The following is a 57,671-nucleotide window of genomic DNA, read 5'->3' as shown; positions in this document are numbered from 1 at the left end:
GGCTTCATGTTTTGTTCCAAGGCGGATACGATCTCAGTCGCCACCCTAAACTCTTTTTGTGCTTCAATTTTTTTCATCTCTTGCGGATAATACGACACATACCTTTCTTCGCGAATGCGCTTACATGCTATAGCAATATGAATGACCAGATTGTTCAGGGCAATGTCCGATAACTGAATATCATGGATCTCAATACGATCCAGAATCACTTCTCTTATGAATTCCATCTCTTCGTTAGAGATCAGAGGAGGGTGGGACATCTGCTGCTCGCCTATTTCATCTGTCCTATTGAATATATAGTCGGAAATGCAATAACGCAGCTTGGCCTCATTCCCTTTGACTCGAATACCATGATAGGGTTTATTCTCCAGAGATAGTCCGTAAGTTGCCAGCAGCTTGCGCAGTTCTTTGAGGTCATTCTGTAAAGTGGATCGACTAACATACAGCATTTCGGCTAAATCATCAAGTTTGACATATGCGTTGGTAAGCAATAGCTTTTTCATTAAAAAACGATTTCTAGCTTCAGAAGAACTCGCTAATGGATAGGGCCCATTATTTTCATCATCCTTTAATTGCTTCAGCAGATGATGAAATGCTTGTTCGTCCCGAATCTCTAGCTTGTAGCCTGTTCCTTTAAGGGGTTTAACTGCTGCTCCATGCTTCGACAACAGCGCACCCAATTCCTTTAAATCCGTTCGTATCGTTCGAGAAGATACCTTCAATGCAATTGCCAAGTGTTCTCCGTTGACCATCTGTTCAGCAACTAATATACGAAGAATATCAAAAATACGCACAACGAGCCCCCTTTCTTAGCTGTTTCTGATGAACAGTATACAACGGTTAGAGCGTAACCAAAAGAAGGGTTGACAACAGCGTGAATCCTAGATGATCTTGACACACTCGCAGATTCGGCGATATAGTAGATACAATAAGTCTTTGATTGAGGTGTAGTTATGAAATTTACAAAAGCAACGAATTATGCTCTGCACACTATGCTCATGCTCGTTACTGATTCGTCGGTTAAGCCGGTAGGTGTTCAGCAACTGGCCGAATCCCAAAATGTATCACCAACTTATCTTTCAAAAATTTTGACGAGGCTTGTGAAGGCCGGAATGATCGAATCCGTTTCTGGAGCCAATGGAGGCTATCGCCTATCCCGTCATAAAGATGATATTACTTTTTTGGATATTATCCATGCCATTGAAGGTACGAATTCTTTGTTTGAATGTGATTACGTCCACGGTTCTGAGTGCCTGATTCAAGCTGTAATGAGGGAAGCAGAGGAGAAAATGGAACGACATCTAAAAAATACGAAATTGGTCGATTTGGCGCAAAAGCAAGCACAAGTGTAAAGTGAGCGATTTTATATAGAAAGAGGGTGGTTGCCAGTTATGTAAAACGGTGTTTTTTTGGTTCCATCGCAGACATAAAGAGTCTTTAATATCTTTTAAAAGGAGTTGGGTGTTATGCTATACGATTGCGCTATTATTGGCGGAGGGCCTGCTGGGTTGAATGCAGCCCTCGTGCTGGGCAGGGCAAGGAGAAGTGTGGCCTTGATTGATAATAATCGGCCCAGAAATGCGGTTACGCATGCGTCGCACGGTTTTATTACAAGAGATGGCGTAACGCCATCTGAGTTCCGCCGTGTAGCTTATGAGGAAGTGCTGCGTTATCCGTCTGTTCATCATTTGCAAACCGAGGTTGTTTCGATTATGAAAAACGTATCCGGATTTGAGGTGTTTGATTCGTCAGGCCTTCGCGTTCAAGCGCGAAAATTGATATTAGCGACGGGCGTAAAGGAGATATTCCCCAAGATCGCAGGTTTTTATCCGTTATACGGGAAAAGTTTGTTTAATTGCCCTTATTGCGACGGTTGGGAGCTGCGGGATCAACCGCTTGTCCTTGTCTCTGAATCGGCGGCTATATTTCATACAGCCAAACTACTCCTTAATTGGAGCAAGGATTTGATCGTCTGTACGAACGGTCATGCATCCCTGTCGGACGAGCAAAAAGAACGGCTTCAATCCAAGGGGATAGTAGTAATAGAGCAACCTGTTGCGGCGTTCATCGGCCACAATGGAAAGCTTGAGCACGTGCGCTTTACGGATGGCACTCAAGTCCCGAGGATCGGCGGCTTCGTGACTCCCCAGTTTGTACAAAGTGCACCGTTTGGAGAACATTTGGGCTGTGAAAGAACGGAGTCGGGCGGGATCAAGACGGATGAAGCGGGGAGAACCTCCATACCTGGTGTATATGCTGCTGGGGATTCATCGTACTTCATGCCTTCTCAGTTGATTTTTGCGGCCGCCGACGGCAGTCGAGCCGCTGCGAGCGTAAATATGGATTTGACAGAGGAAGATTTCAACGAATGACGAGAAATTGGAAATGTCCAATATGGAATCCGATAATAGAAAAGGCCGCCAATATTGCGGCTTTATTCTAAAATCATAGAGAGAGCAAGCAATAATAAACCAATGATCATAAAAATAAAGGACCATTTCCATCTGTTTTTTCTATCTTTCCCCTCGGGATCAGCTGCCTGTTCAACATAAAAGTTAGCCCGCATGCGGTCACCGCTGACCCCTGTTCCACTTAATATAATAGCCAGTATTATGCATGTGGCACCTGCCCACCATAAATAATCATATATCATGATGATCCCCCCATTCTTATCTTCTCTATTACCCCATTTCGTGCACCATATCATAGGTCATTCTGTGACTAAACAAGACCTTCTTTCAATAACCTCTGTATTCACAAGAACCTGAGTATGATGCCCCTGATGATGGTTAAGCCTCTCCATAAGCAAGTTTACAGCCGTTCGGGCCAAAATATCCTTTTTCACATGAATGGTTGTGAGTTCCGGGCTAATGACCTTCGCTTCATGTATATTATCAAAGCCCATGATGGAAATTTGTTCAGGCACTCGAATGTTCATTTCCTGAAACGTTTTAATGGCACTGATCGCCATATAATCATTTTCGCAAAATAGGGCCGAAGGTAGCTCGTCCAATTTATGAATAGCTGTTCTAAATGCGTCCTGTGACATCACAAGCATGGGATGCATATCAAATGTAAGCCCATTTTCTATGGAAAGATTGTGCTCCTCTAAAGCCGCCATAAACCCTTCCTTTCGTTTTTTAAAGTTCAGAATTCTGGTACTGGATTGTACGTATCCTATCTTTCTGTGTCCTGACTGAATTAAATATTGGCCTGCCTGATACCCACCGAGATAGTTATTAATAGATACGAAACTGGCATCGACGTGTTCAAAGCAAGTATCCAAAATAACAATATTGGAATGAATGGATTGTATGGAATGAATAATCTCGGAAGTTAAATTGGTGCCAAGTAGAAGTATGCCTGAAGAGGGCTGATCTTTTTCCAAAGTAGATAATTCTTCTTCGAGGCTATGGCTATCAAAAGACGAAAAAATCAAGGTGTTTCCATGTTCTCTCACCTGATTGGTAATATGATGAATTAATTCGTTAAAAAATGGAAGTGAATCATAGTGCTCTGTTACGATGTCTGTATTTTTACAGGCCACAAAACGAATCACATGATGATTTTTAATGGCTTCCTTGTTTGTCTTCATGGTGCGTGGTTTATATCCATGCTCTTGGGCTATTTTTAGAATGTGCTCCTTGGTTTCTTCACTGACTCCGGGTTTGTTATTAAAAGCAAGAGAAACAGCAGATTTAGAAACACCTGCAAGCCTTGCAATATCATCAATTTTCAATGTGGAACCCCCTATTGAACTAAACTACATAAATTATATCATTACTCAGCAAGAAAGTTTAGCTCATAAACTAAACTAAACTAAATAACTAAAAGTAAAAATTTGTTGACCTTTTATAATTTATAATGTTAATATTCAAGTGTAAAGCGCTCTAATTTAGTTTATTTCACGTAAAAAACACATGAGTTTAGTTTTTTATTTAGTTTTGTTTAGAAAATTTTGCGCATACAGCAAGAGAGGAACGGTGATTCATTTGAGTTTAAACATGGCTGAAAATCAAAGAAGTTTTACCAAAGAGGAAAAACCTTTTTTTTATTTGGCAGATACGGTGTGGAGTGTATTTACCAACGCGACGATAGAGGAGTGGAGCGATTATCTTGACTATCGGAAGATGCAAGGTTTCAATGTGTTGCAAATCAACATGCTCCGACAATGGGACGCAAGTGAATCGGATCTGAATCTACAGCCGTTTGCATTAATGGAAAATGGGGATTTCGACTACCATACATTAAACGAAGCTTATTTTGACCGGGCAGAAATCATGTTGAAGATGGCTACAGAGCGTGGATTTGTTCCAGCACTGGTTCTGTTGTGGTGTAACTATGTGCCGGATACATGGGCTGAGATGTTCCAAAAAGGTAATAAAATGCCGTTTGAATGCGTTGAACCCTATGTAACGTACGTGGTAAACCGTTTTTCTCCATTTGATCCTATTTTTCTGATTAGCGGGGATAGTGATTTTCCGACCGAACGTGCCAATTCCTATTATTTAAAAGCACTGGATATTGTACAACAATTAAGCCCTGCAAGCTTAACTACGCTGCATATTCAAGGAAGATTGAGAGAAATTCCTCCAGCCTTTGAGAAACACCAGGGTCTTGGATTCTATATGTATCAATCAGGACATAATTCCGAGTTCCAACATGTAGCCCATGAGATTGCTCAACATTTCTATTATAAGCCGGATATACGGCCTGTCATTAATGGAGAGCCATGTTATGAACAAATTAGTTACAGCCGCAATGTGTATGGCAGATACACAGCACTGGATGCCAGAAAAGCGGCATGGCAAAGCCTCCTTGCAGGCGGGGGTGCGGGCATTACCTACGGAGCGCATGGCATTTGGAGCTGGCACAAGAAAGGAAAGAAATTCGGCATTGTAGAAGGGGAAGGATTCGATAGTCCCTATGATTGGAGAACTGCATTGCAATTTGAGGGCGCATGGGATTATTCCTTTATTAAATATCTGTTTGAAATGTACAACCTGATTGGCGTAAAGCCGTTGGATATTGTTTTAAACAAGACAGAGGAAATCAGAGCTGCGGGGAACGAGAATACCATTGTGTTGTATGTCCCGGTTAACACAAAGGTACGACTAAGTATCAACGTGCAGGAATACAAGTTTACAACGATTGATTTAGCCGGGAAGCGGTTTGCTCAAACCGACGTGTCCGTCCAAAAGGATCAATCGGTGCTAGACATGCACAGCTTTGAAAGTGATGTTGTAATCATCGGAACGAAATAAAAACAGAGAAGAATGTGGATGGAGTGAAGCAACATGTGGAAAATCGGCGTTATTGGAACGGGATATTGGTCGGAGAAACATATCAAAGCATGGCAGTTTATCTCGGATGCAGAAATCAAAGGATTTTGTGATCGAAATAAAGGCTTACTTTTTGAAAAAGCAGATCAATTCCATGTCCCTACTGAATATTGTTATACCAGCCTGGAGGAGATGCTAAGCGAAGCGGATATTGATGTCGTGGACATCATTACACCTCCTGAGACACATCTGGAACTGGTTCGACTGGCGGCCGCAGCCGGAAAACATATTATGTGCCAAAAACCTTTTGCCCGTTCTGTTGAGGAAGCTGAGCAGATAGTAAGTATTGCTGAAGCAGGAGGAGTCAGACTTATGGTGACAGAAAATTGGCGTTGGCTTGAACCTTTTCAAATTATAAAAAAATTGCTGGCAGAGAATATCGTTGGAAATATGAATGTTATACGTTATACGCATACCGATTTTTATTCACCGAGGTTTGCTCCGGAAAAAGAGCTGCCGCAGCCATTTTTCAGAGATATGCCCAAGCTTTTGTTTTATGAAATGGGAGTTCATTGGCTGGATACTTGGCGTTTCTTATTCGGTGAACCTCGGCGTTTGTATGCGGAAACCAAGCGGGTCAGTCCATACACACAAGGAGAAGACACGGGCATTATCATGTTAGGTTATGAACATTATTTCGGTCTTATGGACATGAGCTGGGCGACTCGCAGGGAACTGGATGGGCAGCTGTCGGAACAGGTTCTTCCCGATCATAAAGAACAACTGGTGATTGAAGGCGATGAGGCTACCCTAAAACTGTACAAAACAGGTAAATTATGTCTCATTAATAATCAGGGAGTCGAAAAAGTATTGGTTGAAAAGACTGAATTAAACTATGAGGAAAGCCATAAAAAGCTACAGGCTCATTTTATAGATTGCCTCAACACGGGAAAAGAATTTCAAACGAGTGGTCACGACAATATCAAGACCCTTCAGCTTGTATTCGACACCTATGACAGCGCAGAAAATCATAAAGTTCATGTGTATTAAGAGGCAACAGGATGTCCATTAACGATATTGTGATGTATGTTATCGCTCTTTTTTTAGTGTTGGGTGCATTGGATCAATGTTTGGGAAATCGCTGGGGTTTGGGACAAGCCTTCAACAATGGGTTTATGACCATGGGCTCTCTTGCTCTGGTCATGATAGGGATTGTTTCCTTGGCCCCTGTACTGGCCGCGTGGTTGATCCCCATTGTTTCACCGTTATATGTGGCAATGGGTGCCGATCCGGCATCCTTTGCTAATACGATATTGGCGGTAGATATGGGGGGATACGCACTTGCGGCAGAAATGGCGCACAGCCAGCAAGCGGGCGTGTTTTCATGGGTTTTTCTAGGGACCATGTTTGGCCCAACGCTCGTATTTACGATTCCGGTTGCCCTCGGCATTTTGGAAAAAGGGGATCATCCATATTTTGCAAAAGGTATCTTGATCGGTATTAGTACCATTCCCGTTGGCTGTTTCATAGGGGGAATGATCGCCGGATTTGACGTGATTATGATTTTAAAAAATCTGATCATTCCCATGCTTCTTTCAATAATCATTATGCTGGGTTTACGTCTATTTACGGAGTATACGATCCGATGGTTCAAGTGGTTTGGTAACGGCATTAGGCTTCTATCCCTTGTCGGTTTGGCAGCGATTGGGGTCGAAACCTTAACTGGATTTGTGATTATTCCCAATATGGCTCCGTTGTCTGTCGGTGTGCAAACGGTTGGAACGATTGCTATTGTATTGGCTGGTGCGTTTCCGTTGGTTGCTTGGATTACAAAAATATTTAAAAATCCGCTTCAACGGGCAGGACGTTTGCTAAACATAGATCCATCGGCTACTGCGGGTCTTGTGGCTAGTCTTGCTCATAATATTCCTACCTTCACTTTAGTTAAAGAGATGGAGCCCAGAGGAAAAGTGATCAGTATTGCCTTTGCTGTCAGTGGATCTTTCGTTCTCGGAGGACATCTTGGCTTTGTAGCTGGAATGGACAAGAATATGGTGATTGCCATGATCGTGGGAAAACTTACAGGCGGGATTAGTGCCGTAATTGTCGCAGTTATTGCACATCCAGCTACTACGAATAGAAAAATAGAAAGCGCATCCAAGAAGGAGTGAACATGATGGATCATAAAAAAACAGCCAAAGAAGTGTTGAGAGCCGTGGGCGGAAATGAAAATGTGAACAGTGTCATTCACTGTGTCACTCGATTGAGATTCAAACTGAAGGATAATCAATTGCCAGATAAAGAAAAGATCAAGCAGATTGACGGTGTCATTACCGTTGTAGAAAGTGGTGGCCAATTTCAGGTGGTCATCGGGAATGAGGTTCCCAAAGTATACGAAGCTCTTTTGGATACCATGGGAGTAAAGCATGGAGATCAGATGGTTGAAGACGATCAAAAAAATGAAAAAGCGAGCCTATTCAGTCGATTTGTCGATGTCATTTCAGGTGTGTTCATGCCCGTTGTGGGTGTGCTCGCTGCTGTGGGGATTCTAAAAGGACTATTGGCCTTATGCACATCCCTGGGCTGGATGACGGATCAGATGGGCACGTATAAAATTTTATATGCGACAGCGGACGCTATGTTTTATTTCTTTCCGGTTATTCTAGGTTTTTCAGCAGGTAAAAAGTTTGGAGGAAACCCGTACCTGTCCGCTGTTTTGGGGGCCGCCTTGGTGTATCCGACCATTACTTCGGCCTTTACGGATAAAACGGCGCTGTCCTTTTTGACGATACCTGTCGTTCTAATTAATTATACTTCTTCTGTTATACCTATCATTATTGGGGCGTTCTTGGCAGCTAAGGTCGAAAAAATGATAAGCAAGTTTGCACCTGCTTCCATTAAAATGTTCATTGTTCCTTTTCTGACCTTGGTCATCATATCACCGATTGTTTTTCTGGTTGTCGGACCGATCGCAACTATTATCAGCGATGGGTTAGCCAAAGGCTCTATGTGGATTTACCAGTTAAGTCCGGCTGTAGCTGGTCTCGTTCTGGCCGGATTCTGGCAGGCTATTATTATCTTTGGTCTCCATTGGGCGTTTATTCCAATTCTCTTGAATAATGTAGTTACGAACGGGTTTGATCCGATTAACGGTATGTTGTTCTGTACTACGTTTGCCCAAACAGGTGCAGCTTTTGCCATTGCTTTGAAATCACGGGACCCTAAATTAAAACCCATCGCCACTTCTGCCACAATTGCGGGTTTGATGGGGGTTACTGAACCAGCTATTTACGGGGTTACGCTCCCCACCAAAAAACCGTTTATTTTAGCCTCGATTGCTGGAGGTATAGGAGGAGCTGCAGCAGGCTTACTCGGCTCAACGGCATATGGATTTGCCTCAGGCGGTATTTTTGGTATACCTCTATTCATTAATCCAAAAGGCATGGATGCAGGCTTCATCGGCTTTATTATATCTTTGGTTGTAGCTTTTGTAGTCGCATTTATTCTGACCTATCTTTTCGGTTATAAAAATGCACAATCTGCGTCTGAAATTAAGGTTGCAGATGAAAACAAAGAAGAAGAAAAAACGATATTCAGTCCTCTACATGGTCAATTGATTCCTTTAACCACAGTGAAAGATGAAGCTTTCTCCAGTGGTGCGATGGGTCAGGGAGCCGCAATTATCCCCCGAGAAGGAGTAGCTTACGCACCTTTTAACGGAACTGTTGTTACCGTTTTCAAAACAAAACATGCGATTGGACTGATCTCTGAGGATGGAGTTGAACTGCTCATTCACATTGGAATTAATACGGTCAGCTTGAAGGGAAAACATTTCACTTCCTTTGTGTCTGAAGGAGATACGATTCAAAAAGGGGACAAGCTGGTTGAATTCGATCCCAAAGCTATAGAGGATGACGGATATGATATTACCACATCCGTCATTGTAACCAATACAGCCGTGTACACGGATATTTTAGTTGAAGATTCCAAGGATATTCATGCAGGAGACCGCTTACTAAAGATTAGATAGATTCCAATTCCAATATTCAATAATAAAAAAGGCAAGATAAAGCTGACGATGCCCCGTATATAAAAAGGGTTGTCGTCAGCTTTTTTTTTAATTACCTCACACCTAGCGTGTTCATCATCTGTCTGAAGGAACGCACATATTTATCCGGTGCCAACAGGTTAACGATTCGCGCCAGTCCTTTCTTGCGGATAGATTCGCGTTGAGGTACGTTGTTCATCAGGTCTAGTCCTTGCAGTATCGCCTGCAAGATGTCCCCCTGCTGATAAAATTTACCGGTTTCGTTGTGGTCAATGAATGCTCGTACTCCGTCTGAATCAGAACTTAATACCGGGCAACGACAGGCCATCGCCTCAGCAACTGCATAGCCGAATCCCTCCACCAATGAGGTCGATAGCAAGTAGCCGCCTGAGTCGCCAATCATGGAGTAATACAGGGGCATATTGGCATGAGGTACGCTTTTAAAACGCTCGATAATGGAGGACATGCCAAGCTGAGTAAGCATTTTTTCGAATTGTATTTTATCCTCCGGCTGTGACAATGTTTCATCATAAAACATCCAGATTCGAAGATCCGCACGGTTTTGCAGCATCCAGTAAGAAATATCGACAAAATGCCTCCAGTTCTTGTTGGGCTCTAGCCGTCCAACCCAGGCAATAACCGGATTAGTTGGAGGAGTGTTAGGTACATAATTAAATACGCGGGTATCCAGCACGTTTGGAAACACATAGCGATTAAGCCATGGACACATGGTGGAGAAAAGATTCACTAAATGAGTCGTATCTGGTAGGAGCACTGCATCGGCGTAATTTTGAAGATACGGAACTGCATCTGCAACAACCCAAGCCGCTTCTTCGTGAGGGCCAAAGCCCTGCGATTCATAGATCAATATCCCCTGATAGCCCAACATTCGCAATCTGGGGAGCATAGGGTAGTCCGAAGAGACGATAATTGCATCGTAGCGATGAGTCTCCACCAGCTTTCGAATTTCTTCTTCAGAGGAAGTCGTGAACACTGGAATATCGCCGTGCAGGTTTTGCATCCCTGTACCCTGCTGATAATAGAGAAGATGACATTCGATCCCGTCCTGAATGAGCGCTTTACAACGCTGGCGGTTCAAGGTTTCTACGCCGCCGCTGGGTATATAAAAAGTAAATAGAACTTTGATCTCAATAACCTCCTTTGCCAACCACAAGCTCTAATACCAAGTTATTCAACCAACAGGACGGGGTGTGGGTTTCTATGGAAGCCTGGATTGAATTAGCGCATAATTATGACTGAGGCGAGAATCTTCCGGGGAGCGTTCTGTTGCTTCTTTCGCAAATTCACATGCTTTGTGTAAAAGGCCTAACTCGTAGCAAGCGAGGGCACCAAGATCATACAGCGTGGCGTCCCAGCAAAAATCCTCTTGCATGTACGTATCCGGTCGTGTAGAAATTTGCAGCGCTTCTTCAACCATATGATAGACGGCGGGCCAGTTCCGCGTATGATAGGCCAGCTGAGCCATTTCCGTGTAAGGTTCACGTAAATACGGTGCTTCCGCAATAGCCCGGTATAACCAACGTGTTGCCTCTTGCCATTGTTCACTTGCTTTATAGGCTCTAGAAATAAAGCGCATCGAAGCACTGCGTTCATCTGCCCAGCGTGCCTGCGGCATGGCAAGATGTTGTTGCAGCGTAGCAATGCACTCGTCCCAACGGCCATGATACATATATTCCCGCCCCAAGTAATGCATGTTGCGGTCATCCTCGGGAAACTCGCGCACAGACTGCTCCAGCAGTGGAAGGTATTGGCTGCGGGACTTGTGCGGATCGGGATCATGATACAAGCGGAGCTGGTCTGATCGGATGTTGCGTTCTTTACCCTCTCCGATATATTCAAGCACCTCGTGAACTGGGCGTACCCAGCGGTACCCGTGACGAGTGTGTATTTTTTCTTTCCAGAACCATGTATAAACGGTATCTTGCCCAGGCTGTCCATGTGTAAAGGCATATAGCATCCGGGTAGTTCCTTCCTTCCAGTTGCGTTCCAGCCGCGACCGCCAACCCTCCTCCCAGACTTCGTCCAGATCCGTACAGACACAAATATCTATATCATCAGGGACCAGCCGTAGGGACTCATTGCGAGCTTTGTCAAAACGCCAAGGAGTTACCTCTATACGATGCACCTCTGCACCCGCTTCGTGTAGCAGGGAAACAGTATCGTCTGTAGAGCCGGTGTCCGCTACAATGACAACATCGGCTTCACGCATGGTGTGCATCCAGCGTTTGGCGAATCGGGCTTCATTTTTGCTAATGGCATAGACAGCTATTTTGTACCGATTCGATTGTTGCATTCCGCTTGCTCCTCCTTTGACTTACTTAAAGATTAAGGGGTGAGTGTGTGGGACATTTTTATTGGGGAGGATTCAGGATTGGGCTGAAGAACTGTCGATTATGCAGGACGTACGGGTCGTTGGGAATGTAAATGGCAGCTTGCTCGTTGTGCCAATTCGCACGTGTGTAATCCTTCATCCGAAAATGGCAAATGCATAGCTGGATATGAGGAAACCACGTTTGGTACGCGTCTTGTACCGGGCCCATCGTGTCGGGAGGATTCAGAGTGGTAGCCATGTCGTACCAGTAAATAGCTTTGGAGATCTCATTTTTATGCAAAAAATAATGACCCATCCGACAGCACAGATCAGCCCTGGGCGCATCGAAGGTCAAACTATGGAGAGCCGCTGTAATGCTTTGCTCCAGCTTGCCAAGCTGTTGTAGACAATCAGCCATTTTGCTACATGCACTAATCGCGTCCTCTGCCCAGCATTGTCCAGTATCCAGAAAATCCTGGTAAACCTGCACAGCCTGCTCATATCTTTTATTGTCTCTTAACTCGTTAGCGTAATAGTAGAGGTCACGAGGAGAGAAGGCATGACCTTGGGCGAGCAATTTCTCATAGATTCGCAGGTTTCGTCCTGGAGAGACCGTGTGTGTTCTAGTGTGAGTTATGGCGATATCGGCATGTTGAATATTCCCGTTTACGGCGAGGTACTCATGCACGGCTCCGTGCCAACGGAACCCGGCTGACCTTCTAACTAAGCGGTTTCGACGAAAATGTAGGGTGACATTGCCATGATCATCAAAGGCATAATGATAATTCATAGACACGGAATCCACGATTGGTGTGGCTGAGGAATCAAGGGTTTGCTTCAGCTCAAGCAGCTTGACGGCGTCCTGTTCCTTCAAAATATCATCGGCATCCAGCCAGAGAATGTATTCCTGCGTAGCTTGTTCAAACGAATAGTTACGTGCAAGGGCAAAATGATCTACCCATTCAAATGGAAAAATTCGATCTGTAAAGTTGCGACATATGTCAATGGTCTGATCCTGTGAACCCGTGTCCACGATGTTGATTTCATCCACAATAGGATGGATCGATTCCAGGCAACGGCCAATAGTATTTTGGTCATTTTTGACGATCATGCACAGGCTGATACTGATCAATTGAGTACCACTCCTTTGGGAACCTTCTAAGGATTCAGGTCGAACATAAAGCTTTATTTATCAAGAGGTCTGATTATAGAAGCCCTGCCGCAATCGCGGCAGGGCAAGGATGACAAAGCCTAAACGGGCTGTGCGGCTTTGTCGATAAGGTATGGTACGTCGCTTAAATATAATGTGGTAGAAAAAAGAACGTTAGAGTCCGGTAGGCCCTGTAGGTCCAGTCGGCCCCGTAGGTCCGGTAGGTCCATTCGGTCCTTGTGGACCAGTGTCTCCTGTTGGTCCAATCGGGCCAGTAAATCCAAGGCCAAACGGTCCGGTAGGTCCAGTCGGCCCTGTTGGTCCAGCGGGTCCCGTAGCGCCTGTGTCGCCAATAGGTCCGACAGGCCCGATAGGTCCAGCAGGTCCGGTAAAGCCAGTGGCACCCGTAGACCCGACAGGTCCGGTAACACCTGTGTCACCCGTGGCACCCGTAGGCCCGACAGGTCCGGTAACACCAGTGTCACCCGTGGCCCCTGTAGGTCCGACAGGTCCAGTAGCACCTGTATCACCCGTGGCGCCTGTAGGCCCGACAGGTCCAGTAGCACCTGTATCGCCCGTGGCACCCGTAGGCCCAACAGGTCCGGTAACACCGGTGTCGCCCGTGGCGCCCGTAGGCCCAACAGGTCCGGTAACACCGGTGTCGCCCGTGGCGCCCGTAGGCCCAACAGGTCCGGTAACACCAGTGTCACCCGTGGCACCCGTAGGCCCAACAGGTCCGGTAACACCAGTGTCACCCGTGGCACCCGTAGGCCCAACAGGTCCGGTAACACCAGTGTCACCCGTGGCACCCGTAGGTCCGACAGGTCCGCTAACGCCTGTAGCGCCTGTGGCACCCGCAGGCCCTGTAGCACCCGTAGGCCCGGTAGGTCCGGCTGGGCCCACAGCTCCAGCTGCACTTGCTTTAACAAGAGCAATAGAATCAATGGCTACATCAGCAGTGTTAGCCAAGGCATTTTTACTAATAACCAAAAAGGCAAAGGCTGCGTTGGCTGGAACAGGAGCTGTTACTTCATACAGGCTTTGCCATGTTCCGTTCACAGCGTCTGGCAATGTGCCTGCGCTCAAATAGGTAGTCAGCCCCGTGCTAAGGAAGCTAAAGGTTGCGTCATAGTAATACAGAAAAATGTTAACTTGAGGACTGGACAGGCTTCCTATTTTTGCAGCTGAGAGGCTTAATGTATAGCTTTCGCCTGGTGCAGCAAAAACGACCTGGGAAAGAGATGCATCTACTGCGCCTCCTGTCAGGATCGCACTATAAAAGTTTGTCTTTTTTACGGATAAGTTAGTGACGGTCACATTTGCAGCGTTCCAAAAAAGGGTAGATCCAGTCTCGAAGTCGCCGTTATTAACTAGATTGGTAAATAGTACGGTCATCGTTTTTTATACACTCCCTTCACACGTTGTAATGATAGTAGATGCGAATCCACGCCGTGGCGAACCGTACAAGTTTACGAGGGCAGATGCGCATTTCCATGTTCACATTTTAGACACATTATTTTAAGCTTCTATTTAAGTGACGTTAAGCTGGAGTTATATGTGGGGGGGTATCATTAGAATTTAAAAGTGTAGCATGAAGTGCGAGGAGACCGCTCCGCGAAGGCTTTGAGCTTCCGATCGCTGTTGCAGTAGGATTCTTCTTTGATTAGATAAGACATATAAAGGTAAGAATCCTACAGCAAAGGCGAACGCTAGCGCTTCTCCAGCTTCAAATCCTTCGCTTCGCTGCTACCTGCTTCCCATGCAACATTTTGGGGGAGGGGAACAGCAGGGAGGAGACCGCTTCGCGAAGGCTTTGGGCTTCCGATCGCTGTTGCCGTGGGATTTTTCTATGATCAAATAAGACATATAAAGGTGAAAATCCCAAGGCAAAGGCGAACGCTGGCGCTTCTCCAGCTCCAAATCCCCCGCTTTGCTGCTACCTGCTTCCCATGCAACATTTTGGGGGGAGGGAAGTAGGGGAGCAGCAGGGAGAAGATTACGATAAAGGAAAGGGTGGAACATGTGCTCAAAGTGCAGCAGGTAAGCAAGTGGTATGAAGGCAACCGGGGTGTACATAAGCTGGATTTTGAAATGCAGCGCGGTGAAATTGTTGGTTTCCTGGGACCGAATGGTGCGGGTAAAACGACAACCATGCGCATGATTACAGGGTATCTTCAACCCAACGAGGGAGTGATTACGATTGATGGTATCCCGATTCAGGATAAGGGCAGACAAGCTCGTTCCAAAATCGGTTATCTGCCGGAGACGCCCCCTTTGTATGAGGATATGTCCGTAAGATCCTATTTAAAGTTTGTAGCTAGTATTCGGGATGTGCCTGCGAGAGAGCAGAAGCTGCGTATTTCGGAGATGATTTCCAGGCTAGGACTGAATGGGCGGGAAAAACAATTAGTCCGCAGTTTGTCCAAAGGGTATAAACAGCGCTTGGGACTGGCAGGTGCGATTATTCATAACCCGGATTTACTGGTGCTCGATGAACCGACCTCGGGTTTGGACCCCAATCAGATTTTGGAGATTCGTCAGCTCATTCAGGAGATTGGCGAAAATCATACGGTATTGCTTAGCACACATATATTGCCTGAGGTGGATGCGTTATGCAATCGTGTTCTCATCATTCATGAAGGGAAACTGGTCATGGATGGGCGCCCTGACACGCTCGGCGGTTCGATGGAAGATGGATTCAAGGTGAAGGTAGAGGTTAAAGGCAAGCGTGAGCAGGTGATGGATGTCCTTCGTACTTGGGGAAAAGTAGAGGTTGAATCTATGGCGACCACGCTGCCTTCAGCGAACACGGAGCTAAGTGCCGCAGAGTCAGATATGACTGGATTGCTACTCACAGGAGCCTCCGGTGAGGATTTTCGCGAAGAACTATTTTATGTGCTGTCTGATGCGAAGCTTCCGATTTTGGAGATGAAAAAAGAAAGCCTTAGCTTGGAAAATATCTTCCAGCAGTTAACGACACGCGAGACGGAAGAAGGTCAGGTCGGCGATCCAGCAGTACAAGACCTACATTCCTCGGAAACTACAGCACCTACGGCCATCACGGTGGAGCATGGAGAAGCTGCGTCCAGCAATGATAAGACTGAAGAAGATAAGCATACAGGAGGTAATCGGTCATGAGGCGTTTGTTCGCGGTCTGTCAAAAAGAGCTGCAAGCCTATCTGTGGACACCAACAACGTATTTTGCGCTTGCAGTGTACATGCTGCTGACGGGGTTACTTTTTTATACCAATTTTGTGATGTATCAGCCTAGCATTCTGGACTATCGGCTGGTACTCAGCGACACCTTGTCCATGCTGGTGTTCGTCGTCCCATTACTCACGATGAGGCTGGTTGCGGAGGAATTCAGGCAAGGTACGGATGAACTGCTGCTTACCTCACCTGTGAGTGTGACGGAAATGATCGTGGGTAAATTTTTGGCGTCGTTGGGCATGTTGCTCATATTAGTGCTGTGTAGTCTAGCGTATCCGGTCGTGATGTCCTTTTATGGGGCACTGGATTGGACGCTGGTATTAACATCTGTGATCGGTCTGTTTATGCTTGGCGCAGCCATGATGGCGATCGGCTTATTCGCTTCGACGCTTTCACAGCATCAGATGATGTCGGCGGTCGTCAGTTTTATTATTTTACTTGTGTTCTGGATGCTGGATTCGTTTGGTGGACAGACGGGTGCATCTGCGGCGGTACAGCAATGGCTGGAACCTTTTTCACTAACCGCACGGTTTGACAGTTTCACCAAAGGATTGCTGAATGGAGCCGATGTGATGTACTACGTGACGGTGGCGGTACTCTTTTTGCTATTCAGCATCCAAGTGGTTGAACGGAAACGGTGGAGGTAATGAATATGAAAAAATGGCTGGGTCATACCAATAGTGTGGTACTATCGATTGCTGCTGTAGGGATTTTTATTTTATTGACGTTATTTCTGCGTTCGCTGGGTGGCTTTCAACTGGATCTGACGGCAGGGAAGCAGTATACGCTGTCTGACCAAACGTTGACGACCATCCAGGATGTAAAGGAAGACGTACGATTGATTGCCTTTACCGTATCCACCTCGCAAAATCAGAAGCTGAACCGGGATGTTACGGATATGCTGAATGAATACGCCAAGCGTAACAGCAAGCTCAAGGTCGAGCAATACGATCTGAATCAGGAACCGATACTGGCCAAGCAATATGGTGTTACTGCAGCGTCTATTGTGTTGGTGCAGGGGGAGAAGAAACGGGTTATAGATATTGGGAGTCTATTTACGCAAGCTCAGGGGAGTGGTGAAGGGGCATACCAATTTACGGGGGAAGAAAAGCTGACGAGTGGATTGTTGGGATTATCATCTACCCGTCAAGGAAAAGTGGCCTTTCTAACTGGACATGAGGAAATCCCATTGTCCCAAATGACTGAATTAAGTAGCTCACTGTCACAAGATAATGTGAAAACAGAGGAAGTTCAGCTCAATCAGGCGGGTAGTGTACCCAAAGATGCGTCTGTATTGGCTATTGTTGGACCAGAACGTGATATCAGTGCAACAGAACTGAAGAGTATTCGTACGTATCTGAATGGTGGCGGAAAGCTTTTTATGGCACTAGGCTTTCACCCGAACATGGGGTCCGATTGGAAAAACCTTGATGCATTAGCGGCTGATTATGGAGTGAAGGACACTCATGCCATCGTGGTGGATCAAGAACAGACGAATACACTTGGACCGCTATGGACGGTTCCTACCTTCGGCAGTCATGCGATCACCGATAAGTTGGCGGCTTCCAATCTGTACCCTGTTCTTTCATTGTCTATTGCTTTGCAGGCAGGAGAGCAGAAGGATTGGAAGTCGACGCTTTTGATGAAATCTTCTGGAGCTAGCTATGGTGAAACGAATATCCAAGGTCTGCTGAACAACGAAACACAGAAGGATGACAAGGACCCGCAGGGGCCGCTGGATCTCGGTTATGCGGTAGAAGGGAAAGACGGCAAGCCCAAAGCCGTTATTCTCGGAACGTCTGCCCTCTTAAGCGACACTGAGATCGGCACAGGAGGCAATCGAGACTTTGTGCTGAACAGTCTGAATTATGTGCAGGAGCATTCTGATGGGCTCACTATTCGTCCTCGTCAGGAGCAGGATTATAAGGTAGCTTACTTGACTCCTGCACAAGCGAAAACGATATTGACCATATCTGTCATCGGATTGCCGTTGCTGTTCGCGGTCATCGGAATCTTATTATGGTGGAGGCGAAGAAGAGCATGAGAAAATGGATACCCACAGTGCTGCTGTTAGTTGTATTGGGAGCGGGGATAATCTATGCAAAGAGCCAAAACTTTTTTCATGAACAAGCGCCGGCTGCTCGTCAGCTGATTCAGCTTACGCAAGAGAATATTACGTCTTTCGCAATCACTGGAAAGGACGGCAAGTCGGTGGAACTTGAACAACATGATGGCCAATGGAGTATGAGCAAGCCACGGACTTGCCCGCTAAACCAATATACAATAGACAATTGGCTAGCGGCGATTCAAAATGTAAAGTTGGGTGAAGTGGTGGAATCTTCCCCTACAGACGTAGCCAAATATGGGATCTCCGCTACCCATGATCAGATTGAGATAAAGACCAAGCAGGGTGACGTTCGTACCTTTGCTTTCGGTGAAACGTTGCCTTCCGGAGATGCTGTTTATGTATTATCAGACAAAAAAGAGATAGCTTCTGTACCTATAGATACTCTTTCAGGGTTATTGCTGGGTGCTGAAGATTTTATAGATACAACGCCGTTCGATTGGGACGATACCAAGCTGAGCGGAATAGAGTGGGAAGGCCAAAATGCTTCATGGATGCTCAAATCCTCCGGTAACAGCGGGACCGGAGACAGTGCCTCCACATCTTGGACGCTGAACGGAAAGTCAGTAGCTAGTGACACGGCGACTTCCCTCTCGCAGCAGATCAAAAACCTGACTAGCAGTCAGGCCTTGCGCAAAGCCTCTGAGCTGAGCAAGCCTGTCCACCGCTTTACGCTAAGTGTATCGCTGGGTAAGGATGATTCCCAGCTGGTCTATCAGGGCTGGACGCTTAAAGATGATCCAGATACCGTATGGGTTGTACCGCCACAAAGTAACTGGGCTTATGGTCTGTCAGTATCTGACGTAAACCGTACTGAACAGAATGACCACGACCAAGCTCAGGCTGGAAAATAACCATTAGTAATTAAATTAGCTGCACAAAGAGGCTCCAACGGCGGATGATCGTCGTCTGGAGCTTCTTTGTGTTTGTTATTCGTCAGGTTTGCTGCTTTTGGAAGAAGAGTTGTTAGTGTCGTTTAAATCTTGGATTACTTGAATCAGCTCATGAAGTGAGACGTCCAGCTTATCCAGCTTTTCCTCCATCGTGTGCAGGATGTGCCGCAACAAAATAAAACAAAGTCCAGCCGGAAAGCCTACGTTGGTAACCAGAGAAAGAGCATCATCCATTTGCAATGTATTCCCTCCTTTTTAGCCATATATAAAGGAAGGTAAATTAAACGAACCATATACAACCGATTGTAAAAATAGTATAATAAATAAGAACAAATGTTCTGTTTTTGGTTGTAAAATAGGTTTGGAAATTACCCTATAGTATGAGGATTAGAAAAAGTCAAATCCAAAGAGAAAGGGTGATTTACAATGGATCAGTCTCAGCTAACATTGGTAGAACAATATCGAAAGAAGCTGTACCGCATTGCCTGGAGAATCCAGTATCGTGCTCGGGTACAAACCAATCATGAATTTGTAATGGAAAAGAACGAATCCGTCAGCGCCCCATCTTTTACAGAATCTTCAAACTCTCATATGTACACATTACAGCTTATCAACTCTCTATCTTCTGAGATCGGAAAAATGATCATCTTTGACCTTTACATACTAGATAAAACCGAAGCACAGATTGCAAAAGAGTTAAAGCTATCCCAACAGGCGGTGAATAAATGGAAAAAGAAAATGCTGAAAGAGTTATTTCGGATGCTGAGTTCGTCCAATTGCTAAAATTAGTACAAAGTGGAGATCAGGAGGCCATGTATAGGATACTTCAATTGTTCGAGGAAGACATTCAAAAGACCAGTCGATATATTCGTATGTCCCGTGAAGATGCTGTCCAAAGCATTGTGACTGATTTTATAGAAGAACTGCGACAAGAGTTAAAGACAGTGAAAAGTGGACAATGGATATAGCCTTGGCTATCCTTATCCGTAGGTTTACTTATTTAACGGAGGGCTTATAAGTTTATGATTGATAACAGGGCTTCTTTTGAGAAAAGTATGAAGATGTACCCAGTCAACAGTATTCGTTCCAATGTCATCATTCTTGTTTTATTACTGTTAGATCTGTTTCTGGTTATCCCCTTAGTGGGAAATCCATACATTGCAGTTTACGTGTATGTACTGTTGCCACCGATTGTTTTGATAAACATTTGGGCTCTAGTACTGGTCATCATGCCACGCAAATTGCAGTTGAATTACATTTTATTCCGTGGTGTATTTGGTTTGATTTGTTCTATGGGCTTCATGATCATGACACAAAAGTTTGCTTATGGCATGTTGGGTCTGGATACTTCATGGTATTTTATAGGTTCTTTTGCCCTTTATGGAGTCGCTTTGTATTACTTTATAAAATATAATTTGGGGAAATTCAAAGATCCTTCAAAACATAAGAAGAAACCAAAAGTTAAGAAAAAAAACAAGAGAGCGCCTGTAGTGACGATCACCACATTTACTGGGGCTGGTTATCTGATAGCGAATGTTTCCCTCGGATTTTCTACACAACAATTAGTTGCCACAGTATTGATCAGTGTATACTCCATGCTGGCATTTGTTCTTTTTCATTTTATTATGGATTTACACCGCTACTATTGGCTTCATAAGCTGAGGAATCAGACAACAGATTGAACACAATGAAAAAAAAGCCTGCAAATGCCCCATATATATAGGGGTTCGCAGGCTTTTTAGGCTGTAGATTTATTTAGTCGACATACTTGTTGCCGTCTGCATCAATATAAATGGATTGAACAGCTGTACGGCGGTACGGATAACCTGCCTCTGTGGTGCCGCTAATTTCATAGGTTACAGAATAGATGCCGGGCTTGTCCGCTTTGGATAGCTCAATTTGCCCGTTAGGTTTAACCGTTTTTTGCTGTGCCGTCAAACCTTTAGGTGCAGAAGTGACTCCTTGCTGCGGATCACCATAATATTGAACTTGGTAGGTGACTTGTGTCACGCTGTCCGGGGAATCCTGTGTTTTCAGGTTTAGCTTCGGACCCACTGCATTCAGATTGTATTTCAGTTCAGGAACTTGAACAGCCTGGTAACGTGCAATCAGGAGATACGCTCCTTGATCAGGAACTGTGACGTTCAGTTTATAGGTGCCCGGTTTTGGATTTTGAATGACGGCGTTATGATGCCAGGCACCAGCAAAAATATCGTCATCATAGCCTGCTTTCAGATTAATAATTTCACTAGTACCGTCAGGCTTGGTTAGTTCCAGCTGACTCACACGTTTATCGCTGATCCAGTCCAGATCAATGGATTTGACACCATTTTCAACAGTGAGGGTTTCTGAGGCTTGTCCATTATAATCGCCGCCTCGAATAAAGTATGAATTGTCGATCTCGCTATAGGTGGCTTGTACAGCAGAAGCAGTCAGTGAAGATGCTGAAAGTGCTTCAGTTTCCTGATTCAATGCTGGAGTGTTTGCTTGGAGGTAGGGTTGGATCAGGGAGAAAACGTAGGAGCCAGTACGAACCTTGGCATGATCCCAAGATCCGACTTTAACTACACGTCCGCCGGGAAGCTTAGCGTTGTCGACTGTGACCACTCCATCATTCTTACCAAAGGATGAGAGGTAAAGTCCGCCCATTATGTAGGAAGCAGTGCCGCCAGACCAGTTATCACCAGCAAACGTGAAGAATGGAATTGTAGTCGCATTACTGAGTGCATCGGTCTTGGATCGGAAATACTTCATATAAGATGTTTGTAAAGTGGAGGTACCGGGATTTTGTGAGCCGACGATATCTGCCAGCCATCCGGCCCAGCTACTGTAGGCGAGATCTGCAAGTTGTGAGCCATGATGAGGACTGCTGAGGGTGATGACACGTTGTACATAGGGAGCGGCTCCGTTATATACGAGAGCGGTTTGAGTATCCACTCCACCTTTGCTGTGGGCGATAACGATAAGTTTTTTTCCAAAGTGATTACTGATGACCTTAATTTTGTCGGCCAGAAGCTTACCATTGTCCCACATATCTTGGGAGGTGCCATTTGTATCGTACAGATTAATGGTGGCTGTCTGGTATCCGGCGTCACGTGCACGCTGAAGCATATCGTTATTATTCTTGGTCCAGACTTCAGCACTACTGTTCAAACCATGTACGAACAAAAGTGCTGGCTTGGTAGGATCAACGCGATTAGGTGGTGGGCCTTCTACCCAGCTTCCAGCGGGATCTTTCGGGGGTTGGGGGGTAGTGGAACCTGCAAAAGCGCCGACGGGGACAAGAGTTATTGATAACAAAAAAATGAGCATTAAAACAGTGATCTTTTTCAAACTGAAAATCCTCCTTTGTAAAATAAAGTATTTTTCAAGCTTATTATACATGCCATCTTGTGGTAAATCATCAATTGTATTTCATATTTACATTAAAATTTTATTTTTTTAGTCATTTTTTAGTCAGGATATCCCTATGATTCATAGCGCATGATAATCTCGTCACACATTTTATAATGTATGGAGGATGAGTTCATGCCAGGAACTAAGAAGGTCATCAGTTTTACGATTTCTGCTGCTTTACTCGCCAGTATGGCTGCTTTGACCGGGTGCGGAAATGCCGATCATAACGTTCGTACGAACAGTACACGCTATAACGCGCAAAGCACACATCATATGGATGGTGTGAACCGTAATGGTATGGATGGTGTGAATCGTTATGGGGTTAAATCGAATGGTATGGACGGGATGTCATTGAATGAAAATGGCAACCGAACCGGACATCCAGTCCGTAATCTGCAAGTCGATCGCAATTTGTCCAAACGTATATCCGAGATGCCGGATGTAAAGTCTGCGACAGTGCTGGTCGGTGAACGACATGCCTATGTAGCCGTTTCCTTGAAAGACCAAGCCAACGGAACAGGTGTCGGTGCTCCAAGTATTGACGGTACTCCAAGTGCTAACAGTACTGGACGTAACGGGAATGTACCGAGTGTGAATGGCGTTAATGGCACTAGAGGAAACCGTACTACGGATACTACAACGCCTGGAATGACAGACAATGGAGTTACCGGGAATGGAACACCTGCGCGTCGTGATGACGGTTTATTTGGTACGATGGGTACAGGATCGTACGGTATGTTGCGTGGCTTGACGGACAACAACAATCGCACAGATAACGGAAACACCACAATCGAGGGAGCAAGAACTGCATATGAACCAAGTGATGCAGTCAAGAGCCGTATCGCGAATAAAGTTAAGCAATTTGCACCTTCGATTGAACAGGTACATGTATCCGCTAACCCGGACTTTGTCAAACAAGCCACTGACTTTACACACAGTGTGCAAAATGGTCATCCGATTAGAGGCTTGAGCAATGGTATGGTGGATGTAATTGAACGTGTATTCCCGACCTCGGCGGCTGATACAAACCGTCCAATGGATAATACAACACCGACACGTCCACAAAATCATACCCCTGCCCCGATGAATCATCGCTAATTCAAACCCTATAAGTGTGCAATGCCAAAGAAAGAGCTATCCATCTCAGCGAATACGCTGGTGGATAGCTCTTTAGTTTTGGGGAATGATAACTATAACTGAATTATTTGCGCAATCCTTTAATCCATACGCCTTGCAGCTTTAAGTCTCCATCCAGTAACAGGATATCTGCTTGTTTACCTGCTTCAAGCGAACCTGTACGATCAGCAATGTGCAAGGATCGAGCCGGATTCAGGCTGGCCATTTGTGATGCTGCGGGAATACTCACACCCACATGTTGAACCAAGTAGCGGAAGCCTTCAATCATCGTTAGTGTGCTTCCAGCCAATGTGACGCCATCCTCCAGTCGTGCTACACCGCCCTGCACAATCACTGGCAAATCGCCGAGTGTATATTTCCCGTCTTCGAGACCAGTAGCAGACATGGCATCGGTGATGAGAATGAGATTATGATCCTGCTTTAACCTAGCGAGCAGGGAAATGGCGGCGGGATGCACATGAATGCCGTCCGCGATGATTTCTGCTTCAATGCGCGGATCAGCGAGTACGGCTCCGGCGGCTCCCGGCTTGCGATGATGCAACGGAGTCATAGCATTAAACGCATGCACCGCATGGTTCAGCCCTGCCGTCGCTGCCTGTTCAACCTCTTCATACGTAGCATCCGTATGACCGAGAGCTGCGGTAATGCCATGGCTGCGCAGCCATGCAATCAGTTCCAGCGCTCCTTCCCGTTCGGGCGCAAGCGTGAGCTGGCGAACAAGGCCCGGGTAGCGCTGCTCCCATTCTGCTACCCATGAGAGATTCGGTGGCACGATATGTTCCGGGTTTTGCGCTCCCGGCCACTTCGGACTGATGAACGGTCCTTCCAAATGTACGCCCTCCAACTGAGCATAGGGCATAGGTAGTGCCATGTATGCGTGAACTTCACTCAATACCCGATCAATCTGTTCCTTGGGCGCGGTCATCGTGGTAGCCAGCATAGCTGTCGTACCTTGTGAACCGTGAAAGGAGGTGATCGTATCCAGCACCCTCGGATCGGAGTCCATAAAGTCCTCACCGTCCCCGCCGTGAATATGAATATCAATAAAGCCTGGCAGCAGATAGCCTCCTTCCAAACGCACAATTTTGGCGGTTTTCGCTGCGCTTTCTTCCTGATTTGCGAAGACTAACGCTGTCCAATCGGCGGGCAAATTCGCTTCTGAACCAGCGTATACAATGGATTGCCCCTCAATGACGACAACCCCTTTTTCAATGATGTCATTCCCAACGACAACTTGCCCATACAGTAGCTGGGGTACGGTACCACTCATTTCATCTGACTTCAATTGAACCATTCTCCTGCCTCCTGATCTAATAAAATAAGTACGTTGGGATGGCATTGCAGCAGGGAAGCCGGACACGCTGTCGTGACGGGTCCAGTTAAAGCCTGCTTTATAATGTCAGCCTTATCCGCACCAAAAGCCACCAGTATAATTTGCTTCGCCTTAAGAATCGTGCCTACTCCCATCGTAACTGCTTGCCTGGGTACAGCATCTATATCGCCAAAAAATCGAGCATTCGCCGAACGCGTACTTTCTTTTAAATCTACAACATGTGTAGCTCCAGCCAAGCTGTGACCAGGTTCGTTAAAGCCGATATGTCCATTATGACCAATGCCAAGCAATTGCAGATCCACGGGGCCATGATCCAGAATAGCCTGCTCGTGCGCTGCACATTCTGCTGCCAGATCCAGTGCATTCCCGTCAGGGACACGTGTGTGGGGTATCGGAATATCGATATGTTGGAACAAGTGCTCATTCATAAAGCTTCGATAGCTCTGCGGATGTTCTGGGGGAAGACCAACATACTCATCAAGATTCACGGAATAGGCGCGTGCAAAACTGACCTGTCCCTTGCGGTACATATCTGCAAGATGTCGGTAAATGCCAATCGGCGTACTACCGGTGGCCAGGCCAAGCATGGCCTGTGGTTTGGATTGCAGCAAGCTAGCGATCACAGCGGCGGCAGTAGCGTTCAGGTCTTCACGGCTGTTCAAAATGCGTATGTTCATCTTAGTGACCTCCCGGTTGTTTTTTGAGCTTGCTCACTTGTTGATATGAACCTTCCAATCTCGGAATATATTTGTCAAAATCCGCGCTCACCATACCTGTAAACAGAATATCTATGATATGAAGCTGGGCGATGCGGGAGGCCATATCCCCACGTCGCATTCCTTCCTCCAATGAGGAGGAAAATAGCGCAATATCCGAAAGGCCTGCCAGCGTGTTGTTTCCGAAGGAGGTCAGGGATAGTGTCTTGGCCCCTTGTTCCTTGGCGCAGCGTAGAGCCGCAATGGTCTCCTGGGTTTCTCCTGAATAAGAGACGGCAAAGGCGACATCTCCCACTCCGAGCGAGGAGGCAGAGGTAATCTGCATATGGGAATCTGCAAAGGCAGTGCTGTTCTTGCCAATACGGATGAGCTTCTGGTAAAAATCCTGTGCCACAATCGACGATGTCGCCATCCCATAGAGATCAATGCGGCTCGTGGCTGACAGCCATGCAATAGCCTGCTCCAGCTTGTCGTAATCCAGCAGTCGGGTCGTGTCCGCAATGGATGCGGTGTGGTTCGCCTGAATAGCTTGCACGATTCGGGAAAGTGAATTTCCGGCGACAATATCCTGATAGGATTCTTCACCATTACGGTTGGAATGGGACAACTCGGTGGCCAGCTTCATTTTGAAATCGGGATAGCCTTTAAAATGTAGTGATTTGCAAAACCGCGTAACGGTCGCCGCACTTACACCACAACGCTCTGACAGCTCCCGAATACCCAGATGTAACACATCTTCCGGGGATTGCAGGATGGATTCCGCCAGCTTGCGCTCCTGTACGGGAAGCAGCTCCAGTCTTTGGGATAATGTATGAAGAATGGGGGACATGAGCTGTGCTCCTTTGGCTGTAGAGTATTTGCGTGAAAATAAATATCGTTTATAAGAATAATATTAAGAAAAACATTTTCACGTGTATTGTAAAATAATTCTGTCGCTCATGCAAGAGATGTGAGAAGAATTTTTATTAAATTTTGCGAAAAAATAGCCAGCGAAAATTGTAGAAGTTATCATACATTAATTTACATATTGCGAGTTTTACTTACAAAACAACCTATTGACTTGTCTCTTCATTGGAGGAGTATAATTGAATAAAGTTCCAGTGAAGGAATTTTTCTAGGAGCTTTCTTTGCAGAGGGCATCGTTGGGTGGAACGAACAGAATCTCATTCACAAGGAGGAGTTTGCTATGCAAAGCCAAGTGATTGAAATGATCAGCGCAGTCAAGGAAGATCCTGAACTGGTCGCAAAGCTGGATGGACATTCAGACATTATTCATGATGCGGGACTGGATTCGTTGCAGTTGGTTCATTTCATGCTGCAAGTGGAGGATGCATTTGATGTGGAGATTGATTTTGATTCCTTTGAACTGGAGCATTTGAGCTCGGTAGATGCGTTTTGCAGCTACATTCAGGGGATCAGCGATGCGGAACAAGCGCCGCATCTGGAGGGAATGGAGACGGTCTGACGTACAGCTAGGTACATGTGCCTGAAAATCCATTAAACGAGGTGTTAGCATGCAGCCCAAAAGCAATGTGCTGATTGATGAGAAAGCGTTCAAGCTCATCAAGCGTAACCTGAAAAACGCTTCTGTATCTTACCGTAACGCCACACAGGACCCTGCTTTCAAAACGGACATGCCCCAGACGATCGGCATTAAGCTGACTAACCGCTGCAACCTGAGATGTACGCACTGCTTTGAATGGAACGAGGAAGGCTACCATCACCAAATGGATAAAGAAGAACAAAACATGGATCTTGCTCCAGACATGCTCCGGCAAATTTTGAGCGAAACCAAGGAAGCCAAGTCCAGACTGTACATGTGGGGCGGCGAACCAATGTTTCATCGGCGTTTTGATGAAATTTTGGACGTGCTGGCGGAAGATCGGCGCGAAATGACCTTTTGTACAAATGGATTACTTATTGATAAATATTTGGACCGGATTTTGGATTTGTCCGAAAATCTGGAGTTATTAATAGCGATTGAAGGTTTTGAAAGAGAACACGATCTAATTCGCGGTAAAGGCACCTTTCAAAAAACAATGCGGCAGATGGATAAGCTGATTGAACTGCGCGACCAGGGATTGTACAAGGGACGGGTAACTGTCCATGCGGTCATTAACGATAACATGATCGGACGGATGTACGAATTTCTGCAAATGCTGGAGGACAAAAGGCTGGATCTGGTGCTGCTGACGTTCCCCTGGTACATTTCCAAAGAGACCTCCCTCAAAATGGATGAATATTTTACACGTAATTTTTCTTGGCTCCGACAACTCGAAGAAAAAAATATTAGTAGCTGGCATGCTTTCAAATATAAAATCAACCCGGATAACATCGATCCTCTGATGCAGGAACTACAGCGGATCAATGAGCGAGTATGGAACATTCGCGTGCGCTATCAGCCCGGTTTGGATTATGAGGAAATTGATAAATTTATACATGGTGAGGAAATGGTCAGCCGTTGTTCCAATCATTGTTTGGCGCTCACCTCCAGAACAGATATTTTACCAGACGGGAAGGTCATGCCTTGCAAATTTTTCAGTGAGTTCACGATTGGAAGCATGCGTGAGCACAGTCTGAAGGAGATATGGAACTCGGAAGCGTATGAGAAAACCCGTCAAAAGATTAATCATGAAGGATTGACTCCGGTGTGCTCCAAATGCAGCGTATTGTATCTGCACGGGGCAGGCTCTCTGAAATACATTTAGCTTTCTATGAATGTTGTTTGTTACTGGATGGAAGAGAGAGGGATGATGATAAGTCGTGACGACTAAAACAATTAACCTTGTGGAAGCGCTTGCGCATGAACGGGACCATGGAGTCCTGATTTGGCTGTTTAATATCGGTGCAGAGCAAGTATGGCATCCATCCCCCCGCAAGGGGGGCATGGTAGACCGGGATGAACAGCAGGTCGTAAATCGGATGGAGGAAATGAACCTTCTGCTATGTCGAAGTCAGGATGTCATTGTACTTCGGGAATATCCGGATGAGGCGTTTCTGGACATGCTTCAACGGTTGGGCTTTAGCCTGCCGCGTATTGAGGTGCCAGAGCCTTCTGATCCGCTAACGCCGATTTCAGAGCTGGTGCTGGCGGATGAGGCGCTTTTGGCACGACTGCGTACGGTTGCAGATGCAGGCCACAGCAGCAGTGGAGCCAAAGCGTGGCTCGTCCCCTATGCGGTCACACCGCAGGAGGAAGCGATTGCGGAGCTTTGCGGGCTGGAGTTGATCGGCGCTCCATCCGCGGTCAGTGCTCAGGTGAATGATAAAATATTCAGCCGCCTGACCGCGCAAAAGCTTGGTTTTGCTGTCAGCGAAGGCGCTGTATGTACAGACGAATCGGCGATCCGCAGGGAGTGTGCCAGACTGGCTGACTTATCGGATGGACCTGTGAAGCTGATTATCAAGCAGCCGCACGGTGCCTCGGGACAAGGCATGTATATGCTGGACGAGCTGTCCAAGCTGGACACGCTGCTGAGTGTGATGAGGCGCTTTGGCGGCTCGTCGCCATCATCCGGCGGCTGGCTGGTGGAGCGCTGGCACAATAAGCAGATGGATCTGAACTACCAGCTCTGTATTGACGAGGGCGGTGGTGTGACGATGTTTTCGCTAAAAAGGCAAAATGTGGATGGCACCGTGTATATCGGATCTCAAGTGCCGGCTGAGATTGGCGATGCGCTGGAGGAAGAAGTGAGACGCTGCGCCTATCAGCTGGGTACGTATCTCTATTCCATTGGGTATACGGGAATGGCCTCTATTGACGGTTTTGTTGACGAAGAAGGTTTGCTGGTTCCAGTCATTGAGATTAACGGTAGGTTTACGTTGTCTACCTATATTTCGTTCCTGTCATCTGTCTTGGGAGAGCAGCACAAAACATTATCCCGTTATTATCGCAACGTTACCGCCACACCTCTCACCTACAGCCGCTTGTGCGGGCTGCTCGCTGAGGAGGGCTTGCTCTATACGCCCGAACGTCCAGAAGGGGTGTTTGTGTATACGGCGGGTACATTGTCTGGTATCCCTGTGAAGCGGGGCTATGTGAACCGGATTTTCACACTTATTTTGGCAGACAGCTGGCAGGAAGCTGATGCGTATGCGCACAAATTGGAAGGTATCATTGCTGGATTAGGATGCTCATAAATGGGAGGGAATCAAAAATGAAAACAGATGTATACCATGTAGTACCCTTGCTGGAAAAGATTTTGAAGCTGGCTCCGGGCGAGCTGGAACAGTTGACTCCGGATCAGGATTTGCGAACCTTGGGGCTGAATTCCTTATCCGCTGTGGAATTAATTGTAGAGTTGGAAAATGAGCTTGATATTACGATGGAGGACGACGATCTAGTGCTGGAGCATCTATCTACACTGCAAGGCATTGAGCGTCTGCTGAGCAAATATGCATAAGGGCGCCGAAAAGACAAGGTTGATGCAGGGATCCGATATGGAGACTCGTCAAAATTCCGTTGTGGACTATGGTACAGAAGAAGTGGCAAACGCTCTTCCAGGGAAGCATTGTGTATATTCTTCCCTGCGTACCTCATTGCGGAGGTACGGGGTGACCATGGCCGAATCCGAGCTATTCATGCTGTGTGGGAGTATGTGCGCAGAGTATGGTGGAGATTTGAAGCGCTTCGGGCCTGAGAAATATCCGGAGCAGCTTCAAGAAATGGCAGCCAGTGGTGGACCTGTTATTCGGGTGGAACCGTGGGTCGCTGGTGTCAGTGATGAAACCGACTTGTTGCGGGTACTTACATCGGGCTACGGTACCATGCTGCATACGTCAAGCACCGCTTTAACCTATCACGATGTATATGTGAAAAATTACCCAAGGGGCCACGTGATTGAGTTGTGCGGGTTGGACTTGCAAGAACGGACAGCACAGGTGAATGATAGCTTCCTGCTCGATTCCTCGGGACATGCCATGACTTATGTGGGCTCAGCCCGGCTCGACGATCTGATGCAGGGCATTATTGAGTATGCATGGCTGGTGGAGCAGCCTGCCCCGCTTTCGCCAAGTGAGATGCATGCTGCGTGTGCTCACCATATACGACAGTATTTGACTGGACACGAAGCCATCTGGAGAGGCGTACCTACGTCTAATGAGTCGGTCAGTCAAACGGGGAAAGCTGTAACAGGCAAGCAGGTCAAGCGGGGAGATGAGGGGTACCGGGCATTTGTTGATGACTTCCGTCTGTTGGCAGACATGGAGGATCAGGATTTTCGGACGTACTGTCATGAAATCTATTACAATCTGCGATTGGGCAGTGCTCTTCATTTGACGGATTATACAGCTGATTATTGCCTGCTGCACCAAGCCACGCTGGGGCCACAAACACAGCATGTAATTGAATTGGCACAGGAGCTGTACGCGGATTGGCACAAGCTTAATCTGCATATTTACAAAACAGGGCTTCAACTGCGCAAGCATCGGATGCCTGAGATTACGGAACGAGCTTTGCATTTAATTGAAAGACAGCGGCATATGCTGGAGGAACTGATGATTTTAGCAGAGCAAGCAGCCGAGTAGTCCAAGCATTCGGTCGTATCAGACCGTTCATCCAGGTGTCCTGCACAGAGGAAAGAGGAGGGGAAATAATTGCCGTCCATTACATTAAACCAATTGTCGAAAACATTTACGTACTACAAAAAGGAGCCGGGCGTGCGCAAATCGTTGCAAAACTTGTTCAGGCGTGAGCAGCTGACCAAAGAGGCTGTGCAAAATGTCAGCTTTAGCATTGAGGAAGGGGAAATTGTCGGATTTCTCGGTCCAAACGGGGCAGGCAAAACAACGACGCTCAAAATGCTGTCTGGCATTCTCCATCCCACGGACGGGGAGGCATCGGTACTCGGCTTTACCCCGTGGAAACGACAAAAAGAGTTTAAACGTCAATTTTCCATTGTAATGGGACAGAAAAACCAGCTCTGGTGGGATTTGCCTGCAAGCGAGTCATTCGAGCTGAACAAGCTTATCTATGAAATCGATGAAAACCGTTATAAAGAGGCACTGGATGAACTGGTCACTTTGCTTGGGGTGGAGGAGCAGCTTCATGTGCAGGTTCGGCGGCTGTCTCTCGGTGAGCGTATGAAAATGGAACTGATCGCTGCGCTGCTGCATCGTCCACGGGTCATTTTGCTGGATGAGCCGACCATCGGACTGGACCTTGTTTCTCAGCGGCGGATTCGAGAGTTTTTCAAAGCCTATAACCGCACGCACCGGACGACCATCCTGCTGACAAGCCACTATATGAAGGATATTGAGGATTTGTGCAGTAGATCCATCATTATCAGCGGGGGCAGATTGGTCTATGACGGAGACTTACACAAGGTGAACGAGGTCATCGGTGCCCGTAAATTGCTCAAGGTTCGACTGGAGACCCTTGTATCCAACCTAACGTTGGCGAGCCTCGGCAAACTTCGCTCCAACTCGGAGCTGGAGGCGGTATTCGAGCTGGATGCAGAAGATACCTTGGCTTGGTCCAAAAAGATTTTGGACGCACTGCCTGTCGTTGATTTTACGATTGAGGACGTCCCGCTGGAAGAGGGGATAGCCAATTTGTACGATGGGGGCAGGCTGGCCGATGCGAAATAACAAATATGTGAAGGTACTCCAGCTCGGCATGCAAAACGAAATGGAGTATCGGGCTAATTATTGGCTCCAAATGGCGGGATTTATGCTGCCCATCATGACGCAAATTTTTCTCTGGCTAGCTGTATTTGGTTCTTCGGGACAAGCAAGAGTGCTGGGTTATTCTCTGCCAGAAATGCTAGTGTATGTGGTCATGGCGGGAGTCACTGGAAAACTGATTGCTACGGGCTTTGAATACGAAATTGCTACAGATATCAAGGAAGGTGGACTGGCAAAATTCATGGTACAGCCTGTGCATTATTTCGCTTACCGTTTTTGCCGGTTTATCGGAGGCAAAGTCATACAGTCCGCGGTCGTGCTGCTGGCGGCTGCTATTTTGCTGTTATGTCTTAGCCTGGAAGGACAAATCAGCTTCGGGCTATCGTACATCTTGCTTTACATATTGGCGTTGCCGGGAGCGCTTGTGCTTAATTTTGTGGTCTATTATGCGTTGAGCGGCATAGCCTTTTGGGTGACGGAATCGGCGGGACTATTTTATACGCTGTCGCTTGTCATTTACGTAGCTAGCGGTACCGTGTTTCCGCTGACGATTTTTGGAGATGTTTTGGCCCGTCTGTTCAGTCTGCTACCGTTCAGCTACACCGTATTTTTTCCGGTGAATGCGTTGACGGGCAAGCTGACTGTACTGGAAGCCGCTAAAGGCATTGGCGTACAATGGCTCTGGATTGTAGCGCTGGCGGCCCTATCACGCTGGGTGTGGCAAGCCGGGGTCAAACGCTTTGTCTCGGTGGGGGGGTAACATGAAAAATGTTTTCCGAAACGTTAGGCGCTACATCAGACTGTACTGGAAGTTTGTCCAGTTTTCCGTCATGTCGCAGATGGAATACCGCATTAATTTTATAACTGCATTTCTGGTTGAAACGGCTTATTTACTCATCAAGCTGCTGTACGCATCGGTACCATACCGCGCCGGGACGGACATTAACGGCTGGTCTCCTGACGCCATATTGTTATATATCGGCGTGTTTACGATGATGAGCGGATTTTATAGTGGATTGTTCTACAGTAATTTTACAAGCCTGCCTGACAAAATTCGTACCGGCTCACTGGATGTGCTCATGACCAAACCCGTATCGCTGCAATTTATGGTGACACTGCGTCAATTTGAACTGGGCTATACCGTGCCAAATGTAATTGGCGGCGGAATTATGACGGGGATCGGCTGGTATCGACTCGGATTGCCGTTTAATTTTGAAACCGCAGGAGGGTTCTCTGTGCTGCTCGGATGCGGAGTGCTTACGGCATACTCCGTATTTTTGCTCCCCCAACTGCTGGCCTTCTGGATTATCCGCACGAACGGCGTTACGGAGCTGTCCAACAGCATTTTCGAGACAAACTATGTGCCGATGGCCGTGTACAGTAATCTGATTCAGCGTATCGGTTTGTTCGTGCTTCCGGTGTTTGTCATTTGTAATTTTCCGCCCATGTTCATTCTCGGCAAAATGGAACCCGGGTTGGTGGTATGGGCATTTCTCGCACCTCTCTGGCTGCTGGCGATCATCCGCCTGATATGGCAGTTTGCTCTACGTGATTATACGAGCGCGAGCCAGTAGCGCTACCGTGTAGTGGGCCAATAATGAAGCAGGAAAGGAAGCGAATCATATGAATGCGATACCGAATCAGCGTCATTTGTATATGGGAACATTCGAAGCGGAGGCTTACTGGCGGGATGCCCAGTTAGCTTCCCTGCCAGCCCTGCCTGACCGGGCTTCTTCAGCGATTGTAGCAGCCATGGATGAACTGCTGTTCAGCTTTTGCCAGCCGGGAGATGCGTTATTGACCCGTTATGCCATTTCGCCCGTACATCGTCAGTATATCGCGCAGTTGGGCTTTCATCCGGCTGTCAACGAACGGGATTTGACCGATGGCATGGAGCGTGCAGGCAATGTATCGACCGCTTCCGTATTTGAACTGCTGGGTAGTCGCAAGGCCGATGCCGGAGAGGGATTTCCTCAACTGGAAGGCTGTGTGCTTAGCCCGTTTGCGGGTTTACCGCATGTGGAGGAGGCTGCACGTGCTTGGGGAATAACACTACATCAGCCACCGCTGGAAACGATTCGCAAGGTAAATGCCAAAACGTATTCCTCTGATCTGAAACGCAGCCTTGGTCTGCGCAACCCGGGTTATATTGTGACTTCGTTTGCAGATGTCGCTGAGGCGGGGCGTAAGCTGCTGCGGGATGGAAGCTTTTTAATCAAGGATGATTTTGGCGTATCGGGCAAAGGAAACCTGCACATTACCTCGACACAAATGCTGGACCGGATCGTGTCGTATTTACGTGGACAGGAGCGCAAAGGCAAACAGGTGCTTTTCCTTTTGGAGCCTTTCCAGGAGAAAGAGCAGGATTTTTCATGCCAATTTACGATTGGTGATAATGGAAGTGTCGATATCATATCTGTACAATGGCTGGCTAACACACAATTCTCCTATCGGGAATCCTTGTCGCCGGACGGGGCTTTTTTGGAGCGGCTGGAGCGCGAGGGCTATTTTAGCTTAATGCAGGACGTGGGGCGGCAATTGTATCAGGATGGTTATTACGGCGATGTTTGCATTGATTCCATGACACTTCGTGGTGGGAAGCTGGAGCCTATTATCGAAATTAATGCCAGAAAGTCGATGAGCTTGATCAAGCATCAGCTTGATACTTTTCTGGCCGGAAAAAATATGCGTGGCACGCTGACGAATTATTCACTGTCCCATGATGGCAGTCTATCCTATGAAGAACTGCTGGAGGGGCTGAAAGGTGAAGGATTGCTGTTCACAGGTGAACGTGAAGAAGGTGTCATGCCTCTGGGTGCCAATACGTTATATGTGAACACAGGTGGACGAGATGGCGAGAACAAGATTGTGGGCCATACAAGCACGCCAAGCAGAAATGCAACCGGGCGCGGAGGCAGATCGCCTGCCAAGCAGGTTCGTGTGAGCGGAATTGGGGCCAGCGGTGGCGGATCGGAAGGGAATGGCACGGCTAAGCCGGACTTGAATGGTGAAAAAGAAACCGCTGGAAGCGAACGGGCACGAGGCAAGGGGCGCCTTTATTTGGAACTGGTTGCCGCGAGCGATGAGGAAAAAATGCGATTGACTACAAAGCTGGAGCGTTTTTTGGCAGAGCATCATTTTACAGTGCTGAATTAAACGGGAGGCGTATGAGCATGCGTAGGAGTACCGATAAGCTTATGAAGGTAACGATTTTATGTTCCGGTTTCGGATTGGGCTTTTATACCCCTGGCTTGTTGTTGCAAGCGGGTCTTCGCAGGCTGGGCATGGATACGGCGATTCATGTATTTGAAAATGTACTGCCGGAATCGGCTCGTCTTAAGGTCGACAAAAGCCGCAAAGCTTACCATGACAATTTTGCGGTGGCCTTAATGTCGCAGAAGGTTCCGCAGGATATGCGTAATTCACTGGATCTCGCTGCGATGGAAGTGCTGTTGAACCAATGGATGGAGGAGGATCGGCGGTATTTTATATGCTTATCCGGTCATTGGATGTATGTGTTGGAGGAGTATCGCAAGCGCAGAGAACCTGAGTCGGTGCATGTGGACATCGTGTACATGGATTCGACGCCTTCCCCATCTTGGAAGAATCTAGCCAAGCATAATCCGCATTTTGCAGATGGCTGTGGAGAAACGACCTTTTTTGAAAATGATAACAATAGAGTCAGCTACTATATTGATATTCCGGCTGTGGAGTATGTTCCGTTTGAAGAACGGCAATCCCGCTTATTCGTACATGGCGGCGGTTGGGGGATGGGCACCTACCGTGACAAGGTTGGACGGTTAGAAGAAGCGGGCTGGGAGCTGGATCTGCTGCTGTATGATCAGGATCAACCGGATGAACAGCGGGACAGTATACGCTATTTTCAGATGGATCCGCAGTGGAGGACATGGCAGCGAAATGAAGCCGGGGAGCATACATTTCCACCTTTCGGAGAGGTGAAAAAGGGCGAGAAGACCGTGTATCAGGTCGGACCGGATTACCATAGCATGCTGGACCAAGCCTGTCATGTCCAGGCCATTGTCAGCAAGCCAGGAGGTGGCAGCCTAACCGATTCGTTCGCTACAGCCACTCCACTCATCATGCTGGAGCCATTTGGTGTGCATGAAAAGCATAATGCAGATCTATGGGAACGGCTGGGACTTGGTATGCGGTACGATACGTGGATACAAACCTATGACGGCAGTGCTCAGATACTGGAGGATATGCATCGCAGGATCGTAGAGCTGCGCAGTCGAACGCCGCGTTATATAGAGTCCTATGTGAATAGCATCCAAATGTTAGCAGGCTCACCGGGAATGGAGCAGGGGTCATGAACGCTGCGGCGGCTGCGCAAGAGCCTGCGATGCGAGATATTCGCTTTGGGATCATTGGCTGTTCTGCCATTGCTCCCCGTGCGTTGCTGGAACCGATCCGACATGTTGCAGGGGCACGCGTGACCGCGCTTGCGAACCGCACGGTTGCCAAGGCAGGAGAAATGGCAGATCGTTTTGGCGTCAGTGTCGTTTATCGGCATGCTGAGGATATGCTAAAGGACCCGGAGATCGACGCTGTATATATTGCACTCAGCAACGACTTGCATGCCGAGTGGATTGGCAAAGCACTACGGGCCCATAAGCATGTGCTGGTGGAAAAGCCGTTATGCCTGAATACGGCTGATCTGGCACCCTTGGCAGCTATAGTCGAGCAGAGTAACGTTCACCTGCTGGAGGGTGTCATGGTGCAGCACCATCCGTGGCAGCGTGAGCTGCGGAGGATCGTAGAATCGGGGCGTTATGGTCGTTTATGCTCCATAGAGACGAGTTTATGTATTCCGGCAAAAGAAGGGCATGCGGACAATTACAGATCCCGTCCGGAGCAGGGTGGGGGATGTTTTTGGGATTTAGGCGTGTACTGGCTCCAATTGCTCCAGGCCGTCGTTGGATTAGATCAGGCGGAATTCCACAGTCAATCGGATTTCAATGGTCCTCATGGCTGTGACTGGACATTTCGTGCGCAAGCCCGTTATCCGAGTGGATTGGAGGCATCTGCCCTCTTTTCATTCGAGCGCCCTTATCGCTGTGCTCATGTACTGACCTTTGATTCGGCAGTAGTCACTTTAAAGGACTGCTTTCGAGCAAATTTAGGCTTTTATAAAATGACACTCAAGACGGAGATCAAAAAGAATATCGCGTCAAATATAGCGGATGCGGACGCACTGCCTGTGTTATCACAGACATCTTCGTATACCAAAACGGTTTTCGAGCCTATGAACTATTATGTCAATCAGTTGAATACCTTTTGCGGTATCATCCGGGGAGAAGCGGAGCCCATACCATTTCGCGAGGCTGCGGAACGCGTCAGACTGCTGGCAGCCATTCATGAAGCAGCACGCTCGGGCGAGACGATCTATGCAGTATGAGCATGATTGTGTTTTCGAGCGGTGGGAAGCGAATGATGCAAAATACGGAGTATCAAGGCAAAGAGAGGAGGGGAATTCAGTAGATGGATAAAAAGGACGAAGCCTTACTGGAACGATTCGGCGAGCATCCGACGCCATTTTACTATTATGACGGGGACGCGCTGCATGCTCATGTCAGCTCGTTGCTGTCCCGATTGCACCCGGCTGTGCGTGTACATTACGCGCTCAAGGCTAATGGTAACGTAGCCTTGGCTGGGTTGCTGCGCTCGTTAGGTTGTGGTGTTGAGATTGCTTCGGCCGGAGAAATGTTCGTCGCTATGGAGGCCGGGTATGCTGCGGAAGACGTGCTGTACGCCGGACCGGGAAAAACAGTAGCCGAGCTGAACGAGGCGATAGCCTATGGAATCGGCTGTATTCATGTCGAATCGGTGAGGGAGCTGCGTCTGCTGGAGGACATTGCGGCCCAAGCGGGCCAGCTTGTCAGGGCAGCGGTTCGCATCAATCCTGATAACGATCTGTCTGGAGCAACGATTAAGATGGGCGGCGTTCCGCGCCCCTTTGGAGTAGATGAAGGACAGCTGGATCACTTTTTTAAGGTGCTGGAAGATTGCCCACACGTCCATTTTCAAGGTATTCAGGTATATACAGGTACGCAAATGTTGAAATCGGATCAGATTTTAGCTTCATTTGCGAATACGCTGCAGTTGGCAGAACGGGTACAGGCTCAGTATGGTGTGGCAATGCATACGGTCAATTTGGGCGGCGGGTTTGGCGTACCTTATTTTGCTCATGAGGAGCCGCTCGATATGGATCACGTCATTGACGGACTGAACGCACTCGCGGAGCAGACCCGAACCCGCATGCCCGGGGTTAAGCTAATCATCGAAAGCGGCAGGTATCTGGTTGCTCAATCGGGCATGTATGTCTGCCGAGCATTGTATACAAAGGAATCCAAGGGAGAGAAGTTTGTCGTGGCTGATGGTGGCATGAATCACTACGCCGCAGCTACTTTTCGAGGACGCCGCATTAGGGACAACTACCCGGTACGAATTATGCGCAGGCAAGTGGGAGAATCGAAAGAACCCAAAGAACGAGAGTTGGAAGCAACCCTACGGATGGGGCAGAGAGACGTTTCTGCTCAAACGGCTGTTGCTGTCGAACAATCATTAGAAGAGATTGCAAGCCGAACAGGAGGGCCTTTGGAAGAAGCATCCATGGAGCTGGAGACGGTAAGCATTGTCGGTCCACTTTGTACACCCGAGGATTGTATTGTGAAAAAAGCGCAGCTTCCTCCGATTCACGAGGGCGATTATATTGCTTTTCCGAATGCAGGAGCCTATGGATTAAGCTATAGTCCACTACAATTTCTGGGACATGCTACCCCGGCGGAGCTGCTCGATTTTCGTGGGGAGGTACATGTCATTCGTGAACACGGTGACCGCACGGACCTGCTGCGTCATCAGCGCATGATTCCGTTGCCTGAGGATGTGATATAAGTGGGCATTTTGCATAAATCCCAAGAGCGTTTTTAAATCAGCAATATATAGATCGAAACGCTTTAGTTCGTCTATATATTGTACTTACGAGCGTTGGGAATCGAATGATGCAAAATGCTGAAGTATATAAAAAAAACGCCAAACTCATGGGAACCGATACAAATCGGACCTGTGATTTGGCGTTTTTTTACATGATGAGTAGGGTAGTATCGACTTAATGTTGCTTGGAGCTGCGCATTTCCTGACGCACAAGCTGCCATACCATAAAGATCAGTACAGCGATTTGTGGGACAAATGTTTCCCAAGTTGGATACATTCCCAGCCAGCTAATGGACGGAAGCGAGGAGGCAGTGTGCCCCGAAAGCTTGCCAGCCACCTGAAGCGAATGAATACTTTCGCCCAGAAATCGGAATACGAGATAGTAAATCAGTACAGTGGCAATCAGGAAAAAGGCGCGAATCGGCAACCGTACACTAAATTTAATGATCGCAAACGCCAGAATGACCAGAATAAACGTCGCCGAGCTAATGCCGATCAGCAATTGCGAGGTTTCGATGGCTGGAGCCATACCGACATAAAAGATAGCTGTCTCGGCTCCTTCACGCAGAATTGCGAGCGCAGAAACCGCAAATAGCGACCACAGGCTTCCCCGTGCTAACGCGTTGCCCACGCTGTTTTCCACAAAGCGGTTCCACGCGGCAGCATTGGATTTGCTATGCAGCCAGCTACCAACGGTCAGCATCAGCACGACCGCCACCAGCCCGGTGACACCTTCCAGCAGCTCACGCATGCTGCCCGATGCGGCAGCTGCCACCAGCGTGGTGAACAGCACCGCCAGAATTCCGCTCAGCACCAGCCCCGTTCCAGCTCCTGCCCATATCCATCGTCCAGCCACGGCTTCGCCGCTTTTTTTGGCATACGCCAGCAGAGCTGCGAGCACGAGGATGGCCTCCAGACCCTCACGCAGCAAAATCAGTGCGGCATCCCACGCAGTGTAAGAACGTTCTTCCGTCAACGGACGGAGCCTGTCCAGCATCTGATCAAGAGTCTGTATGGCTTTGTCTGTATTCGGTGGAGAAGACAGCAGATATCCGGAAGCCTCGGTCATTTCATTTTCAATCGCAGTGTAAGACGTCGGATCGGCAATTTGTACATGTCCTTCGACAGAAGGCCACAGAGCGATAAACTGCACTACCTTGTCAGCCGCTTGCTCTGATTGATTAGCTACAGCATCTTGGCGTGCGGATTTGAGCAAGGTGACTGCATCGCCCAAGGAAGCTGTCGAACCATTCGTCGTTCCGGTAGCCGTATTGCCTGTATTCGTTCCTTGACCTGTGTTCACAGATTTGCCCTGACTATAATCAGACAACAGAGTCGTTAATTCCTGCATTTCCCTGAGAGCCTGTTCTTGGCGAATGGGCTCAGCTTGCATGGAGATGCGAATGAGACTGATTTTAGTTTCGAGCGAACTGTATACCGGAAAATTGTCCAAACGAATCGGTGTTTCTACCTGATACCAGGCTTTGACGATTCGGTCGTAATCCACCCGGGCGGCAGCCCAATCGCCTTTTTGCATGGCCGCCAGACTGCCCTTCGCCATGGGAAGCAGTTTTTCCGCTGCTTTGGCTCCAGCCGGGGCTGGTTTGTCCCCTTCGGCAGCAGTGACGTACTCATTGACCGAGCGCGCTAGCACGGATAAGGCAGCTTTCGCTGATTCCCCGCCGCCACTGGCGAGTGTCTGCTCCGCATCGGTGAGTGCTTGATCTACAGTCGCGATGTGAGCTGAATCTCCACCATTTGTCTTGGCGGCCTCCCACAGCGTGCGGAATTCTTTCAGATCCTTGGAGGCTTCCGTCCATTGGGCTTGTCCCGCCTCCACCAGCGCTCCGCCTACTACAGGCATTAGCTGATCATTGGTGACAGCTTTGGCATCTGTTTGTGCAAAAGCGACCGACCCGAAGCTGGATAGGAACGGAGCTACGGTCAGCAGCAGAGCTGCCACCAGTACAAACACCCATCCCAAGCTTTTATTGCGCCGATTCATATAAATCCCCTTCCTTGCCTGCTGCTAAAATAACGTATCCCCGATGTAGCCGCCTTGCGATACACCCGGGAAGCAGGCGAACACCGCACTGCCTTTGTGTACAATGTATTCGTTCAGTTTGTCATTGCGTGCAAGCTTCTCCTGAATATGAACGAACTGCTTGAACAGATCACGCTGGTAGCTGATGAACAGCAGCCCGGCATCCAGCTGTCCAGTTTGCTTGTCCAATCCGCTTGAATACGAATAAGACCTCCGCAAAATGTTAATGCTTCCGTTCCCATGAGCCAAAGCCACATGAGAGGTAGGAGGCGTAACTGGCTTGCCTTCTGGATTTTTGGCCGCCAGATCAAGCTTGTCGAACTCCTTGACCTTACCGAGTGGGGCCCCGCTGCTGCGATGACGTCCAAAAGTATCCTCCTGGTCGCCCAATGTTGAGCGATCCCACACCTCTACCCGCATGCGTACGCGGCGTACAGCCATATAGCTGCCGTCGCCCATCCATGCTGGTCCGTCACTGGTCTGTGTCCACACCAGCCGATTCATCTCGTCTGCCTTGGAGGTGTCCGGGTTCCCCGTACCGTCCTTGAAGCCCAGCAAATTGCGTGGTGTGCTTCCCGCAGGATCAGCTTGTGCAGTCCGCTGAAAGCCTTCCTGCGTCCAGCGAAGCACCGCCGTTCCTCTGGCGATACGCGCCAAATTACGCAGGGCATGGAAAGCGACCTGCAAGTCATTGGCACATACCTGCACTCCGATATCGCCACCGCACCATTGCTCCTCTAGGGCATCCCCTTGAAAACGGGGCAGCTCACGGAACCCGGCAGGTTTAAGCCCTGCCAGGCCATATCGTCCATCAAAAAAGGATGGGCCCACACCAAAGGTGATCGTCGTGCGGGACGGCGACAATCCTGCCGCCTCGCCCGTATCGGACGGAGGGAGGTTGAGGTTTTCATTATCGTTGCCAAGGAGCACGCCAGAAGTCATTGTAGTGCTTGCTTCCGTCCAGGCTTTGAAGAGGCTACGCACCTGTTCCTTGTCGCTGGTTGTTAGATCGAAAGCGGCGAAGTAGATGAAATCCTGTGCCGGAGTCACAATACCTGCCTGATGCTTCCCGTAAAAAGAGATTACATCTTTGGTATCCGCATCCGTCATCATGCTTTCGAGACGTTGACCGGCTGACAGCACGGCTCCCACGCCCCCGCCGCCAAGCAGGAGACCTAGTCCACCTACCCCGGCCAGCTTCAATAGGTCTCGGCGTGATACGGATTTGCTTTTTCCTGACGGATCATCTTTCACTAGCGTCGCATCCTTTTTTACCAGATCGCCCTGTTCATTATGGGATTCCGCATACTGCGGCTTTTCTTGCCCTTTTTGCCGCTTAAAGCCTTTCATATCATTACACTCCTAACAATTTCCCCATTTGGGACAACGGTTCTGCCAAGGCATCGAGGTTTTGGCTCAGCTTTTTAACTTCTTCCGGTTTCAGTTTTGTATACGATACATAGCCTTCTCCGTCCTTGAAAGGAGCCAACTCCTGCTGTAAGGCCGTAAAGCGCTCACCGATTTGTTTTTCCAACGCGGCATCTTTTTGGTTCAGATCTGTTTTCAAAATGTCATATATCTTTTGTGCGCCCTCTACATTGGCTGCAAAGTCGTACAAATCCGTATGGGAATATCGTTCCTCTTCACCCGTCACCTTCGAGGTAGAGACTTCATTCAACAACTCGACTGCACCCGTTACCATCAGGCTGGCGTCAATATTAACTGTTTCTACTTTGGCGCGCAGCAGCTTGGCATCACTCAGTAGTCGGTCGGAGAACTCGTCCATTCCTTTGGTTGTGTTTTCTTCCCATAATGTTTTTTCAATCCGGTGAAAGCCGCGCCAATCCGCTGCATCCACATCACCGTCACGTGCATCAATATTTGGGTCAAGATCACCCAGCGCTTCTGCAATTGGTTCAATCCGTTCATAGTACATGCGTGCAGGAGCATACAGCGCCTTGGCTTTATCCAGCTCGCCAGCTTTGACCGCGTTCGTGAATTCTTCTGTCTTCTTCACAAACGTATCGCATTGCTCGATGGCATAGGTGCGGTAAGCTGCTACCGCTTGATCAAAATTGGGAGCAGAAGCGGCAGGAGTCGTTGTCTGTGTTGTGGCTCCTGCATCTTTGGTCGTTGCAGCAGGCTGCTGAGTAGCAGTTCCGGTTTGTCCGCAACCTGCGAACAGAATAGAAGAGACCAGCACTCCGGCCGGTACGGCATAACGTAGTTTCATAATCAATGAACACCCTTTCTGGCCAAACTGGCCTTGAACCATAGTCTGTTGCGATATCTATATCAAATTATCATTTTGATAATGATTATCAGTCGCGGTTTTTCTTATCATAAGGCTGGCCCATATGCCTGTCAATACATAAATTAGACGCAGAGTCCAACCGTCCATCGAAGGGAGTTAGTAGGGTGCCTATGCCCATTTTTATCCGCATATTGAACCATACCTAAGCGCATGACATAAAATGTGTTGACTGTATCCCTTAACCTTGTTACACCACACAAAACCCGAGCAAGGAGGGGTGAAATTGACGAAGGGTAACGACCATAAAAACAAGTTTTTGTTAACTCACCGTGAACGTGAAGTATTTGAACTGCTCGTGCAGGACAAAACAACACGTGACATCGCCGGACAGCTATTTATTAGCGAAAAAACGGTCCGAAACCATATTTCCAATGTAATGCAGAAACTGAACGTAAAAGGTCGTTCACAGGCGGTCGTGGAATTAATCAGGCTTGGCGAATTAAAAATCTGACCTCTCGTTCCTTGCGGGGTACAAAGTCTTCTCGATGATCCTTCGACAATGAAGGGTGGTCGGGAAGGCTTTTGTTTTGTGGTATATAAAAAAGTAAAACGATTAAACCGCTGAAATATGTGGGAAATTGCGTGTAAATGATGTACTATATATAGAAGGAAGAAACTACCATTGGAGATCATGGTAAACTAGCAGAAGTGATCAAATCAGAAGAATTACCACAAAGTTATACAAGGCTAGAAATGCATTCGGTGATAGTCTAAGAATATAAATCCCTACAAAAACAGTATTCAGCATGACGACAGGATGGAAGATGGATTGAAGAAGAATCACAAGGCAGAAAAAGCTCGTTGCTTCAGGTAGCCGGAAGTAGCTTTTGCCTAGAGCTACCTGTGGTATATTCTTGATCGGAGGTGAATGTTAAGACATATGACACCCAACCAACACTTGATGACTTATACGCTGAACAGCGGTATAAAGGGAACTGTCGACCTATCCAGTAAGCAGGTGCAGGAATGGATCAAAGCATATCGAATTGGCAGCAAGTTTGTAACGGTTGTGGGAAAACAGTATTTTGGTTTAAACCCTGAGTTGGTAGCAGATTTCAAGGTACATAATGAATACTCGGAGCAGAGAGAACACATATTCATAATACAGCCCGTAATGGAACACAAAGCTGTAGAGCTGGACCCACTGGTAGAGGCGTACAGCCAGTATAAAACATTAATTCAGGTAGAATGTAAATGTGGTGCTTCCTATATAGAAGAGTCACCGCATAAAAGAACCAAGTGGTCATGCAAGGAGTGTAATAACATTGTGTTCCTGGATCGTAAAAAGGGCATGGTGGATACGGATAAAGGCAAGGCGTGGTACATGACCAACAAATACTATGTGGAAAGACAAAGCAACTGACAGATTGTCAGTTGCTTTCTAACCATATACTCACAATTCTTGTGTGCCTACCCAAATGATATAAGTCTTTTGGCAAATAATAAAATTGATGTTTTTTGCGCTTTGTAGTACATTATCAAGTGTATTATAAGGAGGCTTCTCATGTACGGACATAGACAAGATGATACTTTATACATCATGACTTACACATTAAATAGTGGTATCAAGGGCACAGTGCCTTTGTCTAATCAACAGATACAGGAATGGCTTGAGTGTTACAGAATCGGTAAGAAATTTGTAACCGAGATTGGCAAAGAGTACTTTGGACTGCATGCGGAACTGGTGGCTGATTTTAAAGTGCATAATCAGTATTCAAGCTATCAGGAGGTTATTATCCCCATTCAACAACCGGATACTGGCCTAAAAGAGTTGTCCCAGGCTTACAAATCAACAGAAACTTTAATTAAAGTAGATTGCAAATGTGGTACATCGTATGTTACAGAATCTCCCTTTAAGCGGACCAAGTGGTACTGCACCAAATGCCGGGAGATTGTTTTTCTCGACAACAAAAAGGGAATGGTGGATACTTCCAGAGGCAAGGCCCATTATATGACCAATAAGTATTTTGTGGAACGGGAAACAACTGGCGTATAAGCCGGTTGTTTTTTTGTTCGCAAGGTTTGTGTACGTCCTGACTTTTCAAAGCCATTGCGCTATAGTGAAAAAGGGGGCTTATGGAAATGTGGAGTATTTTGCTGAATCACGTTTTGTTGATAGGATTCCTGGCTGTTTTGATTCAACGGATCTATAAGCATCGCTTTCATCAGCAAAATGGTAGCAATTTTCTGCTATGCTTGTGGGGGATCTTGCTTAATCGGTACAATAGCTTGTTTGAACTGACCACGTTATATACGGTGTATACCGTTTTTTTTGCTGTAGGTGCATTGTGGTTTGGAGGTTGCTGGCTTGTGCAGCTATTGGAAAAGGGGAAAGATAAAGCTTGATATAAATGATAGTCAGGTGGTGAACGTCATCCGGGAAGATCATACGAATGGTGCAAGAAACCGCATGAGCACGAACAATGTGTACATACACGAAACGCTTCATTTGGAACAAATCATAAGTGACCTGCGGGTGATGGGCTATGTGGCTTTTCATCATCATCCGCAAATCACAGGTGACCTTGAAGAGCTGGAGGCGTTAAAAAAGCAACTATTGTCGTTTTTCCAACAGCATCATGTATTGTGGATTGAGCTTGACCCGCTAACACAATATGTGGTGGTGAATAACATGGGGAAGGCCACGGTGCTGAAACTCATGGGTCGGAAAATGAACCCGCTACGGGATCTGAGAGCAAACGCTGCTTTGGCTGGACAGCCGCTGCATGAGTTCGATCGGGAGATAGAACGGCTCAATCGGCTGGCTCATCTGTTGCGCTATACCCGTTTTTCTTAAGCGGCAGAACTAACGAAAAAAAAAGCATTCACGAAGCAAGGATGGTTCCATGCTGTGAATGCTTTTTAGTTTACTTACACCGATTTCAAAAACTCCACAATCGTCAGCAGACCCTTGTCAAAATTGTCCAAGTTGAAATGCTCGTTGGGCGCGTGCAGGTTCTCATCTGGCAAGCCGAAACCCATCAGCACGACTGGGGCAGTCAGCACACGGGAGAAAGTCTCCACGATTGGGATGGAGCCTCCATCCTTGGTAAAGAGGGCACGCACACCGTATACCTTCTCAAAAGCATCGGCCGCCGCTTGCAGAAACGCGTGTGACGGGTCGATGTTAAAGGCGTTCGCTTTTTCGCCCTGTTGAATATCCAGGGTAGCTCCTGCCTGAACATGGGCGCGCAAATGGCGCTCGATTTTGTCCAGAATGTCTTGCGGGTTTTGGTTAGCCACCAAGCGGCACGTAATTTTAGCGTGAGCTTCTTTCGGAATGACCGTTTTCGTACCTTCCCCTTGGAAGCCGCCGTATACGCCGTTCAGTTCCAGTGTCGGACGAGCCCCCACACGCTCAACGAAGCTGAATCCTTCTTCACCAAAGAGGGAATCAAGTGCAAGATCTTGTTGCAGCTTGCTCTCATTGAAGCCTTGCTTCATGAATTCTTCTCTCATCTCTGCCGATAATGGAGCAACATCGTCGTAGAATCCTTCGACGCTTACACTGCCTTTGTCATTATGCAGGGTTGCCAGCAAGGACACCAGAGCATGCAGGGCATTCGGCACGCCGCCACCGAAAGAACCGGAATGTAGATCTGTGTTCGCCGTGTGAATGGCGACTTCTAGCGAGCATAATCCACGCAAACCTGTGCAAATGGCAGGCTTTCCTTTTTCGATCAAGGAAGTGTCGGACACCAGTACAGCATCGGCTGCCAGACGTTCAGCTCTAGTTTGCAAAAACTCAAGCAAGTTCGGACTGGATACTTCTTCTTCGCCTTCAATGCAGAATTTAATGTTCAGCGGCAATTTGCCTTCCTGCTTCAAAATGGCCTCAACTGCTTTAATGTGCAGGAAAACCTGTCCTTTATCATCTGTCGCTCCGCGCGCATACAATTTTCCATCACGTATGGATGGCTCAAACGGCGGCGTTTCCCACAGGTGAAGCGGGTCTACGGGTTGTACATCATAGTGTCCATACACAAGGATCGTTGGTTTACCAGGTGCGTGCAAATGATCCGCATATACCAGCGGGTGCCCTTTGGTCGGAATGATTTCAACGTTTTCCAGACCGGCAGCAGTCAGTTTGGCAGCCAGCCAATCAGCTGCTTGGTTAATGTCCTTTTTGTGCTCCGATAATGCTGAGATACTTGGAATGGACAACCACTCCTGTAACTCGCCCAGTTGTTGCTCTCTGGCTTTTTTAAAATATTCAGAATAACTCATAAACTATGTATCCTCCTTTTTCAATGTAAATCGTGTGAATGTTGCGCTATCCTCCGAACCGAGGTCGTGGACGATATGTCTAGTTTACTACGTTTTATGCTGAACGAGAAATTGGGAGATAAAAAAACGATTCTACCCGGGTCTGTCCAGACCTGAGTAGAATCGCCCTTAACCAAGCATATGCATGTATTTACGCGCGAATGTCCAGTTGACCGCCAAGATGAGGCTGTACGCTTTTTTCCATCATCTGCACTAAGGCCTGTCCTTGTTCACTGGCCTGATCCGTAGCCATACTTAATACCTTCACACTTGCGGCTTGAGCCAAGCTGGCCTGACTCATACCTGTTGATAATGCTGCGATATCCATGTTCCAACCCTCCTTCATTGTGAAGACTCTTTCTCTGTATTTATCGGTTGGAACGGTTATTTTGTTTCATCCAATTGGAATTGTGTCAGCAAATCTTGAAGCTGCTCTGCCAGACGGGTCAAATCTGCGGCAGACGAACCGATCTCTTCCATGGAGGCGAGCTGTTCCTCAGCGGCTGCGGACACGGTCTCCGTATGGGATGCCGCTTCTTCAGCGATGCGTGTAATTTCCTCCATGCTGCTGACGACTGTACTTGTTCCATCTGCGACTCCAGCGGTAGAAGCTGCGACGTTATCCAGCTGCTTCGCTGATTTGGCTACCGCTCTACGGATACGTGAGAAGGAGCGACCGGATAGGTCAATGGAATTGATACCTTCGCTTACGCGTTCCTTGGCGGATTCCATAGCGGTCAGGGCTTCAGATACACCGCTCTGTATTCCTTGAATCTGTTCACGAATTTGTTGTGCGGAATGAGCTGAGTTTTCAGCCAGCTTGCGGACCTCTGTGGCCACGACAGCAAAACCTTTACCATGCTCCCCTGCACGTGCCGCTTCAATAGAAGCGTTCAATGCGAGCAGATTAGTCTGGCTGGCGATTTCCGTAATGACAGTAACAATCGTTCCAATTCGTCCAGATCGATCATTCAAAGCACCGATAATGGTGTCCAGTTCTTCCACGGTAGTGCGAATGCCATCAATGGAAACGACGCTGTTGCCGATATGCTCACTGCCTGCATCCGACGCCTGAATGGCCTGTGCGGAGTAAGTAGTCATTTCAGCCATAGTTTCGGTCATAGCGGTGATGTCTGTTGCCATGCCGCTAACCCGTGTCTGATTAGCTTTAGCACTGCCCACTTGGCGTTCGCTGCCAGCAGCCACATCTTGAATGGCTATGGTCACATGCTCGATAGCCCGGGTCGTTTGTTCTGCACCTGCTGCAAGCTCTTGCGAGGATGCCGACAAATTGCCAGTCATCGCTTGAATTTCTCTAATCATGTTACGCAGGTTATCTACCATTTGTTGAAAATATCTTGATAATTCACCAATTTCATCTGTACTGGTCGTAGCCACGTTAATCGAAAGATTACCTTGGCTGATGGCATCCATAGAATTACGCAATCTTTGGATAGGCTTAAGTATACTGCTGATTAGCCACATTGCGAGCACGCCAATGATGATGGCTGCAATCACCAACACTACGATCGTCGTGATAAGAATCGGTTGGGCGGAGGCACTGGTTTCTGCTTTGTCCATTGTGCCGGCAATTTTCCAGCCTGTCAGCGCATTGGTTTTGAAAATCAGGTGTTTATCTACGCCATTAAGATCGTAATTAAAGCTGCCTTCCTTAGAGTCAAACAGTTTGGGTATTGTTTCTCCCATTTTGGTACTTCCGCTGACTTCTGTCGGGTGGGTAACGATACGTTTGGTACCATCTAATATCATAATATAGCCATTTTGTCCGATTTTTAAATTTGTGATTTCTTTCAAATTTTTCAGGTTCAGGGAAAGGCCGAGAACACCGCTGTTGTCGGGAAGTGTACGTGAAATATACACAACGGGGATCTTAGCCGTATTGAGTCCAACAGGGCTGATTACGGTTTGGCCGGGTTTCTCCAGGGCCTGTTTGTACCACGGGCGCTCACGAGGATCGTTTGTGGAGCCTACGGCTTTGCCAATAATGAGCTTACCTTCGGGGGTTCCTACAAACATATCAACAGCTTCCGCGTGCATTTTCAAATAAACTTGTAATCTTTTTAGAATGGCATCATCTGCTTCAGCACTGTTATCACTAGCCGTCATCGTTGTAGAGTAATATTCGAGATCCGCGATTTTGGCTTGAATCGTTTGAGTAACTGCACGATCGGATGCAGTAACGCTAGTTGTCGCACTATCAAGTAATTGGCGGTCCGTCTGGTTATATGCTGCTTGATAAGAAAAAGAACTTACAATAATACTAGGAACAAGCATGACCAGAAGGAATGCTGCGGTCAATTTCTTGCGTAGTGTTAATGTTTTCAGTCGTTTCATCTAACCCCTGCTTTCTATCTATATATTCATTTCTAAAGCTTATATCATATGTATTTACTATCGGTTATTTTGAGCTGAATTGATAGATTTATTACTAATTTGTCCAATACGCCAAAGAATTTCTTGCATAACATGGAGTATCTTGCAATTTGGAGGGATAAGGTATGGGTTTTTTTCTGGATATGAGAAGCTCCACCAATTCATCAAAGACAGGTGAAGGTCCCGATATTCAACTGGGTCCTATACCGGAGCGATTCGGTTTGATTACTCTGCGAACCTTTCTTGTGCCAGGTCCGATTGTGACTTTTAGTGGTTCCATTGGTCTAATCGGTGAGCTTGGCGATACGTATGCAGTTGAAATCGTGCGTGGAGCCGACTATGATCCGAGCGAGGTAGTCTACCGCGCCGAGGGGGTACTGGGCGTGACCGGATCTAATGAAACGCAAGCTTTTAATGCACAGGATCTATCCGCTCCATTGGCAATACAAACAGTATATTCTTCTTATATTTCTGGTGTTTCGACCACTGTTCGTAATGGTCCAGAGGTATTCACGGGCATCGCTTCGACTCCGTTTCTGTAAATATATCAGGTGAATATTTCTTTAGTAAATACTCGCTGCCTGTTCGTGGTTCTCCTAGGATAGGCCGCTGCGCAGAAGCTTAACTAGCCACGAGCATAGACAGACAGCTGCTACAGACTCGTGGCTATAATTCTCAACAACACCCAGAGCACAAATGACCTAGTTGTTGTAATTTCCTTTATGAGCGTGTTCTACAAAGTTGATCGTGCTTCTCGGATTCTATTTCTTAAGAATCTCTCGCAAATACACTGTCAACTCATCTGCCGCTTTGGTATGGGCGGGGAGCCCGGGATGGCTGCGAGACCCTATCGTTTCTTCCGTCGTGTTAGGCAGTTGGAATACAGACACATTCCCATCCCTCGTTCTTTTCTTGTATGCATCTACTGCTCGGTAGATTGAGGGCATCATAGGAGTACCCAGCATCCCATAGGCCCATACAATATGAGCCGCAGGATTGCAATTCCGAAGCTTGACAAGAAAACATTCGATAGCGCTTTCAAAATCTTGTAAATCTTCTTCATTGAATGTGCCGTCCTCGTTCAAGCGTTGCTTGTACACTTTACCGCTTGCTGGGTCCGTCCATGCAGGAGAATAAAAGGCTCCCCCGTCATTAGTCCCCAAATTCACTACGACCACGTCCGGCTGCCATGAGGTAAAATCATGATCTGAAAATGCCCCTAATGCTTCATTTCTCTCACCGGTCAGCACACCACATATCTGTTCATAATATGCCGGTATGTTCGTATCGGGATTATTATCCCAGCCCGTTAGGACACCCCAGCCGCTTTGTGAAAACACTCGGTAGTCCGCATTTAGTGCTTCGGCTGTTATGGCTGTATAATTGCGTAGTGCTGTGAACAGCATGGGAACCCAGTCTGTCTCGTCCTTCGCTCCAATCGTTCCTTCTCCCGAGGTAATGCTGTCACCGATAAATTCCACCTTGAGGGGCTTATCAGTGACCGGTAGCAATTCTCCGTCAACCTTCAGGGCATGAATTTGCAACAAGCAGTGCGGGTCCGAACTCATAGGCTGGACATCCTTGACCACACGGACATTTTTGACTGTATCAGGGTTTAACCCTCTCAAAAGACAGATCCAATGCCGTCCTGCAGTCACCATCAGGCGACTCATCGGGACACCATTGATGACAATACTGATCCAGGGCTCATACACCTGGTAATCGGCCTCAATTTCAATCCACAGCTCTGAGCCTTTGATATTCAATTCAATGCCACTTCCTGTCCAAAATAGAGTAAGCGGTGTACGTGTTTGCGTAGTTCGACCATGAACCTTTATATGCTTTGCTTTTGCAAGTGGGTATGTCTTCAATCTCTTGTTATGTGACATTTCAACACCCTCCTTATGGTTTTTAATGAATGCTAGTTTCTGTAATATTGTAAAAGAAGTTACAGGAAATCTCAAATTCTATTTCTAAACAAGCAAGGGCTCAAAGCTTTATATGGATTATCCTTTTTGATCACGCTTTAGAACTACATATGGTATCAAAAAGCACCAGCCAATTGAAATTTGCTGGTGCTTTTTGATATACGGAGCAAGGATTTTTGCTAAGTATATTTTTTCACAAATATTATTTTATCTATTAATTAGCTTTGCCGAACATGACGATATTAATCGCCTTGCCGAAGTCTATACCTACTTTGCCAGTGAGTTCTGCTGTTTTTTGTGCTAACACGACTGCATTGACACCACAAGAGAACAGCGCAATGTCAAAGTCATCTTTGTGTGCTGCGATCCATTGGAGAGTTTCAGGCATTTGTTCATATTGATGAAATGCCAGTGTGTGGGCAATATGCAGCTTGTACGGATCTGCCTCAAGAACAGGCTTTACTTCAGTGGCCGTCCGGGTGACCAGCAGAATGCGTCGATTTTTCAGCATGTCCCAGAAAGCGGGTGTCCCAGCCAAATACCGATTCAGGCAGGCGTGGCAGGTCAGCGCGGGGGAAAGAGCATAGTGAGCAAAGACCTGATCGGTCAGCTCCCGCTTCATATAGGATGGTGCTTTAATAGATTCGTCATCATATGGCAAAATGCCAGTAATGGTGGCTTTGCTCACTGCCTCAGCCACCGCGTCCCGTAGTTCCGTATTTGGTAGAAACAGTCCCTTTTGACCGAGATTGGCTTTGACCGCCCAACGTTCCTGTAACACCTTTTCCATCGGCCAGACGGTATCCTGCGCCAACACCAAATTTTCACCATCTCCAATACGAATGAGCGAAAAGGACTGGTGCTGATCGAGTGCTAGCTTCAAACGCTTCAGTACCTCGTCCATCTCCAGATACTTTGGATTCGTCATATCATGTTTCCTCCCTGTCGTTCCTGCTTGTTCAACTTTTCAGATGGAGTAAAAAACTTTGTATTCTATCATATGTCGAAAGCGAAAAGGTTTTTGTATGAACGGCTATTCTTTTTGGATTCTACCTATTTTTACAAGATTCGTTGTATCTGTACGTGCCGTTTCAGGAGCGTCTTCATAACTTGAGAGAAGACGGTTGAAAGGGAGGAAGATCAATGAATCGCAAGGTTGTAATTGAAATTAATTTTAATAACTATGGGATGAATCCCAACCGCCTGACACGTGAGTGGATCAGCGAGCGACTGGATATATTCAGAACCTTTACGCTGCGTAGTTTACTCAGTCAGACAAATGCGGATTTCCTATCTGTCGTCAAGCTGGCGGGCGGATGCAGTGACATCGTGGAAGAGGAGCTGGCCCGACATGAGCCCATTCCCGACCACATCCGTTTTGGTACGAGCATCGAAAGTAAACGTCGTATCCATGCGTACATCGAAGGTGCGGACGAACTGCTCATTGCTCGAATAGATTCCGACGATTTGTATCACCAGTCCTTTGTACAACAGTTGCATGATTACAAGTTTCAATCGGAGACGGTTGCGCTGGTGAACCAGATGGGTTACCTGTGGGATGCGGTTGAGGGGCAGATGGCACCGGTGTTTCACCGTTCGCCTTCTTTTTATGTGTTTCGCTATCAAGTGGAAGATTTTCTGAATGATTACCGTGTGGTCATTCCTGGAAAGGGTACGCACGGATATGTAACGGAGCTGCCGCATGAGATCATTCCACTTCGCAACTATGTGAACGTCATTCATGCTGCCAATACTTCGGTGAAAAAAGTGCCGGCGAAGGATCGGCTGTCAGAGAATGAAATGAATGCTGTGCTGGCAGAATTTCTGGGAACAGGCATTGCCAATTCGTAACGGTCAGGAGGAGATTATATTGTTCAAAGGAAAAAAACTGCTGGTGACCGGAGGAACGGGATCTTGGGGGCAACGCCTAACCGCTGAATTGCTGAAGGAGGACCCGGCGGAGATTCGTATTTTCTCACGCGGTGAATTTGCACAGATTGCCATGCAGCGGCAATTTCTATCGGATCCTCGCCTGAATTTCATGATTGGAGATATTCGAGATCTTCAGGCATTGCAGGAGGCATGTCGCGGAGTGGACTATGTATTCCATTTGGCGGCATTAAAGCATGTCCCTGTGTGTGAGAGACAGCCGGAAGAGGCTTTCAAGACGAACGTACACGGTACGGAAAACGTGATCCGGGCCAGCATTGAGCAGGGAGTCGCCAAGGTAATTGATGTCTCTACAGACAAGGCAGTAGATCCGGTGAATGTATATGGCATGACGAAGGCGATAGGTGAAAGACTGATGATCCGCGCCAACACTTTAAGTGAGCGTACTCGCTTTGTGTGTATACGCGGCGGCAACGTGTTGGGGACGAGTGGAAGTGTCGTGCCCCTGTTCAAGCGCCAGATCGCGGATGGGCAGGATTTAACGCTGACGAGCCCAGATATGACACGCTTTTTCCTCACGCTCGGAGAGGCGATTGGCTTGCTGCTGAAGGCTTCTGTCACGGCGGTTGGGGGAGAGACGCTAGTGATGAAAATGAAGGGCTGCAATATTGCAGATCTAGCAGAAGTGATGAAAGAACAGGCGGGGCAGCCTGCGTTGAAAGTAAAGGAGATTGGTATACGTGGTGGGGAAAAGCTGCATGAGGTGCTGATTTCGCCCTATGAGGTGCCGCATACGTATCGCTATGATGATCGCTATTTTGTTATTCTTCCCCAGCAAGCAGACAAGCGCTTACTGAGCCAATACGGTGGATTGGAACGAGTGAGCTTCGATCAATATCGCTCGGACGATGAGTTAATGGATCGCGCTGGAATTGCTGAGCTACTGCGAGGCATGGAGTAATGATGAAAGAGGTGGGTATTTTGCAGCTTATGGAAAAAATAACTAAAGGAACTATAAAGGTTGCGGTAATCGGCCTCGGTTATGTAGGGCTGCCCATGGCAGTGGAAATGGCAAAGGCTGGTTATGATGTATATGGTGTGGATTCCGATCCCGTCAAAGTAGCCAAGCTGCTTCAAGGAAAGTCGTACATCATAGACATTGGTGATGATGCATTGGAAGGTCTGATTGGACAGCAATTGCATCCGGTTACGGATATCAAGGTACTGGAGCAAGCGGATATCGTCGTGATCTGCGTGCCTACGCCGCTGACGGACGGACACCAGCCGGATACGTCCTATATTGAAACGGCTATTGATCAGGCTATACCTCATTTGCGTAGACAAACACTGTTGATTCTGGAAAGCACCACCTATCCGGGAACGACCGAGGAACTGATTCGACCGGTGATAGAGCAGCGCAGGGGCTGGACGGTAGGTAAGGATTTCTATGTGTGCTTCTCGCCGGAACGTGTGGATCCGGGTAGCGTTCATTTTAACATTCGCAACACACCCAAGGTGATCGGCGGTTGCACGCCGGATTGTCTGGCAGTGGGAGCAGGGTTTTATGGGTCCTTTTTGGACCAGATTGTTCCGGTAAGCTCGACGACCGTGGCGGAAGCCGCCAAGCTATTCGAGAATACGTTCCGCAGCGTCAACATTGGAATGGTCAATGAGTTGACAGCCGCCTGTGAGAAAATTGGCATCAATATATGGGAGGTACTGGATGCAGCGGCCACCAAGCCATTCGGCTATATGCCTTTTTATCCGGGACCTGGCATCGGGGGGCACTGTATCCCGGTTGATCCGCTATACTTGTCATGGAAATCCGAGCAGCATGGTTTTCCATTGGAATTCGTGGACTTGGCAGATCGCATGAATCGGCGTATGCCGCTGTATATTGCGGAGCGAATTGAAGCTATGCTTGCTCAGAAAGATAAAGCCATAAACAAAGCCAACATCATTCTGGCAGGTGTGGCCTACAAAAAGGACATTGATGATGTTCGCGAATCCCCGGCTCTTGTCCTGTTCGAGCATTTAACTAAAATGGGTGCTTCGGTTAGCTTCACCGACCCGTATGTATCAAGTTTTAAGCTGAACGGTGAAGAAATCCCATCTCGGACGGCAAATGCCCAGCTATGGGAAAGTGCAGATATCGTAGTCATTACGACAGACCATTCTGTGGTGAATTACCAACAGCTGGTCGACCATGCCCCGCTGGTCTTCGATACACGTAATGCGACTGCACATTGCACAGGTGGACATGTCGTGATCTTGGGGCATCCCGGAGGGGGCGCCGCTGTTGGCTAACCGTGATCAGGTAAACGAACGTTATTACGGGCAGATTAATTCGGAGGAATCTCATGAAGCCACCCGCAATAGAATTCACTGGATTTGTCGCCATGTACAGGGTCATACGGTGTTGGATGTTGGGTGCAGTCAGGGCATAACGGCTATTTTGCTCGGGCGGGAAGGCTTTGAGGTAACGGCTATTGATTTGGAAGAGGGCAGCATTTCTTATGCAAAAAAAGAACTTCGTCAGGAATCCGCACCCATACGGGGACGAGTCCACTTTCAGTTAAAGGACATTTCACAATTTGAGCGTCCTCCCGGTGGATTTGACACCATTATTTTAGGGGAGATTTTGGAACATTTTGCGCATCCCGACAACCTGCTGGCTCATGCTTACCGCTTGTTGAATAAAAAGGGTACGCTCGTCTTGTCTGTACCTTATGGTTACCATCCGTTTCATGATCACAAGCGGACTTACTATGCCGGGAGCCTCTCCCGTGTGTTGTATCCTTATTTTGATGAACAAGCGTTGGAGGTGCATCACAAATATTTGTGCTTTGCAGGCCGCAAGAAGTCGAAAGAACTGCGTGAGGTCAAACCAGAGGCAGCGCATCTGAATGAGTGGATGAAACTGGACGAGGAGCAATTTCGACTGGTGGAGCAGCAGCATGTTCGCAAAATGAATCAGCGAAAGGCCGCACTCGACAAGGCGGTACAGAGAATCCGGTATATGGAGGAACAACTTTTGCCGATGGAAAGGTATGCACGTGTCGAACAGCTAGACAAGACGCAGGCTGAAAGGAGAGGTGCATATACTGATGGCGAGTCTACCGGAAAAACGAGGGGAGAATCAGCCAAAGGTAAAGGGGATGACGTGAAGTCATGACTGAGCATCCAATGACCATCAGCTTGTCCATGATCGTAAAGAACGAGGAGCACACACTTACCCGCTGTCTGGATTCGGTCTCAGACCTGATGGATGAAATCATTATTGTGGACACAGGGTCGACGGATCAGACGAAGACGATAGCGGCCCGCTATACGGATCGGCTATATACATTTGAATGGAAGGATGATTTTGCAGCCGCCCGTAATGAATCATTTGACAAGGCGACGTGTTCCTACGTCATGTGGCTGGATGCGGACGATGTGCTGCTGGAGCCGGATCGTGAGCGCCTGCGTGCCTTGAAGCAGCGTTTGTCTAAGGATATCGACGCAGTGGTGATGCCACTTCATTTGGCAGAGGGGGAGCAGGGTGAACTGTTGTTCACCTCACGCCGTATCCGTCTCGTGAAGCGTGAGCGACAATACCGCTGGGAAGGGCGTCTGCATGAGGATCTGGTGAT

At 47.5% G+C, this 57,671-nt stretch carries 56 protein-coding genes and 1 pseudogene (2 of these 57 cut by a window edge); 37 read left to right on the top strand and 20 right to left on the bottom strand.

The genetic code is table 11. The annotated features are described in order from the left end of the window. A protein-coding gene (locus MKY75_RS19595) for a BglG family transcription antiterminator (protein ID WP_340886301.1) crosses the window boundary here: on the bottom strand, window positions 1-794 show its 5' portion. Its footprint begins 1,132 nt before the window's first position; only the first 794 of its 1,926 coding nucleotides appear in the window; it begins with the start codon at window positions 792-794; its stop codon lies beyond the left edge, outside the window. 159 nt (window positions 795-953) lie between these two features. On the opposite strand from MKY75_RS19595, the gene MKY75_RS19590 reads away from it, so the two are divergent. Beyond that, window positions 954-1,352 carry an Rrf2 family transcriptional regulator gene (locus tag MKY75_RS19590; protein ID WP_340886299.1) on the top strand — a complete coding sequence of 133 codons (399 nt, stop codon included), beginning with the start codon at window positions 954-956 and terminating at the stop codon, window positions 1,350-1,352. Between the two features lie 114 nt (window positions 1,353-1,466). Next, window positions 1,467-2,372 carry an NAD(P)/FAD-dependent oxidoreductase gene (locus MKY75_RS19585; RefSeq protein WP_340886297.1) on the top strand — a complete coding sequence of 302 codons (906 nt, stop codon included), beginning with the start codon at window positions 1,467-1,469 and terminating at the stop codon, window positions 2,370-2,372. 62 nt (window positions 2,373-2,434) lie between these two features. Here MKY75_RS19585 and MKY75_RS19580 read toward each other — a convergent pair whose 3' ends face one another. Beyond that, on the bottom strand, window positions 2,435-2,653 hold the full coding sequence (locus MKY75_RS19580) for a DUF5316 family protein (RefSeq protein ID WP_208332637.1): 219 nt from the start codon (window positions 2,651-2,653) through the stop codon (window positions 2,435-2,437). Window positions 2,654-2,710: 57 nt separating this feature from the next. Further along, window positions 2,711-3,739, bottom strand: coding sequence for a LacI family DNA-binding transcriptional regulator (locus MKY75_RS19575; protein WP_340886296.1), 1,029 nt, complete (start codon window positions 3,737-3,739; stop codon window positions 2,711-2,713). A gap of 244 nt (window positions 3,740-3,983) precedes the next feature. Between MKY75_RS19575 and MKY75_RS19570 the strand changes: the two genes are divergently transcribed. The 4 genes from MKY75_RS19570 to MKY75_RS19555 are packed head-to-tail and all read left to right on the top strand — an operon-like array spanning window position 3,984 to window position 9,312. Then, window positions 3,984-5,264 (top strand): apiosidase-like domain-containing protein, encoded by a 1,281-nt coding sequence (locus tag MKY75_RS19570; protein WP_340887106.1) that lies wholly within the window; start codon window positions 3,984-3,986, stop codon window positions 5,262-5,264. Window positions 5,265-5,297: 33 nt separating this feature from the next. After that, complete coding sequence (locus tag MKY75_RS19565; protein ID WP_340886293.1) at window positions 5,298-6,332, top strand: Gfo/Idh/MocA family protein; 1,035 nt, start codon at window positions 5,298-5,300, stop codon at window positions 6,330-6,332. An 11-nt stretch (window positions 6,333-6,343) separates the two neighbouring features. Continuing rightward, window positions 6,344-7,453, top strand: coding sequence for an ethanolamine utilization protein EutH (gene eutH, locus MKY75_RS19560; protein WP_029518308.1), 1,110 nt, complete (start codon window positions 6,344-6,346; stop codon window positions 7,451-7,453). A gap of 5 nt (window positions 7,454-7,458) precedes the next feature. Next, window positions 7,459-9,312, top strand: a complete 1,854-nt coding sequence (locus MKY75_RS19555; RefSeq protein WP_209949764.1) for a beta-glucoside-specific PTS transporter subunit IIABC — start codon at window positions 7,459-7,461, stop codon at window positions 9,310-9,312. Between the two features lie 91 nt (window positions 9,313-9,403). Here MKY75_RS19555 and MKY75_RS19550 read toward each other — a convergent pair whose 3' ends face one another. The 4 genes and pseudogenes from MKY75_RS19550 to MKY75_RS19535 all read right to left on the bottom strand — a co-directional run. Next, window positions 9,404-10,498 (bottom strand): glycosyltransferase family 4 protein, encoded by a 1,095-nt coding sequence (locus MKY75_RS19550; protein WP_340886291.1) that lies wholly within the window; start codon window positions 10,496-10,498, stop codon window positions 9,404-9,406. Between the two features lie 51 nt (window positions 10,499-10,549). After that, a complete protein-coding gene (locus MKY75_RS19545; RefSeq protein WP_069012658.1) occupies window positions 10,550-11,644 on the bottom strand; it encodes a tetratricopeptide repeat-containing glycosyltransferase in 1,095 nt (364 codons plus the stop codon). A gap of 58 nt (window positions 11,645-11,702) precedes the next feature. Further along, window positions 11,703-12,794: a glycosyltransferase gene (locus MKY75_RS19540; protein WP_340886289.1), complete on the bottom strand. Its 1,092-nt coding sequence runs from the start codon at window positions 12,792-12,794 to the stop codon at window positions 11,703-11,705. Between the two features lie 207 nt (window positions 12,795-13,001). Beyond that, window positions 13,002-14,207: pseudogene (locus tag MKY75_RS19535) on the bottom strand (NTTRR-F1 domain); the annotation flags it as partial. 627 nt (window positions 14,208-14,834) lie between these two features. Here MKY75_RS19535 and MKY75_RS19530 point away from each other — a divergent pair. Genes MKY75_RS19530 through MKY75_RS19515 form a run of 4 tightly spaced genes read left to right on the top strand, consistent with a single transcriptional unit; the run spans window position 14,835 to window position 19,001 of the window. Continuing rightward, window positions 14,835-15,950: an ABC transporter ATP-binding protein gene (locus MKY75_RS19530; protein ID WP_340887105.1), complete on the top strand. Its 1,116-nt coding sequence runs from the start codon at window positions 14,835-14,837 to the stop codon at window positions 15,948-15,950. Further along, window positions 15,947-16,669, top strand: coding sequence for an ABC transporter permease (locus tag MKY75_RS19525; RefSeq protein ID WP_340886285.1), 723 nt, complete (start codon window positions 15,947-15,949; stop codon window positions 16,667-16,669). Before MKY75_RS19530 ends, MKY75_RS19525 begins: the two co-directional genes overlap by 4 nt. Before the next feature lie 5 nt (window positions 16,670-16,674). Then, a complete protein-coding gene (locus tag MKY75_RS19520) occupies window positions 16,675-18,066 on the top strand; it encodes a GldG family protein (RefSeq protein WP_318628031.1) in 1,392 nt (463 codons plus the stop codon). Continuing rightward, window positions 18,063-19,001: a DUF4340 domain-containing protein gene (locus tag MKY75_RS19515; RefSeq protein ID WP_340886283.1), complete on the top strand. Its 939-nt coding sequence runs from the start codon at window positions 18,063-18,065 to the stop codon at window positions 18,999-19,001. The genes MKY75_RS19520 and MKY75_RS19515 overlap by 4 nt, the downstream gene beginning before the upstream one ends. Before the next feature lie 75 nt (window positions 19,002-19,076). Here the strand turns inward: MKY75_RS19515 and MKY75_RS19510 are convergent, their stop codons facing one another. Then, entirely contained in the window at window positions 19,077-19,274 is a 198-nt protein-coding gene (locus MKY75_RS19510; RefSeq protein WP_230585117.1) for a YvrJ family protein, read from the bottom strand. A gap of 192 nt (window positions 19,275-19,466) precedes the next feature. Between MKY75_RS19510 and MKY75_RS19505 the strand changes: the two genes are divergently transcribed. The 3 genes from MKY75_RS19505 to MKY75_RS19495 are packed head-to-tail and all read left to right on the top strand — an operon-like array spanning window position 19,467 to window position 20,722. Continuing rightward, the gene (locus MKY75_RS19505) at window positions 19,467-19,823 is read left to right on the top strand and encodes a hypothetical protein (RefSeq protein ID WP_029518319.1); all 357 of its coding nucleotides are present in this window, start codon (window positions 19,467-19,469) and stop codon (window positions 19,821-19,823) included. Next, the gene (locus MKY75_RS25630; protein WP_080658658.1) at window positions 19,766-20,008 is read left to right on the top strand and encodes a helix-turn-helix domain-containing protein; all 243 of its coding nucleotides are present in this window, start codon (window positions 19,766-19,768) and stop codon (window positions 20,006-20,008) included. Before MKY75_RS19505 ends, MKY75_RS25630 begins: the two co-directional genes overlap by 58 nt. 54 nt (window positions 20,009-20,062) lie before the next feature. After that, window positions 20,063-20,722: a hypothetical protein gene (locus MKY75_RS19495; RefSeq protein WP_340886280.1), complete on the top strand. Its 660-nt coding sequence runs from the start codon at window positions 20,063-20,065 to the stop codon at window positions 20,720-20,722. Between the two features lie 73 nt (window positions 20,723-20,795). On the opposite strand, the gene MKY75_RS19490 is transcribed toward MKY75_RS19495, so the two are convergent. After that, entirely contained in the window at window positions 20,796-22,373 is a 1,578-nt protein-coding gene (locus MKY75_RS19490; RefSeq protein WP_340886278.1) for an esterase/lipase family protein, read from the bottom strand. A gap of 195 nt (window positions 22,374-22,568) precedes the next feature. Here MKY75_RS19490 and MKY75_RS19485 point away from each other — a divergent pair, with 195 nt between their 5' ends. Next, window positions 22,569-23,534: a YhcN/YlaJ family sporulation lipoprotein gene (locus MKY75_RS19485; RefSeq protein ID WP_340886275.1), complete on the top strand. Its 966-nt coding sequence runs from the start codon at window positions 22,569-22,571 to the stop codon at window positions 23,532-23,534. Between the two features lie 103 nt (window positions 23,535-23,637). Here MKY75_RS19485 and nagA read toward each other — a convergent pair whose 3' ends face one another. The 3 genes from nagA to MKY75_RS19470 are packed head-to-tail and all read right to left on the bottom strand — an operon-like array spanning window position 23,638 to window position 26,451. After that, a complete protein-coding gene (nagA, locus tag MKY75_RS19480; protein ID WP_340887103.1) occupies window positions 23,638-24,858 on the bottom strand; it encodes an N-acetylglucosamine-6-phosphate deacetylase in 1,221 nt (406 codons plus the stop codon). Continuing rightward, on the bottom strand, window positions 24,855-25,583 hold the full coding sequence (gene nagB / locus MKY75_RS19475; RefSeq protein WP_340886272.1) for a glucosamine-6-phosphate deaminase: 729 nt from the start codon (window positions 25,581-25,583) through the stop codon (window positions 24,855-24,857). The genes nagA and nagB overlap by 4 nt, the downstream gene beginning before the upstream one ends. A gap of 1 nt (window position 25,584) precedes the next feature. Beyond that, window positions 25,585-26,451: a MurR/RpiR family transcriptional regulator gene (locus MKY75_RS19470; protein WP_340886271.1), complete on the bottom strand. Its 867-nt coding sequence runs from the start codon at window positions 26,449-26,451 to the stop codon at window positions 25,585-25,587. Window positions 26,452-26,808: 357 nt separating this feature from the next. Here MKY75_RS19470 and MKY75_RS19465 point away from each other — a divergent pair, with 357 nt between their 5' ends. From MKY75_RS19465 to MKY75_RS19410, 12 genes are all read left to right on the top strand, one after another. Beyond that, window positions 26,809-27,087 carry an acyl carrier protein gene (locus MKY75_RS19465; RefSeq protein ID WP_013311713.1) on the top strand — a complete coding sequence of 93 codons (279 nt, stop codon included), beginning with the start codon at window positions 26,809-26,811 and terminating at the stop codon, window positions 27,085-27,087. Window positions 27,088-27,136: 49 nt separating this feature from the next. After that, window positions 27,137-28,330, top strand: a complete 1,194-nt coding sequence (locus tag MKY75_RS19460; protein ID WP_069011016.1) for a radical SAM/SPASM domain-containing protein — start codon at window positions 27,137-27,139, stop codon at window positions 28,328-28,330. Window positions 28,331-28,385: 55 nt separating this feature from the next. Beyond that, window positions 28,386-29,762, top strand: coding sequence for a peptide ligase PGM1-related protein (locus MKY75_RS19455; protein ID WP_029518327.1), 1,377 nt, complete (start codon window positions 28,386-28,388; stop codon window positions 29,760-29,762). A 17-nt stretch (window positions 29,763-29,779) separates the two neighbouring features. Then, window positions 29,780-30,025: an acyl carrier protein gene (locus tag MKY75_RS19450; protein ID WP_029518328.1), complete on the top strand. Its 246-nt coding sequence runs from the start codon at window positions 29,780-29,782 to the stop codon at window positions 30,023-30,025. Continuing rightward, the gene (locus tag MKY75_RS19445; RefSeq protein WP_165148682.1) at window positions 30,018-31,148 is read left to right on the top strand and encodes a hypothetical protein; all 1,131 of its coding nucleotides are present in this window, start codon (window positions 30,018-30,020) and stop codon (window positions 31,146-31,148) included. The genes MKY75_RS19450 and MKY75_RS19445 overlap by 8 nt, the downstream gene beginning before the upstream one ends. Window positions 31,149-31,217: 69 nt before the next feature. Next, complete coding sequence (locus MKY75_RS19440) at window positions 31,218-32,210, top strand: ABC transporter ATP-binding protein (RefSeq protein ID WP_165148685.1); 993 nt, start codon at window positions 31,218-31,220, stop codon at window positions 32,208-32,210. Beyond that, entirely contained in the window at window positions 32,200-33,006 is an 807-nt protein-coding gene (locus tag MKY75_RS19435; RefSeq protein ID WP_029518331.1) for an ABC transporter permease, read from the top strand. The genes MKY75_RS19440 and MKY75_RS19435 overlap by 11 nt, the downstream gene beginning before the upstream one ends. 1 nt (window position 33,007) lies before the next feature. Continuing rightward, window positions 33,008-33,820 (top strand): ABC transporter permease, encoded by an 813-nt coding sequence (locus MKY75_RS19430; protein ID WP_029518332.1) that lies wholly within the window; start codon window positions 33,008-33,010, stop codon window positions 33,818-33,820. Window positions 33,821-33,869: 49 nt separating this feature from the next. Next, window positions 33,870-35,402 (top strand): hypothetical protein, encoded by a 1,533-nt coding sequence (locus tag MKY75_RS19425; RefSeq protein WP_029518333.1) that lies wholly within the window; start codon window positions 33,870-33,872, stop codon window positions 35,400-35,402. Between the two features lie 17 nt (window positions 35,403-35,419). Beyond that, window positions 35,420-36,580 carry a hypothetical protein gene (locus tag MKY75_RS19420; protein ID WP_029518334.1) on the top strand — a complete coding sequence of 387 codons (1,161 nt, stop codon included), beginning with the start codon at window positions 35,420-35,422 and terminating at the stop codon, window positions 36,578-36,580. Beyond that, window positions 36,577-37,665, top strand: a complete 1,089-nt coding sequence (locus tag MKY75_RS19415) for a Gfo/Idh/MocA family protein (RefSeq protein ID WP_029518335.1) — start codon at window positions 36,577-36,579, stop codon at window positions 37,663-37,665. The genes MKY75_RS19420 and MKY75_RS19415 overlap by 4 nt, the downstream gene beginning before the upstream one ends. A gap of 83 nt (window positions 37,666-37,748) precedes the next feature. After that, a complete protein-coding gene (locus MKY75_RS19410) occupies window positions 37,749-39,161 on the top strand; it encodes an alanine racemase (RefSeq protein WP_165148688.1) in 1,413 nt (470 codons plus the stop codon). A 214-nt stretch (window positions 39,162-39,375) separates the two neighbouring features. Here MKY75_RS19410 and MKY75_RS19405 read toward each other — a convergent pair whose 3' ends face one another. Genes MKY75_RS19405 through efeO form a run of 3 tightly spaced genes read right to left on the bottom strand, consistent with a single transcriptional unit; the run spans window position 39,376 to window position 43,477 of the window. Next, complete coding sequence (locus MKY75_RS19405; RefSeq protein ID WP_165148691.1) at window positions 39,376-41,205, bottom strand: FTR1 family iron permease; 1,830 nt, start codon at window positions 41,203-41,205, stop codon at window positions 39,376-39,378. Window positions 41,206-41,229: 24 nt separating this feature from the next. Next, window positions 41,230-42,594 (bottom strand): iron uptake transporter deferrochelatase/peroxidase subunit, encoded by a 1,365-nt coding sequence (gene efeB / locus MKY75_RS19400; protein WP_029518338.1) that lies wholly within the window; start codon window positions 42,592-42,594, stop codon window positions 41,230-41,232. A 4-nt stretch (window positions 42,595-42,598) separates the two neighbouring features. After that, window positions 42,599-43,477 carry an iron uptake system protein EfeO gene (gene efeO / locus MKY75_RS19395; RefSeq protein ID WP_025721876.1) on the bottom strand — a complete coding sequence of 293 codons (879 nt, stop codon included), beginning with the start codon at window positions 43,475-43,477 and terminating at the stop codon, window positions 42,599-42,601. 304 nt (window positions 43,478-43,781) lie between these two features. Between efeO and MKY75_RS19390 the strand changes: the two genes are divergently transcribed. The 5 genes from MKY75_RS19390 (at window position 43,782) to MKY75_RS19370 (ending at window position 46,355) form a co-directional block, all read left to right on the top strand. Further along, entirely contained in the window at window positions 43,782-44,009 is a 228-nt protein-coding gene (locus MKY75_RS19390; protein ID WP_007431813.1) for a helix-turn-helix domain-containing protein, read from the top strand. A 429-nt stretch (window positions 44,010-44,438) separates the two neighbouring features. Further along, complete coding sequence (locus MKY75_RS19385; RefSeq protein ID WP_029518339.1) at window positions 44,439-44,921, top strand: hypothetical protein; 483 nt, start codon at window positions 44,439-44,441, stop codon at window positions 44,919-44,921. Window positions 44,922-45,062: 141 nt separating this feature from the next. Next, window positions 45,063-45,554 carry a hypothetical protein gene (locus tag MKY75_RS19380; protein WP_013311697.1) on the top strand — a complete coding sequence of 164 codons (492 nt, stop codon included), beginning with the start codon at window positions 45,063-45,065 and terminating at the stop codon, window positions 45,552-45,554. Window positions 45,555-45,640: 86 nt separating this feature from the next. Continuing rightward, window positions 45,641-45,904 (top strand): hypothetical protein, encoded by a 264-nt coding sequence (locus tag MKY75_RS19375; protein WP_029518340.1) that lies wholly within the window; start codon window positions 45,641-45,643, stop codon window positions 45,902-45,904. A 64-nt stretch (window positions 45,905-45,968) separates the two neighbouring features. Continuing rightward, window positions 45,969-46,355 carry a hypothetical protein gene (locus tag MKY75_RS19370; protein ID WP_176715708.1) on the top strand — a complete coding sequence of 129 codons (387 nt, stop codon included), beginning with the start codon at window positions 45,969-45,971 and terminating at the stop codon, window positions 46,353-46,355. A gap of 74 nt (window positions 46,356-46,429) precedes the next feature. Here the strand turns inward: MKY75_RS19370 and MKY75_RS19365 are convergent, their stop codons facing one another. The 3 genes from MKY75_RS19365 to MKY75_RS19355 form a co-directional block, all read right to left on the bottom strand. Next, window positions 46,430-47,785 (bottom strand): dipeptidase, encoded by a 1,356-nt coding sequence (locus tag MKY75_RS19365; protein WP_209949749.1) that lies wholly within the window; start codon window positions 47,783-47,785, stop codon window positions 46,430-46,432. A 190-nt stretch (window positions 47,786-47,975) separates the two neighbouring features. Beyond that, entirely contained in the window at window positions 47,976-48,152 is a 177-nt protein-coding gene (locus MKY75_RS19360; RefSeq protein ID WP_165148697.1) for a YjfB family protein, read from the bottom strand. A gap of 56 nt (window positions 48,153-48,208) precedes the next feature. After that, on the bottom strand, window positions 48,209-50,179 hold the full coding sequence (locus tag MKY75_RS19355) for a methyl-accepting chemotaxis protein (RefSeq protein ID WP_069011024.1): 1,971 nt from the start codon (window positions 50,177-50,179) through the stop codon (window positions 48,209-48,211). Between the two features lie 164 nt (window positions 50,180-50,343). Between MKY75_RS19355 and MKY75_RS19350 the strand changes: the two genes are divergently transcribed. Then, a complete protein-coding gene (locus MKY75_RS19350) occupies window positions 50,344-50,760 on the top strand; it encodes a hypothetical protein (protein ID WP_069011025.1) in 417 nt (138 codons plus the stop codon). A gap of 219 nt (window positions 50,761-50,979) precedes the next feature. On the opposite strand, the gene MKY75_RS19345 is transcribed toward MKY75_RS19350, so the two are convergent. Next, window positions 50,980-52,107: an SGNH/GDSL hydrolase family protein gene (locus MKY75_RS19345; protein ID WP_340886269.1), complete on the bottom strand. Its 1,128-nt coding sequence runs from the start codon at window positions 52,105-52,107 to the stop codon at window positions 50,980-50,982. A gap of 253 nt (window positions 52,108-52,360) precedes the next feature. Then, entirely contained in the window at window positions 52,361-53,074 is a 714-nt protein-coding gene (locus MKY75_RS19340) for a GT-D fold domain-containing glycosyltransferase (RefSeq protein ID WP_029518346.1), read from the bottom strand. Window positions 53,075-53,289: 215 nt separating this feature from the next. On the opposite strand from MKY75_RS19340, the gene MKY75_RS19335 reads away from it, so the two are divergent. The 5 genes in view from MKY75_RS19335 to MKY75_RS19315 are tightly spaced (at most 19 nt apart) and all read left to right on the top strand, a layout consistent with a single transcriptional unit that may run on beyond the window. After that, window positions 53,290-53,997 (top strand): glycosyltransferase family A protein, encoded by a 708-nt coding sequence (locus tag MKY75_RS19335; RefSeq protein ID WP_029518347.1) that lies wholly within the window; start codon window positions 53,290-53,292, stop codon window positions 53,995-53,997. 19 nt (window positions 53,998-54,016) lie between these two features. Next, entirely contained in the window at window positions 54,017-54,997 is a 981-nt protein-coding gene (locus MKY75_RS19330; protein ID WP_322252280.1) for a polysaccharide biosynthesis protein, read from the top strand. A gap of 2 nt (window positions 54,998-54,999) precedes the next feature. Next, window positions 55,000-56,343, top strand: coding sequence for a nucleotide sugar dehydrogenase (locus tag MKY75_RS19325; protein ID WP_340887102.1), 1,344 nt, complete (start codon window positions 55,000-55,002; stop codon window positions 56,341-56,343). Further along, window positions 56,336-57,211 (top strand): class I SAM-dependent methyltransferase, encoded by an 876-nt coding sequence (locus tag MKY75_RS19320; RefSeq protein WP_069011030.1) that lies wholly within the window; start codon window positions 56,336-56,338, stop codon window positions 57,209-57,211. The genes MKY75_RS19325 and MKY75_RS19320 overlap by 8 nt, the downstream gene beginning before the upstream one ends. Next, window positions 57,208-57,671 carry the 5' portion of a tetratricopeptide repeat-containing glycosyltransferase family 2 protein gene (locus MKY75_RS19315; RefSeq protein WP_340886266.1) on the top strand. 652 nt of this gene lie beyond the right edge of the window, so 464 of the gene's 1,116 nt are visible here — the first part of the coding sequence; the start codon lies at window positions 57,208-57,210; the stop codon falls past the right edge of the window. Before MKY75_RS19320 ends, MKY75_RS19315 begins: the two co-directional genes overlap by 4 nt.

Source organism: Paenibacillus sp. FSL L8-0663, assembly GCF_038008125.1.
Taxonomy (GTDB): Bacteria; Bacillota; Bacilli; order Paenibacillales; family Paenibacillaceae; genus Paenibacillus; species Paenibacillus polymyxa_D.
Note: the sequence above shows the minus strand (reverse complement) of the source record. Positions and strands in the feature narration are given on the sequence as shown.

Coding starts and splice junctions, on each gene's coding strand:
- MKY75_RS19590 (WP_340886299.1), top strand. CDS start 954: ATGAAATTTACAAAAGCAACGAATTATGCTCTGCACACTATGCTCATG.
- MKY75_RS19585 (WP_340886297.1), top strand. CDS start 1,467: ATGCTATACGATTGCGCTATTATTGGCGGAGGGCCTGCTGGGTTGAAT.
- MKY75_RS19580 (WP_208332637.1), bottom strand. CDS start 2,653: ATGATATATGATTATTTATGGTGGGCAGGTGCCACATGCATAATACTG.
- MKY75_RS19565 (WP_340886293.1), top strand. CDS start 5,298: ATGTGGAAAATCGGCGTTATTGGAACGGGATATTGGTCGGAGAAACAT.
- eutH (WP_029518308.1), top strand. CDS start 6,344: ATGTCCATTAACGATATTGTGATGTATGTTATCGCTCTTTTTTTAGTG.
- MKY75_RS19555 (WP_209949764.1), top strand. CDS start 7,459: ATGGATCATAAAAAAACAGCCAAAGAAGTGTTGAGAGCCGTGGGCGGA.
- MKY75_RS19545 (WP_069012658.1), bottom strand. CDS start 11,644: ATGCAACAATCGAATCGGTACAAAATAGCTGTCTATGCCATTAGCAAA.
- MKY75_RS19525 (WP_340886285.1), top strand. CDS start 15,947: ATGAGGCGTTTGTTCGCGGTCTGTCAAAAAGAGCTGCAAGCCTATCTG.
- MKY75_RS19520 (WP_318628031.1), top strand. CDS start 16,675: ATGAAAAAATGGCTGGGTCATACCAATAGTGTGGTACTATCGATTGCT.
- MKY75_RS19515 (WP_340886283.1), top strand. CDS start 18,063: ATGAGAAAATGGATACCCACAGTGCTGCTGTTAGTTGTATTGGGAGCG.
- MKY75_RS19510 (WP_230585117.1), bottom strand. CDS start 19,274: ATGGATGATGCTCTTTCTCTGGTTACCAACGTAGGCTTTCCGGCTGGA.
- MKY75_RS19505 (WP_029518319.1), top strand. CDS start 19,467: ATGGATCAGTCTCAGCTAACATTGGTAGAACAATATCGAAAGAAGCTG.
- MKY75_RS25630 (WP_080658658.1), top strand. CDS start 19,766: ATGGAAAAAGAAAATGCTGAAAGAGTTATTTCGGATGCTGAGTTCGTC.
- MKY75_RS19495 (WP_340886280.1), top strand. CDS start 20,063: ATGATTGATAACAGGGCTTCTTTTGAGAAAAGTATGAAGATGTACCCA.
- MKY75_RS19485 (WP_340886275.1), top strand. CDS start 22,569: ATGCCAGGAACTAAGAAGGTCATCAGTTTTACGATTTCTGCTGCTTTA.
- nagB (WP_340886272.1), bottom strand. CDS start 25,583: ATGAACATACGCATTTTGAACAGCCGTGAAGACCTGAACGCTACTGCC.
- MKY75_RS19470 (WP_340886271.1), bottom strand. CDS start 26,451: ATGTCCCCCATTCTTCATACATTATCCCAAAGACTGGAGCTGCTTCCC.
- MKY75_RS19465 (WP_013311713.1), top strand. CDS start 26,809: ATGCAAAGCCAAGTGATTGAAATGATCAGCGCAGTCAAGGAAGATCCT.
- MKY75_RS19460 (WP_069011016.1), top strand. CDS start 27,137: ATGCAGCCCAAAAGCAATGTGCTGATTGATGAGAAAGCGTTCAAGCTC.
- MKY75_RS19450 (WP_029518328.1), top strand. CDS start 29,780: ATGAAAACAGATGTATACCATGTAGTACCCTTGCTGGAAAAGATTTTG.
- MKY75_RS19445 (WP_165148682.1), top strand. CDS start 30,018: ATGCATAAGGGCGCCGAAAAGACAAGGTTGATGCAGGGATCCGATATG.
- MKY75_RS19435 (WP_029518331.1), top strand. CDS start 32,200: ATGCGAAATAACAAATATGTGAAGGTACTCCAGCTCGGCATGCAAAAC.
- MKY75_RS19430 (WP_029518332.1), top strand. CDS start 33,008: ATGAAAAATGTTTTCCGAAACGTTAGGCGCTACATCAGACTGTACTGG.
- MKY75_RS19425 (WP_029518333.1), top strand. CDS start 33,870: ATGAATGCGATACCGAATCAGCGTCATTTGTATATGGGAACATTCGAA.
- MKY75_RS19420 (WP_029518334.1), top strand. CDS start 35,420: ATGCGTAGGAGTACCGATAAGCTTATGAAGGTAACGATTTTATGTTCC.
- MKY75_RS19415 (WP_029518335.1), top strand. CDS start 36,577: ATGAACGCTGCGGCGGCTGCGCAAGAGCCTGCGATGCGAGATATTCGC.
- MKY75_RS19410 (WP_165148688.1), top strand. CDS start 37,749: ATGGATAAAAAGGACGAAGCCTTACTGGAACGATTCGGCGAGCATCCG.
- MKY75_RS19405 (WP_165148691.1), bottom strand. CDS start 41,205: ATGAATCGGCGCAATAAAAGCTTGGGATGGGTGTTTGTACTGGTGGCA.
- efeB (WP_029518338.1), bottom strand. CDS start 42,594: ATGAAAGGCTTTAAGCGGCAAAAAGGGCAAGAAAAGCCGCAGTATGCG.
- efeO (WP_025721876.1), bottom strand. CDS start 43,477: ATGAAACTACGTTATGCCGTACCGGCCGGAGTGCTGGTCTCTTCTATT.
- MKY75_RS19385 (WP_029518339.1), top strand. CDS start 44,439: ATGACACCCAACCAACACTTGATGACTTATACGCTGAACAGCGGTATA.
- MKY75_RS19380 (WP_013311697.1), top strand. CDS start 45,063: ATGTACGGACATAGACAAGATGATACTTTATACATCATGACTTACACA.
- MKY75_RS19375 (WP_029518340.1), top strand. CDS start 45,641: ATGTGGAGTATTTTGCTGAATCACGTTTTGTTGATAGGATTCCTGGCT.
- MKY75_RS19370 (WP_176715708.1), top strand. CDS start 45,969: ATGAGCACGAACAATGTGTACATACACGAAACGCTTCATTTGGAACAA.
- MKY75_RS19365 (WP_209949749.1), bottom strand. CDS start 47,785: ATGAGTTATTCTGAATATTTTAAAAAAGCCAGAGAGCAACAACTGGGC.
- MKY75_RS19360 (WP_165148697.1), bottom strand. CDS start 48,152: ATGGATATCGCAGCATTATCAACAGGTATGAGTCAGGCCAGCTTGGCT.
- MKY75_RS19355 (WP_069011024.1), bottom strand. CDS start 50,179: ATGAAACGACTGAAAACATTAACACTACGCAAGAAATTGACCGCAGCA.
- MKY75_RS19350 (WP_069011025.1), top strand. CDS start 50,344: ATGGGTTTTTTTCTGGATATGAGAAGCTCCACCAATTCATCAAAGACA.
- MKY75_RS19345 (WP_340886269.1), bottom strand. CDS start 52,107: ATGTCACATAACAAGAGATTGAAGACATACCCACTTGCAAAAGCAAAG.
- MKY75_RS19340 (WP_029518346.1), bottom strand. CDS start 53,074: ATGACGAATCCAAAGTATCTGGAGATGGACGAGGTACTGAAGCGTTTG.
- MKY75_RS19335 (WP_029518347.1), top strand. CDS start 53,290: ATGAATCGCAAGGTTGTAATTGAAATTAATTTTAATAACTATGGGATG.
- MKY75_RS19325 (WP_340887102.1), top strand. CDS start 55,000: ATGAAAGAGGTGGGTATTTTGCAGCTTATGGAAAAAATAACTAAAGGA.